Source organism: Streptomyces sp. NPDC059355 (genome assembly GCF_042752335.1).
GTDB lineage: Bacteria > Actinomycetota > Actinomycetes > Streptomycetales > Streptomycetaceae > Streptomyces.
On the sequence record NZ_JBHYXN010000056.1, the window covers coordinates 1 to 48,794 of the forward strand.

Annotated in this window: 42 protein-coding genes and 2 pseudogenes; 15 read left to right on the top strand and 29 right to left on the bottom strand. The window is 72.3% G+C overall.

The features are described 5' to 3' along the window. The 5 genes and pseudogenes from ACFXGI_RS34320 to ACFXGI_RS34340 form a co-directional block, all read right to left on the bottom strand. Positions 1-333: pseudogene (locus ACFXGI_RS34320) on the bottom strand (deferrochelatase/peroxidase EfeB); the annotation flags it as partial. A gap of 22 nt (positions 334-355) precedes the next feature. Further along, complete coding sequence (efeO, locus tag ACFXGI_RS34325) at positions 356-1,501, bottom strand: iron uptake system protein EfeO (protein WP_384715486.1); 1,146 nt, start codon at positions 1,499-1,501, stop codon at positions 356-358. A gap of 184 nt (positions 1,502-1,685) precedes the next feature. Next, positions 1,686-2,588 (bottom strand): heme ABC transporter ATP-binding protein, encoded by a 903-nt coding sequence (locus tag ACFXGI_RS34330; protein ID WP_384715489.1) that lies wholly within the window; start codon positions 2,586-2,588, stop codon positions 1,686-1,688. Then, the gene (locus ACFXGI_RS34335) at positions 2,585-3,757 is read right to left on the bottom strand and encodes a FecCD family ABC transporter permease (RefSeq protein ID WP_384715492.1); all 1,173 of its coding nucleotides are present in this window, start codon (positions 3,755-3,757) and stop codon (positions 2,585-2,587) included. The genes ACFXGI_RS34330 and ACFXGI_RS34335 overlap by 4 nt, the downstream gene beginning before the upstream one ends. A gap of 1 nt (position 3,758) precedes the next feature. After that, positions 3,759-4,820 (bottom strand): hemin ABC transporter substrate-binding protein, encoded by a 1,062-nt coding sequence (locus ACFXGI_RS34340; RefSeq protein ID WP_384715494.1) that lies wholly within the window; start codon positions 4,818-4,820, stop codon positions 3,759-3,761. Positions 4,821-4,954: 134 nt separating this feature from the next. Here ACFXGI_RS34340 and ACFXGI_RS34345 point away from each other — a divergent pair, with 134 nt between their 5' ends. From ACFXGI_RS34345 to ACFXGI_RS34360, 4 genes are all read left to right on the top strand, one after another. Beyond that, a complete protein-coding gene (locus ACFXGI_RS34345) occupies positions 4,955-6,394 on the top strand; it encodes an HtaA domain-containing protein (RefSeq protein WP_384715497.1) in 1,440 nt (479 codons plus the stop codon). Positions 6,395-6,468: 74 nt separating this feature from the next. Then, the gene (locus ACFXGI_RS34350; protein ID WP_384715500.1) at positions 6,469-7,929 is read left to right on the top strand and encodes an HtaA domain-containing protein; all 1,461 of its coding nucleotides are present in this window, start codon (positions 6,469-6,471) and stop codon (positions 7,927-7,929) included. A gap of 20 nt (positions 7,930-7,949) precedes the next feature. After that, positions 7,950-8,651, top strand: a complete 702-nt coding sequence (locus ACFXGI_RS34355) for a PhzF family phenazine biosynthesis protein (RefSeq protein ID WP_384715503.1) — start codon at positions 7,950-7,952, stop codon at positions 8,649-8,651. 66 nt (positions 8,652-8,717) lie between these two features. Next, the gene (locus ACFXGI_RS34360) at positions 8,718-9,080 is read left to right on the top strand and encodes a hypothetical protein (RefSeq protein WP_384715506.1); all 363 of its coding nucleotides are present in this window, start codon (positions 8,718-8,720) and stop codon (positions 9,078-9,080) included. A gap of 80 nt (positions 9,081-9,160) precedes the next feature. On the opposite strand, the gene ACFXGI_RS34365 is transcribed toward ACFXGI_RS34360, so the two are convergent. Continuing rightward, on the bottom strand, positions 9,161-9,808 hold the full coding sequence (locus ACFXGI_RS34365; protein ID WP_384715509.1) for a heme oxygenase (biliverdin-producing): 648 nt from the start codon (positions 9,806-9,808) through the stop codon (positions 9,161-9,163). Between the two features lie 168 nt (positions 9,809-9,976). Then, the gene (map, locus tag ACFXGI_RS34370; protein WP_384715512.1) at positions 9,977-10,834 is read right to left on the bottom strand and encodes a type I methionyl aminopeptidase; all 858 of its coding nucleotides are present in this window, start codon (positions 10,832-10,834) and stop codon (positions 9,977-9,979) included. 73 nt (positions 10,835-10,907) lie between these two features. On the opposite strand from map, the gene ACFXGI_RS34375 reads away from it, so the two are divergent. Next, complete coding sequence (locus ACFXGI_RS34375; protein ID WP_384715515.1) at positions 10,908-11,147, top strand: hypothetical protein; 240 nt, start codon at positions 10,908-10,910, stop codon at positions 11,145-11,147. Positions 11,148-11,188: 41 nt separating this feature from the next. On the opposite strand, the gene ACFXGI_RS34380 is transcribed toward ACFXGI_RS34375, so the two are convergent. After that, positions 11,189-11,794, bottom strand: a complete 606-nt coding sequence (locus ACFXGI_RS34380) for a hypothetical protein (protein ID WP_384715518.1) — start codon at positions 11,792-11,794, stop codon at positions 11,189-11,191. Positions 11,795-11,908: 114 nt separating this feature from the next. Between ACFXGI_RS34380 and npdG the strand changes: the two genes are divergently transcribed. Beyond that, on the top strand, positions 11,909-12,637 hold the full coding sequence (gene npdG, locus ACFXGI_RS34385) for an NADPH-dependent F420 reductase (RefSeq protein WP_384715520.1): 729 nt from the start codon (positions 11,909-11,911) through the stop codon (positions 12,635-12,637). Between the two features lie 45 nt (positions 12,638-12,682). Here npdG and ACFXGI_RS34390 read toward each other — a convergent pair whose 3' ends face one another. After that, the gene (locus ACFXGI_RS34390) at positions 12,683-14,749 is read right to left on the bottom strand and encodes a TerD family protein (RefSeq protein WP_384715523.1); all 2,067 of its coding nucleotides are present in this window, start codon (positions 14,747-14,749) and stop codon (positions 12,683-12,685) included. A gap of 232 nt (positions 14,750-14,981) precedes the next feature. Between ACFXGI_RS34390 and ACFXGI_RS34395 the strand changes: the two genes are divergently transcribed. Next, positions 14,982-15,173, top strand: coding sequence for a hypothetical protein (locus ACFXGI_RS34395; RefSeq protein WP_384715526.1), 192 nt, complete (start codon positions 14,982-14,984; stop codon positions 15,171-15,173). 18 nt (positions 15,174-15,191) lie between these two features. Here ACFXGI_RS34395 and ACFXGI_RS34400 read toward each other — a convergent pair whose 3' ends face one another. Together ACFXGI_RS34400 and ACFXGI_RS34405 are read right to left on the bottom strand one after the other, a co-directional pair. Further along, entirely contained in the window at positions 15,192-15,434 is a 243-nt protein-coding gene (locus tag ACFXGI_RS34400) for a hypothetical protein (RefSeq protein WP_384715529.1), read from the bottom strand. A 52-nt stretch (positions 15,435-15,486) separates the two neighbouring features. Further along, positions 15,487-16,287, bottom strand: a complete 801-nt coding sequence (locus ACFXGI_RS34405; protein WP_384715532.1) for a site-2 protease family protein — start codon at positions 16,285-16,287, stop codon at positions 15,487-15,489. Between ACFXGI_RS34405 and ACFXGI_RS34410 the strand changes: the two genes are divergently transcribed. Beyond that, on the top strand, positions 16,286-19,750 hold the full coding sequence (locus ACFXGI_RS34410) for a BTAD domain-containing putative transcriptional regulator (RefSeq protein ID WP_384715535.1): 3,465 nt from the start codon (positions 16,286-16,288) through the stop codon (positions 19,748-19,750). The two genes, ACFXGI_RS34405 and ACFXGI_RS34410, sit on opposite strands and share 2 nt — an antisense overlap. A 60-nt stretch (positions 19,751-19,810) precedes the next feature. Here the strand turns inward: ACFXGI_RS34410 and ACFXGI_RS34415 are convergent, their stop codons facing one another. From ACFXGI_RS34415 to panB, 3 genes are all read right to left on the bottom strand, one after another. Next, positions 19,811-20,662, bottom strand: a complete 852-nt coding sequence (locus ACFXGI_RS34415; protein ID WP_384715538.1) for an ABC transporter permease — start codon at positions 20,660-20,662, stop codon at positions 19,811-19,813. Then, entirely contained in the window at positions 20,659-21,693 is a 1,035-nt protein-coding gene (locus ACFXGI_RS34420; protein ID WP_384715541.1) for an ATP-binding cassette domain-containing protein, read from the bottom strand. The genes ACFXGI_RS34415 and ACFXGI_RS34420 overlap by 4 nt, the downstream gene beginning before the upstream one ends. A 154-nt stretch (positions 21,694-21,847) precedes the next feature. Further along, on the bottom strand, positions 21,848-22,708 hold the full coding sequence (gene panB, locus ACFXGI_RS34425; protein ID WP_384715544.1) for a 3-methyl-2-oxobutanoate hydroxymethyltransferase: 861 nt from the start codon (positions 22,706-22,708) through the stop codon (positions 21,848-21,850). Between the two features lie 440 nt (positions 22,709-23,148). Here panB and ACFXGI_RS34430 point away from each other — a divergent pair, with 440 nt between their 5' ends. Next, on the top strand, positions 23,149-24,099 hold the full coding sequence (locus ACFXGI_RS34430; RefSeq protein ID WP_384715601.1) for an endonuclease/exonuclease/phosphatase family protein: 951 nt from the start codon (positions 23,149-23,151) through the stop codon (positions 24,097-24,099). A 92-nt stretch (positions 24,100-24,191) separates the two neighbouring features. Here ACFXGI_RS34430 and ACFXGI_RS34435 read toward each other — a convergent pair whose 3' ends face one another. The 4 genes from ACFXGI_RS34435 to ACFXGI_RS34450 form a co-directional block, all read right to left on the bottom strand. After that, positions 24,192-25,946 carry an NAD+ synthase gene (locus ACFXGI_RS34435; RefSeq protein WP_384715547.1) on the bottom strand — a complete coding sequence of 585 codons (1,755 nt, stop codon included), beginning with the start codon at positions 25,944-25,946 and terminating at the stop codon, positions 24,192-24,194. A gap of 109 nt (positions 25,947-26,055) precedes the next feature. Continuing rightward, positions 26,056-27,327: a hypothetical protein gene (locus ACFXGI_RS34440; protein ID WP_384715550.1), complete on the bottom strand. Its 1,272-nt coding sequence runs from the start codon at positions 27,325-27,327 to the stop codon at positions 26,056-26,058. Positions 27,328-27,438: 111 nt separating this feature from the next. Beyond that, positions 27,439-29,088, bottom strand: a complete 1,650-nt coding sequence (locus tag ACFXGI_RS34445; protein ID WP_384715604.1) for a multicopper oxidase family protein — start codon at positions 29,086-29,088, stop codon at positions 27,439-27,441. A 123-nt stretch (positions 29,089-29,211) separates the two neighbouring features. Beyond that, the gene (locus ACFXGI_RS34450; protein WP_384715553.1) at positions 29,212-29,748 is read right to left on the bottom strand and encodes a hypothetical protein; all 537 of its coding nucleotides are present in this window, start codon (positions 29,746-29,748) and stop codon (positions 29,212-29,214) included. 71 nt (positions 29,749-29,819) lie between these two features. Here ACFXGI_RS34450 and ACFXGI_RS34455 point away from each other — a divergent pair, with 71 nt between their 5' ends. Together ACFXGI_RS34455 and ACFXGI_RS34460 are read left to right on the top strand one after the other, a co-directional pair. Beyond that, positions 29,820-30,530, top strand: a complete 711-nt coding sequence (locus ACFXGI_RS34455; protein ID WP_384715556.1) for a DUF998 domain-containing protein — start codon at positions 29,820-29,822, stop codon at positions 30,528-30,530. Then, positions 30,527-31,423, top strand: a complete 897-nt coding sequence (locus ACFXGI_RS34460) for an alpha/beta fold hydrolase (protein WP_384715559.1) — start codon at positions 30,527-30,529, stop codon at positions 31,421-31,423. The genes ACFXGI_RS34455 and ACFXGI_RS34460 overlap by 4 nt, the downstream gene beginning before the upstream one ends. Here the strand turns inward: ACFXGI_RS34460 and ACFXGI_RS34465 are convergent. From ACFXGI_RS34465 to ACFXGI_RS34480, 4 genes are all read right to left on the bottom strand, one after another. After that, positions 31,408-31,827, bottom strand: coding sequence for a CBS domain-containing protein (locus ACFXGI_RS34465; protein ID WP_384715562.1), 420 nt, complete (start codon positions 31,825-31,827; stop codon positions 31,408-31,410). The two genes, ACFXGI_RS34460 and ACFXGI_RS34465, sit on opposite strands and share 16 nt — an antisense overlap. A 130-nt stretch (positions 31,828-31,957) precedes the next feature. After that, the gene (locus ACFXGI_RS34470; RefSeq protein WP_384715565.1) at positions 31,958-32,683 is read right to left on the bottom strand and encodes a DUF305 domain-containing protein; all 726 of its coding nucleotides are present in this window, start codon (positions 32,681-32,683) and stop codon (positions 31,958-31,960) included. Further along, positions 32,680-33,366 carry a DUF3105 domain-containing protein gene (locus ACFXGI_RS34475; protein WP_384715568.1) on the bottom strand — a complete coding sequence of 229 codons (687 nt, stop codon included), beginning with the start codon at positions 33,364-33,366 and terminating at the stop codon, positions 32,680-32,682. The genes ACFXGI_RS34470 and ACFXGI_RS34475 overlap by 4 nt, the downstream gene beginning before the upstream one ends. 72 nt (positions 33,367-33,438) lie before the next feature. Then, complete coding sequence (locus ACFXGI_RS34480; protein WP_384715571.1) at positions 33,439-33,849, bottom strand: hypothetical protein; 411 nt, start codon at positions 33,847-33,849, stop codon at positions 33,439-33,441. 173 nt (positions 33,850-34,022) lie between these two features. Between ACFXGI_RS34480 and ACFXGI_RS34485 the strand changes: the two genes are divergently transcribed. Beyond that, the gene (locus ACFXGI_RS34485; protein ID WP_030866929.1) at positions 34,023-35,384 is read left to right on the top strand and encodes a glutamine synthetase family protein; all 1,362 of its coding nucleotides are present in this window, start codon (positions 34,023-34,025) and stop codon (positions 35,382-35,384) included. 75 nt (positions 35,385-35,459) lie between these two features. Here ACFXGI_RS34485 and ACFXGI_RS34490 read toward each other — a convergent pair whose 3' ends face one another. From ACFXGI_RS34490 to ACFXGI_RS34510, 5 genes are all read right to left on the bottom strand, one after another. Continuing rightward, positions 35,460-36,725: a tyrosine-type recombinase/integrase gene (locus tag ACFXGI_RS34490; protein WP_384715574.1), complete on the bottom strand. Its 1,266-nt coding sequence runs from the start codon at positions 36,723-36,725 to the stop codon at positions 35,460-35,462. 287 nt (positions 36,726-37,012) lie between these two features. Further along, positions 37,013-37,249: a helix-turn-helix transcriptional regulator gene (locus ACFXGI_RS34495; RefSeq protein WP_384715577.1), complete on the bottom strand. Its 237-nt coding sequence runs from the start codon at positions 37,247-37,249 to the stop codon at positions 37,013-37,015. Positions 37,250-37,499: 250 nt separating this feature from the next. Then, positions 37,500-39,110: an ATP-binding protein gene (locus tag ACFXGI_RS34500; protein ID WP_384715580.1), complete on the bottom strand. Its 1,611-nt coding sequence runs from the start codon at positions 39,108-39,110 to the stop codon at positions 37,500-37,502. Next, a complete protein-coding gene (locus ACFXGI_RS34505) occupies positions 39,107-39,751 on the bottom strand; it encodes an HNH endonuclease (protein ID WP_384715583.1) in 645 nt (214 codons plus the stop codon). The genes ACFXGI_RS34500 and ACFXGI_RS34505 overlap by 4 nt, the downstream gene beginning before the upstream one ends. Beyond that, positions 39,748-40,665, bottom strand: coding sequence for a sigma factor-like helix-turn-helix DNA-binding protein (locus tag ACFXGI_RS34510; RefSeq protein ID WP_384715586.1), 918 nt, complete (start codon positions 40,663-40,665; stop codon positions 39,748-39,750). The genes ACFXGI_RS34505 and ACFXGI_RS34510 overlap by 4 nt, the downstream gene beginning before the upstream one ends. Before the next feature lie 213 nt (positions 40,666-40,878). Between ACFXGI_RS34510 and ACFXGI_RS34515 the strand changes: the two genes are divergently transcribed. The 3 genes and pseudogenes from ACFXGI_RS34515 to ACFXGI_RS34525 all read left to right on the top strand — a co-directional run. After that, positions 40,879-41,211, top strand: a complete 333-nt coding sequence (locus ACFXGI_RS34515; RefSeq protein ID WP_384715589.1) for a GntR family transcriptional regulator — start codon at positions 40,879-40,881, stop codon at positions 41,209-41,211. Positions 41,212-41,372: 161 nt separating this feature from the next. Beyond that, positions 41,373-42,620, top strand: a complete 1,248-nt coding sequence (locus ACFXGI_RS34520) for an XRE family transcriptional regulator (RefSeq protein WP_384715592.1) — start codon at positions 41,373-41,375, stop codon at positions 42,618-42,620. 1,422 nt (positions 42,621-44,042) lie between these two features. Next, positions 44,043-44,129: pseudogene (locus ACFXGI_RS34525) on the top strand (glutamine synthetase); the annotation flags it as partial. A 104-nt stretch (positions 44,130-44,233) separates the two neighbouring features. Here the strand turns inward: ACFXGI_RS34525 and ACFXGI_RS34530 are convergent. Beyond that, the gene (locus tag ACFXGI_RS34530; protein WP_384715595.1) at positions 44,234-46,330 is read right to left on the bottom strand and encodes a PIG-L family deacetylase; all 2,097 of its coding nucleotides are present in this window, start codon (positions 46,328-46,330) and stop codon (positions 44,234-44,236) included. Between the two features lie 208 nt (positions 46,331-46,538). Further along, positions 46,539-48,794, bottom strand: a 2,256-nt coding sequence (locus ACFXGI_RS34535) for a PIG-L family deacetylase (protein ID WP_384715598.1), incomplete at its 5' end; no start/stop codon positions are given.

Genomic DNA, 48,794 nt, shown 5'->3' on the forward strand with positions numbered 1-48,794 from the left:
CAGGAGCTGGACGAGCTCGGCGCGGTCCTTCGTCTTCACGTCGAACGCGGCGAAGTGCAGCCGGTCCTGGACGGCGGAGGCGATACCGGCCTGGTGGGTGCCGTGGAAGGTCACCGAGGAGCCGCTGAGCGCGGCCGGGACGGGGTCGCCGTCACCGGTCAGCGCGGCGACGGTGCCGCCCGCCGCGGCGGCGCCGAGCGCGAGCCCGGCACCGCCCCAGCCGAGTACGGACCGGCGCGACGGCCCGCCTGCGGCGGACGCGGCGGCCTCGGCGGAGTCGGCCGGCTCGGCGGCCTCGGCGGCCGAGCCTGTGGTGCTGGTGTCGTCAGACATGGTCCGTACCCCTGATCACGCGTTACTTGGCGACGGCCGCGGCGAGCTTGGACAGCGGCTCGCCGAGGGCGCTGACAGCGTCCGAGAGCTCCTTGCGCTGGTCCTGGCCGACCGTGTCGTAGGCGGTGAAGTCGTAGCCGTTCTTGTCGGCGCGGTACTTGTCGAGCAGCGTGCTCATCGCGGCGAACTGCTTGTCCAGCTCGGCGGAGAGGGCCGGGTCGTTCTTCGCGGCGACCGGCTTCAGCAGCTCGTACGCCTTCTGGGCGCCCTCGACGTTGGCCTTGAAGTCGACCAGGTCGGTGTGGCTGTAGCGCTCTTCCTCACCGGTGACCTTGCCACTGGCGACCTCGTCCAGCAGCTCCTTGGCACCGTTGGCCATCGAGGTGGGGGTGATCTCAGCCTGGCCGACCTTCTTCTGCCAGTCGGTGAGGTCGGTCATCAGCTGGTCGGCGAGCTTCTTCTCGTCGTCGCCGATCTTCTTGTCGGCGAACAGGGCCTTCTCCAGGCGGTGCCAGCCGGTCCAGTCCTTGGCCGGGTCCTGGCCGGCCTCCAGGCCGTCCTCGCGGACGTCGACCTTCGGGTCGATGTCGCCGAAGGACTCGGCGACCGGCTCGGTGCGCTCCCAGCCGATGCGGGACGCGGCGTACGCCTTCTTGGCGGCCTCCAGGTCACCGGCCTTGACCGCGTCCGCGAAGGCCTGTGCCTTGGGGAGGGTCTCGTCGGCCTGCGCCTGCACGTACTTGCGGTATTCGGCGACCGCGGCGTCCAGCTCGGGGCTGCGCTTCTCGGCGGCGCCGCCGGTGGCCTTCACCTTCTGGCGGATGCCGTCGCCCTTCATGCCGGGCTTGCAGGCGAACTCGTAGTCACCGGCCTTGATCTCGGCGGTGATGGTCGCCTTGGTGCCGGGGCCGATGTTCTCCCGCTCGGCGACGATCCGGTCGTCCGGGAAGAGGACGTACAGCTCGGTGACCTTGGAGCCCTTGTTCTCGACCTCGATGGAGACCTTGCCGGCCGGGAACTCGGTCTTGGAGAGCTCACAGGCGGTGTCGGAAGCCGCGACCTTGATCGTGCCGTCGCCGCCGGCGCTCTTCTCGGCGCAGCCGGTGACGGCGGTCAGCGCTGCCACGGCGGCGACCGCGGTGAGGACGGTGAGGCGGGCGGGACGCATGCGTGCTCCTGGCTGTCTGGCGTTCGGCAGACGGCCGCCCCGATCGGGAGGGCGGCCGGTGAGGCGAACCTAACTTAACCGAGGCTTACCTGACTCATACCCGCGCGTCCAGTGATTCAGCGCACACGCCGGGCCGCCGGACACGGGGCCGTCACGGAGCCTCCAGGGCCAACCCATGGAATGGTCAAGCGGAGGTCAAGCCGGTGCGGTCGTTCCGCATGGCGGAACGGTCCTCGGCCCGCAGCGCGGAACGCTCCTCGTCCCGTACGGGGACCACAAGCGGAACCCCGGTGCGCGGATGGGGCAGCACTTCCACCGGTTGTCGGTAGACCCGGCTCAGCAGCTCGTCCTCGAACACCTCGGCCGGGGGCCCGTCCACCGCGATCCGCCCGTCGTGCAGGACGGCGGCCCGGTCGGCGTACGCGGCGGCCAGGCCCAGGTCGTGCAGGACGACGACGACCGCGTCCCCGGCCGCGGCCCGCTCCCGGCAGATCCGCAGCACCAGCTCCTGGTGGCGCAGGTCCAGGGCCGCGGTGGGTTCGTCGAGCAGCAGCAGCGGAGCCCGCTGGGCCAGTACGCGGGCCAGCGCGACCCGGGCCCGTTCACCGCCGGAGAGCGCCGAGAAGGGGCGGGCGGCGAAGCCGGCCACCTCCGTGGCGGCCATCGCGGCGGCCACCGCCTCCTCGTCGGAGTCGGCGAGCGGGGTGCCGGCCCAGGGGGCGCGGCCCATCCGTACGACGTCCGCGACCGGGAACGGGAAGGACATCTGCGCCGACTGGGGGAGTACGGACCGGCGCAGGGCCAGCTCCGGGGCCGCCCAGTCACCCACCGGCCGCCCGTCGATCCGTACGAGCCCCCCGGCGGCGGGCAGGTCGGCCGACAGGGCGGCCAGCAGCGTGGACTTGCCGGCGCCGTTCGGGCCGACCAGGGCCAGCACCTCGCCGGCCCGGGCGCTCAGGTCGATCCCGGCCAGCACCTCGCGGTCGCCGAGGCGGACACGCAGGCCGACCGCCTCGGCGAAGGCGGCGCCGGGGGCCGGCCGGGCGGGGATGCCGCGCCTGCCGCGCCGCAGGAACGGGATGCTCATGCCCAGCCCCCCTGCTTGCGGCGGGTCCGGCGCAGCAGCCAGAAGAAGAAGGGGCTGCCGATCAGCGCGGTCAGCACCCCGAGCGGCAGCTCGGCGGGCCTGGCGATGGTCCGGGCGGCCAGATCGCCCGCGAGCAGGACCACGGCTCCGGCCAGCGCGCTGCCGGGGACCAGGAAGCGGTGGCCGGGTCCGTTCGCCATGCGCAGCAGGTGCGGGACGAGCAGCCCGACGAAGGTGATGATGCCGGCCACGGCGACGGCGGCCGCGGTGAGCAGCGCGACGACGAGGATGAGCGCGAGGCGCAGCCGCTCCACGTCCACGCCGAGGTGGCGGGCGGGGCGTTCACCGAGGGAGAGCAGGTCCAGCTTGCGGGCGTGGAAGGGGGCGATCAGCAGGCCGGCGAGCGCGCAGGGCAGGACGGCGAGCACCTTGGGCCAGGTGGCCTGGGCGAGGGAGCCGAGCTGCCAGAAGGTGATCTGGTTGACCTGGCCGCTGTCCGCGAAGAAGACGAACAGGCCGATCAGGGCGCCGGCGAAGGCGTTGACGGCGATGCCGGTGAGGATGAGCGTGACGACCTCGGTCCTGCCGCCGTTGCGGGAGAGGAGGTAGACGGAGCCGACGGTGACCAGTCCGGCGGCGAACGCGCAGGCGGTGATGGTCCAGTTGCCGAAGAAGCTGAGGCCGAGCCCGATGGCGGCCACCGCGCCGACGGCGGCGCCCGCGGAGATCCCGATGACGCCGGGCTCGGCGAGCGGGTTCCCGAACACCCCCTGCATCAGGGCCCCCGCGCAGCCCAGGCTGGAGCCGACGAGCAGCGCGAGCACGACCCGGGGGAGCCGTACGTTCCACAGCACGCTCTCGCCGACCCGGTCGAGCGCGGCCCCGCCGAGCCCGAGCCGGTGCTGCACCGAGCCGAGCACGTCGGCGACGGGGATCCCGTAGGCCCCGACCCCGGCGGACACCAGGGCCAGGCCCGCCAGCACGACGACGAGCGCCGCGATCAGCAAGGCACCGGTCCGGGCCCTGGGGGCCTTGGCGGTCGCCGGCGCATCCGGTCCGGCCGGCGCATCCGGTCCGGCCGGCGCACCCGGCCCGGCCGGCGTCGCGGGCGCGGGCGTTCGGGGGCCGGCCCCGGGCAGGGTGACCGCGCCCGTGTTCTGTTCCGTCACGTCACGCGGTCTTTCCGTACAGCTGGGAGATCAGCGAGCTCAGCACCTGGTCGGTGCGCGGGCCGTAGTTCAGCAGGACCCCGTCGTCGACGGTGACGACGCGCCGGTCCATCCCCGCCGGGGTCTGGGCGACGCCCGGGATCTTCACGAGGCCGTCCGTACCGCCCACGGACTCCAGCCCCTTGGACATGACGAGGATGGCGTCGGGCGCGGCTGCCGCCAGCGCCTCGCTCGTGATCGGGGTGAAGTCCTTGCCGAGCCCCGACTCCTTGCCCGTGTCCACCGCGCCGGCCGCTTCGAGGAGCGGGGCCGCGCCCGAGTCCGAGCCGCCCAGCAGGTACACGGAGGCGGTGCCGCGCAGGTAGAGGAAGGCCACCCGGGGCTTCTTCCCGGAGGCCGCGGAGGCGGGGATGCCCTTGCGGGCGGCGGTGATCCGCTCGGCGGTGCGCTCGTTCAGCCGGGCGCCGGCGTCCTTGACGCCCAGCGCGGCGGCGATCGTCTCGATCCGCTTCGGTACGTCGTCCAGCGATTTGGCCGGGGCCACCACCAGCAGCGGGATGCCCGCGTCGCGGATCTGCCGGATCGCCTCGGCCGGGCCGGAGGTGGTCTCGGCCAGCACCAGCGTGGGGCGCAGCGACAGCACGCTCTCCGCCGAGACGTCATGGCCCCGGGTCACCACCGGCAGCTGCGCGGCCTGTTCGAAGGTGGCCGTGATGTCGCGGGCGACGACCTGCGGGCCGAGGCCCAGGGTCTGGACGATCTCGTTCAGGCTGCCGCTCAGCGGGACGATCCGGTCCGCCGCCGTCACCGTCACCTGGCGGCCGTCCGCCGAGGCCGCGGTGACCGGGAGGGCGGGCAGCGGCGCCGGGGCGAGCGGTTCCACCCGGTCGGGTGCGGCGGCCGGGCGGGCGGCGGTGCCCGGTCCGGGTCCGGCGCCGGCGCCGGCGCCGGTGGCGGAGGTGCCCGCGCAGCCCGTCAGGGTGGCCAGGGCCAGTGCGGAGAAGGTGACCGCAAGGGCAAGGGCGCGGCGGGGGAAGCGGGTTGGCGCGGCGGGCGTGGACACGAAGGCACCGTCCTGATCGTCCGGCTGTTCGTCCGGCTGTCGTGTTGAGGTTCCGGGGAACCGGGGGTTCCCCTCTGACTGGAGGTAGCTTAGGTTAGCCTAACCTTATTCACCAGCCCTGGGAGGGGACCACCATGCCTGCAAGACCCGCCCGCGCGTCGGCAGTCGCCCTGTTGGCAACCCTGGCGGCCTTGCTCGGCGCCCTGTTCCCGGCCACCGCCGCCCATGCGGCCGATCGCACCGTGCAGGGGGGCCGACTCGACTGGGGCATCAAATCGTCCTTCCAGAGTTATGTCACCGGTCCCGTCGCGAAAGGCGCTTTCAAGCTGAAGAACGGAGCCGCCACGGTCGGCGGCAGCCTGTTCCGCTTCCACTCGGCCACCGGCTCCTACGACCCGGACTCCGGGGCGTTCGAGGCGGCGTTCAGCGGCGGCGTCGGCTTCCAGGGCCACCAGAAGCCGGACGGCACGTACGAGCTGGACCTGACGGTCAGCCGCCCCACCGTCAAGATCGACGGCGGTCGCGGCACGCTGTACGCGGACGTCTCCAGCAAGGCCAAGGACACCGGCGCGGTCACCACCCAGACCCGGGTCCCCTTCGCCACGCTCGGCCTCGGCGGGGTCGACATGAAGGGCGGCGGCAGTCCGATCGCCCTGACCAACATCCCGGCCACCCTCACCGAGCAGGGTGCCAAGGCCTTCGCCGGCTACTACTCGGCGGGCGCACAGCTCGACCCGGTCTCGCTCTCCGCGGACGTCAAGGCCCCGGCCGCCGGGACCGCGCCCTCCGCGAGCGCGTCGGCGCAGCCCTCGCAGGATCCGCAGGCCGCCCAGGGGGCGTTCGCCGACGCCGCCGTCGACTGGGGTGTGCGGCGTACGTTCCGCGAGTACGTCACCGGCTCCGTCGGCCAGGGCAAGTGGACCCTCGCCGAGGGGGCCCAGGACGGCGGCGCGCTGTTCCGCTTCCCGCAGGGCAAGGGCGCGTACGACGGCCAAAAGGGCACCCTTGACGCCGCCTTCGCCGGCACCGTCCACTTCACCGGCGCCCATCTGGACCTGAAGCTCGGCAAGGTGAGCGTCAAGGTGGAGGACGGCAAGGGCGTCCTGTCCGCCGACGTCACCACGGGCACCGAGACGAAGAGCGCGGTCGCGCTCGTCGAGTTCGACGCCAAGGGGCTGAAGACCGAGGCAGCGCTCGCCACCCTCACCGAGGCCCCCGCCACCCTCACCGAGGGCGGCGCGCAGGCCTTCGGCTCGATGTACAAAGCCGGCACCGAGATGGACCCCGTCTCGCTCTCCGTCGCGCTGGACGCCACCGCGAAACTGCCGGCCCTGCCCGACCTGGGCTCGACGGCCCCGCCCGCCGCACCGGCGGCCTCCGGCCCGTCGCCCGCCCCCGTCGCGAAGGCCGAGGAGTCTTCGAACACCGGCCTGTACGCCGCCCTCGGCGTGGCCGTCCTGGTCCTGGCCGCCGGGGCCGTCTTCCTCTTCCTGCGCCGCAACCGCGCCACGGAGGCCACGGAAGCCGCGGAGGTCACGGAGGCCACGGACGCACCCCCGACGTCCCAGTCCTGACCCGCTCCCTCTCACCTCGCCTCACCTCACCCCGTCCCAAACGCCACCCCCGTTGCCTTCCAGGAGGCCCTCGCATGTCCTCGTCCCACCGCCGTTCGCTCGCACTCGCTGCCGCCGTCGCCACGGCAGCCGCACTCGGCGCCACCGCCTTTGTCCTGCCCGCGACGGCGGTGGGTGGCGGGCAGGCCTCCGCGGCCGTCGCCTCCGCGCCGATGCCGATCGTGAACGGCACCCTCGACTGGGGGGTCCTGGCGAGCTACCGCTCGTACGTCCTGAACATCGCGAAGGGCACGATCACCCCGGCGGACGGGGCTGCCCTGAACGCGGACGGCACCTTCCGCTTCACCTCGGCGACCGGCCAGTACGACAAGGACGGCGGGCACGTCGTGACCGCCGCCTTCAAGGGCAGCGTCACCTTCGACGCCCCCATGCACGGCTTCAAGCTGACCCTCGCCAACCTCCGCTTCGACACGGGCACGAAGAAGCTGACCGCCGACGTCACCAAGAACGGCACCCTCACCCCGAACGTCCCCATGGCCGACGTGGCCTTCGGCGGGCAGTCCATGGACAAGCTCGGCACCACCCTCACCAAGGAGGCTGCGGGCCAGCTCGGTTCGGACAAGTACGTCGGCCTGGCCGGCGACCCGCTCACGGCCGCCCTGCAGTTCGGGCAGCCGTCCCCGCCCCCGTCCCCGTCCGTGACCCCGTCGCCTTCGCCTTCCACCTCCGCCTCCCCGTCCCCGACCCCCTCGGGCCCGTCGCACTCCGCGACCCCCTCGCAGAGCGCGAGCTCCCCTGCGGCCGGCGGCCCGCAGCAGCTCCTCGGCGGCCGGCTCACCTGGGGCGTGAAGGAAGGTTTCCGCTCGTACGTGGTGAAGGGCGGCGGCTCGGTCACCCCGGCGGACGGGGCCGTCGCGAGCGGCGACACCTTCGCCTTCCCCCTCGGCAAGGGCGAGCTCGACGTCAAGAAGCAGAAGCTGAGTGCCACCTTCGCGGGCAACCTGCGCTTCCAGCGCGCCGACCACGGCGTCGACATGACCTTCGCCAACGTGCGCATCAACGCCGAGGGCAAGAAGGGCACCCTCGTCCTGGACGTCAAGTCGCCCACCGCCACCAAGGTGAACGTCCCGTTCGCCACGCTCGACCTGTCGAAGGCCGAGTACCGGACCTCGGGCGGCCTGCTCACGCTCAACGCCGTCCCGGCCGCCTTCACCGCCGAGGGCGCGGCCGCCATAGGCGCCCCGAGCCCGGACTACGCCGAGGGCAAGCCGACCGACCCCGTCACCCTCTCGGTCTCCGTCGACAAGGACGTGGTGATCCCCACCACGGCGCCCACCACCACGCCCACGTCCACCACCGGCGGGACCGGCGGCACGGCCGGCACCGTGGGCGGTGGCGGCAGCGTCGGCGGCAACCTCGCCAGCACCGGCGCCGAAATCCCGGCCGGAGCCCTGCTCGCCAGCTCCGGCGCTGTCGTCGCGGCCGGTGCCGGAGCCGTCTTCCTCGCCCGCAGGCGGCGCGCGGCCCAGATCTGAACCGTGTTTCAATTTCCCGCGTGAACGATCTCGATGTGCTCAAGGTCTTCTGCGCGGGTGACGGACGGCACGGCAACCTGCTCGGTGTCGTCCGTGACGGCCGGACCTGCCCCGACGACGCGTCGAGGCAGGCGCTGGCCGCCGAACTCGGCTACAGCGAGACGGTGTTCGTCGACGACCCCGAGCGGGGGGTCGTCGACATCCGCACCCCCGGCACGCGGATGTCCTTCGCCGGCCATCCGCTGGTCGGGGTCGCCTGGCTGCTGGACATCGAGGAGCTCCAGCCGCCGGCCGGCTCCGTATGGGCCCGTGACGACGGGGAGTTCACCTGGATCACGGCCCTCCCCGAGTGGGTCGAGGGCAAGCGCACCCGGCAGTACGCCAGCCCCGCCGAGGTCGACGCGCTGCCCGCGCCGCCGCCCGGCGAGGGCTGGCTGTACGCCTGGGCCTGGGGGGACGAGACGGCGGGCCGCATCCGCGCCCGCGGCTTCCCGCGCCGCCCCGACGGGGTCATCGCCGAGGACGAGGCCACCGGATCGGCCGCGATACTGCTGACCGCCGAGCTGAACCGGGCCCTGAACATCACCCAGGGCGCGGGCTCCCAGATCCTCACCGCGCCCGGACCGGACGGCACCGTCGAGATCGGCGGCCGCGTCCGCTTCGCGAAGCTCCCGCCGCCGCGCACCGAGCAGGCGCGAACTGAACAGGCGCGAACTGAGTAGGTGCGCACGCCGGATTGAGTACCTCCGCGCTGGGGGCGCGATGCCCTCCAGCGGTTCCATGGCTGCATGAACACGCCATCGAGCGCCGGCCGGCCGCAGCAGCCGCAGACGTACGCGCACCCGCACCCCGACGAGACGCAGCGCTGGCTGCTGGTCCCGGCGCTCTTCACGGCGCTGACGCTGGTGGCCGGCGGCCTCGGCCACGCGGCCTCGTACCTGCCGCGCTGCCCGCTCTGGTTCTCCCTCCCGTACCTGATCCCGCTGGGCCTGACGGCCCTCGCCTGGCGGCGGCCCCGGACCCCGGCGCAGCGTACGAACCGCATCGTGGCGGGCAGCATCGGCGCCGGACTCGCCCTCTTCTGCGCCAAGGCCGTCGAGGCCGTGCTCATGTTCGTCGGCCTGGCCCTCTGGCTGATCCACGGCGACTGACGGCGGAACGGCAACGGCACCCCCCGCGCCGCTCGGTGCCGGGGGTGCCGTTGCCGTACGCAGACGCGTGCGGGGGAGGCTCAGGCGCTCAGCGGGAACTCCGCGCCCAGCTCCCGGAAGACCGCGCCGTTGAAGTCGAAGGCGCGCTTGCACTCGTCGATGATGCGCTGCTTCTCCAGGTCGTCCGCGGCGATCGCGTCCAGCAGCTCGCGGTAGGTCCGCTTGAAGGCCGCGGGGTTGGAGATGTCGGCGAAGACATAGAACCGCACGCCGTCGCCCTTGCGGGTGAAGCCCCAGGTCCGCTCCGCCTTGTCGCGGATGATCTGGCCGCCCGAGAGGTCGCCCAGATAGCGGGTGTAGTGGTGGGCGACGTACCCGCCGGGCCAGGTGGCCGCGCACTCGGCCACACGGTCCGCGTAGGACTCGGTCGCGGGCAGCGCGACCAGCGTCTCGCGCCAGGACGGGCCGCGCAGGTGCGCCAGGTCGCGCTCGATCTCGGCCACGCGCATCAGCTCGGGCTGTATGAACGGGCCCGCCACCGGGTCGTCCTTCAGGGACTCGGCCGCGTCCTCCAGAGCCCGGTACACGAACCACAGCTGCTCGGTGTAGCGCGCGTACGCGTCCACCCCGAGCCGGCCGCCGAGCAGGTCGCTCATGAACGTCGAGGTCTCTGCCTCGGTGTGCTGCTCGTGCGACGCGACACGGATGACCGTAGAGAAGGCGTCCAAAACAATCCTCCGGAGACGGGACGAGGAATAACGGGCCCGGTGGGCGTGACGGCGCGGCCGCCACGCCCGATCCTCGCGCTTAGGGTTACCTAAGTCAATGTCTTCCCGACGCCTTGTCGGTAAAACTCTTCCGGAGGACTTTTGGGAGGAGCTTTTCCCTGTGGGCCGCTACGGAAGGGTGAGGATCTCGGCGCCCGTGTCCGTTACGACCAGTGTGTGCTCGAACTGCGCGGTGCGCTTGCGGTCCTTCGTGACGACCGTCCAGCCGTCCGCCCACATGTCGTACTCGTGCGTGCCCAGGGTCAGCATCGGCTCGATCGTGAAGGTCATCCCGGGCTCGATGACGGTCGTGGCGTGCGGGCTGTCGTAGTGCGGGACGATCAGGCCGGAGTGGAAGGACGAGTTGATGCCGTGCCCGGTGAAGTCCCGGACCACGCCGTAGCCGAAGCGCTTCGCGTACGACTCGATGACCCGGCCGATCACATTGATCTGGCGGCCCGGCCTGACGGCCTTGATGGCGCGGTTCAGGGCCTCGCGGGTGCGCTTCACCAGCAGCCGCGACTCCTCGTCCACCTCCCCGCACAGGTACGTGGCGTTGTTGTCGCCGTGCACGCCGCCGATGAACGCGGTGACGTCGAGGTTCACGATGTCGCCGTCGCGCAGGACGGTGGAGTCGGGGATGCCGTGACAGATGACCTCGTTCACCGAGGAGCACAGGGACTTCGGGAAGCCCCGGTAGCCCAGCGTCGACGGGTAGGCGCCGTGGTCGCACATGTACTCGTGCGCGACCCGGTCCAGCTCGTCGGTGGTCACCCCCGGGGCGATCAGCTTGGCGGCCTCTTCCATCGCCTGGGCGGCGATCCGGCCGGCGATGCGCATGGCCTCGACGGTCGCGGCGGACTGCACCTCCGGTCCGGTGTACGGAGTGGGCGCGGGCTTGCCCACGTACTCGGGCCGGCGGATGTTTCCGGGAACGGAACGGGCGGGAGAGAGCTCGCCTGGTACGAGCAGCGACTGGCCAGACATGCAAGCGAGTGTATCCAGCGGGGATGGGGCAGCATGGCGGGCAGAGAGTGGTATCGAGAGGAGCCCGAAGACGATGGCCCTGTTCAAGAAGCGCCAGGTGGGCAAACCCGGCGAGTGGTACTACTGCCTGGTCCACCACAAGGTCGAGGAAGGCCCGGAGTGCCCGGCGAAGGACCGGTTCGGCCCCTACACCACGCCCGAGGAGGCGAACCACGCCATGGAGACGGCGCAGGAGCGCAACCTCGAATGGCAGAACGACCCCAAGTGGAACGACAAGTCCCGCGAAGAGGACGAGGGCACGAGCGCGCCGTAGGGATGCAGGGGAGCAGGGCTTCGGGTCCGTGCCTCGCGGGCTCACCAGCGGCCGGGCGGCGGCGCGGTCAGCTGATCGGCCAGCCGCGCCAGCCGGTCCCGCAGCCGCCGCGGCCCGCGCTGCACCGGCAGGCCGTTCTCCCCGGCCGCCGCGCCGACCAGGTGCTGCACCGTGTCCAGACCCGGCTCGCCGGCGCCCTCCCGTACGGACAGGGCGTCGTGCGCGAGCGCGGCGAGATCCGGATCCCCGCCGTGCAGCGACAGTACGGTCGCCCCCGCGCGCCGGGCGTCGTGCACCCGCTCCAGCAACCCCGCCCCGGGCTGCTCCGGGGCCACCACCAGCAGCGTGTGCCCGCGCCGGGCCGCCTCCAGCCGGCCCAGCCCCACCGACAGGTGCGGCGGCTGCCCGGGCCGCACCCGGTGCCGTACGAGGGTGGGCGCCAGCTCCGGCAGCCCGGACCAGGCGGCCTCGTCCACCAGGTGCGCCGCCAGGTGCCAGGGCTCGTACTGCTCGGTGCCCACCAGCAGCAGGTTCCCGCAGGCCGGCACGACCGAGTGCCGCAGCGATCCGGCGAAGCGCCGCGCGTCGCCGGGCCACTGCGTACCGGCGAGCACCTCGCGCAGCAGCGCGACCCTGACGGCGTCCATATCGGCATCCTGCCGCAGGAAAGGGACCTACGGGAGCACTTCGCCCCCGCTTCGCCCGATGGTGGTGGCGCATGTCCGTTCGCCTCTCGGGATCACGGCATTACCCTCGCCCCCATGACCTCCACAGACAGCACTCAGAATCCGCCCGCCCCGGCAGCGGCGAAGGCGCCGGCCAAGGACCCGTGGGACCTGCCGGACGTCTCCGGCCTCGTCGTCGGCGTCCTCGGCGGCACCGGCGACCAGGGCCGGGGCCTGGCCTACCGGCTCGCCCGGGCCGGCCAGAAGGTGATCATCGGCTCGCGCGCCGCCGACCGCGCGCAGAGCGCCGCCGACGAGCTGGGCCTCGGCGTGGAGGGCGCGGACAACGCCGAGTGCGCGCGCCGCAGCGACATCGTGATCATCGCGGTGCCTTGGGAGGGCCACGCCAAGACCCTCGAAGCCCTGCGCGAGGACCTCGTGGGCAAGCTCGTGGTCGACTGCGTCAACCCGCTCGGCTTCGACAAGCAGGGCGCCTACGCGCTGCGGGTCGAAGAGGGCAGCGCGGCCCAGCAGGCCGCCGCCCTGCTCCCCGACTCCCGCGTGACGGCGGCCTTCCACCACCTCTCGGCGGTCCTGCTCCAGGACGAGTCGGTCGAGGAGATCGACACCGACGTGATGGTCCTCGGCGAAGTCCGCGCCGACACCGACATCGTCCAGGCCCTGGCCGCCCGTATCCCGGGCATGCGCGGCGTCTTCGCGGGCCGCCTGCGCAACGCCCACCAGGTCGAGTCCCTGGTGGCCAACCTCATCTCCACCAACCGCCGCTACAAGGCCCACACGGGCCTGCGCGTCACGGACGTCTGACCCCGCCGCCCTGCGCCCGGCGGCAGCCGGGCGCAGGGGGCCGCGTCAGCCTTGGCGGCCGGCGCGCGCCTCGACCGGGCCCAGATGCGCCACGACCCCCTGGTGGAAGCGGGTCACGGCCTCGTCGACGCTGCGGATGAAACCGGACTCCGTATTGCCGCGGGTGTTGCCCATGCCCTTGATGAGCGACAAGCGGAACCCGGTGAGGGCCGCCCCGCCCTTGGGCAGCAGGTCGCCCGGCTCGGGGCGCAGCCGCTCCAGCGTGCCGCGCGGTCCGTTCCCGGCCTCGACGAGGGTCTCCACGTGCAGGTCCGCCGGGGCCTCGGCCAGCAGCCGGACCAGCCGCTTCACCGTGGTCAGCGGGTACGAGCCCTCCGGCGCCGGCACGTCCACGCAGGTGCGGACCTTGCCCGTCCGCAGATCGGCGGTCACGGCGATGACGCTGCTCGTCCCGTCGATGCGCAGCTCCGCTGTGAGCCGCCCGTCCAGGCAGAGCCTCTCGGCCGCGGCCGCACGGCGCGCCTGCTGGTCGCTGCCGCGCCGGACGCGCTGCACCGGGAGCGCCTTCTGCCCGAGCTCCCCGCCCAAGCGCAGGCAGACCTGGCGGATCAGCCGCTCCCAGCTCTCGACGACCTCGACGGCGCGCGGGTCGTCGGAGGCGAGGGTCTCGTCCTCGATCCCCTTGCGTACGGGCACCCAGGCGGCGCCCATGTTCTGAAACCCGTGGCAGCCCGACTGGTCGTGCCGGAGGTACTCCAGCAGCTCCTGGAGCAGCCAGGCGTGCGCGGCGTTGCCCACTCCCTCGTGGCGGATCAGCATCTGGGCCTGGTGGGCCACCTCGGCCCAGGACAGGTGCCAGAGGCTGACCTTGTGCTTGCGCCGCCCGTCGATCTTGACGTCCACCATGGGCGCGCCTTCGAGGGCCACGTCGTTGGAGAGCGTGATCACGGCCTCGTAGCCGCGGCGGGCGGCGATGTCCATGTACTCCTGCACCTGCTCCGGCTTGAGCGGGTTGCCGTTCGTCTTCGTCTCGACCAGGGCCGTCCAGAGCTTCCCGGCGCGTTCGACCCGGATCACGCCGTCCGGGCGGCGCGGGGTGTCGCCGTGGGGCAGGGACACCTCGGTGAAGGTCTGCATCCGTCCGGCGGGGGCGCCGAAGGCGGCGGTGAGGCGGCGGCCGAGCTCCGGGACCTGCGCCATCACGGACAGCAGCACGGAGGTGGCGCGCACCTCCCGCTCCTTGTCGCTCTTCAGCGTCGGCACGGGGAACAGCCGGGCCGGGCGCCAGGAGTCGTTCTCGGCGAGCGAGCTCTTGGCCACCTTGGGGAGGGTGACCTTCTTCTTGGTCGTGGTCGTACGGGGGCCCCGCCCGCGGGTCTGGGCGGGCACGGCGACGGGCTCCGCCGGGGCCGTGACCGGGGCCGTGACCGGGGCTGTGACCGGGGACGTAACCGGAGTCGGAGCCGGGGCGACCGGTTCGGGCTCCGCGTCGGGCGTCTTCTCCATGGCGACGGCGTCGGCGTCGGCGCCGTCCCCCGCCCCGCCCGGATCCCCGGCCTCCTCCGCCTCCTCGTTCACGGCGATGCCGAAATCGGTGGCCAGCCCGGCCAGCCCGGTCTCGTAGCCCTGTCCGACCGCGCGGAACTTCCACTCCTCGCCGCGCCGGTACAGCTCACCGAAGATGAACGCGGTCTCCACGCCCGCGTCGTGGATGGAGAACCCGACCAGCGGTTCCCCGGACCGGTCCGCGACCGTCATCCGCAGGTCGTCCAGGTCGCCGAACCGGGCGCCCCCGTACCGGCTGGCCGCCACCACGATCCGCTCGACCCCCTCGGGCACGGCGGTCAGGTCCACGCCGATCCGGTCCTCGTCCCCGTTCCCGGCCGGCGTCTTCCCCAGCAGCTGCACGCTTCCGTCGGCGGCGGCCGGGTTGTTGTAGAAGTAGAAGTCGTCCTCGCTGCGGACCTTGCCGTTCGCGTCCACGAGGAGCACCGAGACGTCGGCGTCGCCGGCCCCCGACACACTGCTCCAGCTCAGGCTCACCACCACGGCCCCGGCGTCTTCGCTGAGGGCCGTCAGGCTGACGTTGGCGCCCTTTGAGATCTCCTGCATGTCCATCCCCCCAGTTCGCCCGGCTCCGGCCGTGGCGGACCGTGCGGGCCGGACTGTCGTTCTTCCGTACCCGGCGACCGTAGCGGCGCGCCGCGCGGAAGATCGGGAAACGCCTAAAGAGGGGCGGAAGCGGAATGCGGGGCCCGTGGGACGTCTTTACGGGAGCACTGCGGGCCATGGGGGACACTGGTGGGGCTCTACCCCGTTCCGTGTCGCCGAGGAGCTGTGCCCCATGCCCCGCCTTGCCGTGTTCGCCATCGTCGTCTGCGTCCTGTCCGTGGCCGCGGCCGTGGTCGCCTTCGTGGAGGGCAGTTTCCTGGGGATCATCTGGGTGCTGCTGGCCGGTCTCACGTCGAACATGGCCTGGTTCTACCTGCGCAAGGCAAAGGCCGAGAAGGCCGCCGGCTCCGCGCGCACCTCCTAGGAGCCCGCCCGCCGGGGCCTACAGGCGCCGCAGGTTCCGGTCGAGGACGGCCCGGACCCGGTCCACATCGGCTACCACCGTCCGGCAGGTGCCGTACGCCTCCATGTCCTCGTACTGCTGCCGGGCCACGCGGGCCGGCGTACGGGGGATGATCACCAGCGTGCCGAGGGCGACCGCGACGACCACGCACCCCGTCTCCGTGGGCGTGAAGCGCTTCAGCGTCGAGATGGCCGGCGCGAGGGCCGGACCGAAGGCCGGCATCAGGAGAAGGCCCCCGCGCCCGGGCCCCCACCGGTCCGGCCGGCTGTCGGGCTCAGCCCTGCGGGGCCGCGCAGAAGCCGTTCGTGTCCTGCCAGAAGCGGTAGAGGTCGCGGCCGCAGAAGGTCTCCAGGTCGGACACGCCCAGCGTGGACAGCAGGTTGCGCACCACGTCGAAGAAGTACCCGTTGACCTCCGGGATCCACAGCAGCGCGAAGACGGCGATCAGCCCGAACGGCGCCAGCGGCGCGACCTCGCGGCGGATCCGGTACGAGAGCCAGGGCTCGATGATCCCGTAGCCGTCCAGGCCCGGAACCGGAAGGAAGTTCAAGATCGCCGCCGAGACCTGGAGCAGCGCGAGGAAGGCGAGCGCGAAGCGGAACGCCATCGGGACCCCGTCGAGGGCGTTCAGCCAGAACGGCGCCGTGCAGACGACGGCGAAGGCCACGTTGGCCAGCGGACCCGCCGCGGAGATGAGGCTGTGCTTCCAGCGGCCCTGGATCCGGTCCCGCTCGATGTACACCGCGCCGCCGGGCAGGCCCAGTCCGCCCATGATCACGAAGATCACCGGGAGGACGATGCTCAGCAGCGCGTGCGTGTACTTCAGCGGGTTCAGCGTCAGGTAGCCCTTGGCCCCGACCGAGAGGTCGCCGCTGTGCAGGGCGGTGCGGGCGTGCGCGTACTCGTGCAGGCAGAGGGAGACGATCCAGGCCGAGGTGACGAAGAGGAACACGGCGAGCCCGGTGCTCGTCGAGTACCCCGTCCACACGGCCCAGCCGGTGACCGCCATGACGGCGAAGATGCCGAGGAATACGGAACTGATCTGCCGCTCGCCGCGGCCGCCCTGATGACCCATGCGGCGAAACCTACCTCGGGCAGGGAGCCAAAAGGAGTACGGGGCCGGGGCCCGGGCCAGCGACAATGGGCCGGTGCGCTACGCGATTCTCGGCATTGCCCAGGCCAGCCGCGACGACGGGAGCCCCGTCGCCGTCGGTGGAGCGCGCCTGAGGGCGCTGCTGACCGCGCTCGCGCTGCGCCCGGGGCGGGCCGTGCCGGCGCACCTGCTGGTGCAGCAGGTGTGGGACGGAGATCGGCCGGCGGACGCACCGGCCGCGCTCCAGGCACTGGTGGGCCGGCTGCGCAGGGCGCTGGGGCGCGGGGCCGTGCGCTCGGTGGAGGGCGGATACCTGCTCGCCGCGGCGGGCGACGATGTCGACCTGTACCGCTTCGAGCGGCTCGCCCGGGCCGGCGCGACGGCCCAGGACCCGGCCGAGGCGGCGGCGCTGTACGAGGAGGCGCTGGCGCTGTGGCGCGGCCCGGCGCTGGCCGATCTGCCGGACGCGGCGGCCGAGTCCGCCCGCTGGGAGGCCCTGCGTCTGGACGCTCGCCGGGGCCGGCTCGCTGCGGCCCTCGCGCTGGGCGAGGCCGAGCGGGCCCTCCCGGAGCTGACCGTCCTGTGCGGGGAGCGCCCGCTGGACGAGCCGTTCCAGGTGCTGCGGATCCGGGCCCTGCGCGACACGGGCCGCCCGGCGGAGGCGCTGGCCGCCTACGAAGCCGTCCGGCGGGACCTGGCCGCCCGCCTGGGCACGAGCCCGGGACCGGCCCTGCGCACCCTCCACGCCCAACTCCTCGCCCCACCCCCCGAACCACCGGCCGAACCCGCGGGGCCGGGCCCGGCCCCGACGGGCGGGTACGGAGCCGTGCAGCCGCCCGAGTCCGGCGCGGCGCAGCCCGGCCCGGCCGGGGCGCCGGGTGGCGTACCGCCGGCGGGCGGGGCCGGGTCCGCGCGGCCGGGGAACCTGCGGGTGCGGTTGACCAGCTTCGTGGGGCGCGAGGGGGACATCCGGGTCATCGGGGAGGACCTCGGGCGGGCGCGGCTCGTCACGCTGCTCGGGCCCGGCGGCGCCGGGAAGACGCGGCTGTCCCAGGAGGCCGCCGAGCACGCCGCCCAGGACTGGCCCGACGGGGTGTGGTTCGTGGAGCTGGCCCCCATCGAGGGACCAGGCGGACCCGACGCCCCCGAGGACGTCGCCGAAGCCGCCCTCGCCGCGCTCGGCGCACGCGAGACCAAGCTGCGCGGCGGCGCCGCCGAGGAGCTGCGGGCGCTGACCGAACGCGCCGGGGACCAGCCCCTGGAGCGACTCGCGGAGCACTGCGCCCGGCGGCGGATGCTGCTGATCCTGGACAACTGCGAACACGTCGTCGAAGCCTCCGCCGAGCTCGCCGAGGAGCTCCTCGCCCGCTGCCCCGGCGTCCGGATCCTGGCCACCAGCCGCGAACCCCTCGGCGTGCCGGGGGAGTTCCTGCGGCCGGTGGAGCCGCTGCCCGATCCCGTCGCGCTCCGGCTCCTGGCAGAGCGCGGGGCCGCCGCACGGCCCGGCTTCACCACCGACGACGACCCCGAGGCCGCCGCCGAGATCTGCCGCCGCCTCGACGGCCTGCCGCTCGCCATCGAGCTGGCCGCGGCCCGGCTGCGGCTGCTCACCCCGCGCCAGATCGCCGACCGGCTCGACGACCGCTTCCGGCTCCTGACCGGCGGCGCCCGCACCGTACTGCCCCGCCAGCAGACCCTGCGCGCCGTCGTCGACTGGTCCTGGGACCTGCTCGACGCACCGGAGCGCGCCGTCCTGCGCCGCCTCTCCGTCTTCGCCGGCGGCTGCGACGTGGCCGCCGCCGAAGCCGTGTGCGCCGACCCCGACACCCTCGACCTCCTCGGCTCCCTCGTCGACAAGTCCCTCGTCGTCGCCGCGCCCGACCCCGACGGCGCCGGCATGCGCTACCGCCTCCTGGAGACCGTCGCCGAGTACGCCGCCGAGCGGCTCGCCGAAGCCGCCGGGGACCGCGAGGCCACCGAACGCCGCCACCTCACGTACTACCGCGAACTCGCGCGCACCACCGGGCCGCTGCTGCGCGGCCGCCGTCAGCGCGAGGCCACCGGGCGGCTCGCCACCGAATACGAGAACCTCCGTACCGCGCTGCGCCGCGCCGTCGCGGTCCGCGACACCGACGAGGTGCTCTGCCTCGTCCACTCCCTCGCCTGGTACTGGCAGATGCACGACCTGCGCGCCGAGTCCCGGCACTGGTCAGACGCCGCCGGCGCACTTGTCCCCGATCCCTTCCGCGAGCCCGTCACCCCCGCCGAGCCGGTGTACGCGGAACTCACCGACACGCCCCCGCCGTACGGCGGGGACCTGCTCACCGAGGCCTGGCGCGGCATCCGGCTGATCCAGCTCGCCTCGCGCGACCAGTCCAACGAGAGCTGGAACGCGCCGGAGATCCGGGACCGGATCGACGGGATCGTCGCCGCCTACCGCCCCGGGCTGCCGCAGACCTGCCGGATCCCCGGAGGCCTGTGGATCTACGCCGTGATGATCGCGGGGGACGCCCCCCTGCTCCAGCGGGTCCTCGACGCCTCCGTCGACACCTGCCGGGAGCTCGACTACCGCTGGGAGCTGGCCTCCGCCCTCCAGATGCGGGCCAACGTGCTGGCCAACCGGGCGGCCTGGTCCGGGGACGCGGCCCGCGACGCCGACGAGAGCCATGCCCTCTTCAAGTCGCTGGGCGACGACTGGGGCTGCGCCGAAGCGCTCTCCGCGCGCGCCGAATCCCGGGAGAAGCGCGGCGAGTTCGCGGCGGCCGGCGAGGACTTCCGGGCCGCTATCGAGCACGCCGAGCGGCTCGGTGCCCTGTCCCAGGTCACGGTCCTGCGGGTGCGGATGGCCGGGACCCTCGTCGAGAGCGGCGAGACGGCCCGGGCCGAGGAGATCCTCACCGAGATCGTGGGCACCTCCCTCACCTACGGCAACGAGGCCATGCCGGCCGCCCGGATGTTCCTCGCGGGCGTCTACGGCCGCACCGGCCGCATCCCCGAGGCCCGCCGCCAGCTCCGGCTGCTGCGCGAGGAGTTCGCGCTCGGCGCCTTCGCCATCTTCGACGGCTTCCTGCGCGGCACGATGGCCTGGCTGGACAACCAGGACGGCGAGTACGCGGACGCCCTCGCCCAGCTCCGCAAGGCCATGGACACCGCCCGGGACCCCCTCGCCCTCATGGTCGCCCCGCAGATGCCCGCCGTGTACCTGCTGACGGCGGCCGTCTCGCACGTCAGCCTCGGCGGCGGGCGGCACGCGTACGACGCCGCGCGGCTGCTCGGCGCGTACCGGGCGCACCTGCCCGCCCAGCACTTCCCGGTCAGCACGGAACGCGAGGACGCGGCCCGCGCCGAGGAGCTGACGCGGGCCGCGCTCGGCGAGGCCGCGTACGCCTCGGCGTACGCCGAAGGCGGCGGCCTCACCCTGGAGGAGGCCACCGCCCTCATCTGACCCGGCCCCCCGTGCGGGGCCCGTCCGGGACGCGATCCGGAACGGACCGGCCGGACCGGATCAGGTCTTCTGGCGGAACTTGCGGACCGCCAGCGGCATGGTGACCGCCGTGATGGCCACCGACCAGATCAGGGTCACCGTCACCGGGTGGGCGACGGCGCCGCCGTTGATCAGGCCGCGGGCCGCGTCGGCCAGGTTGGACAGCGGGTTGTAGTCCGTGAAGGACTGCAGCCAGCCGGGCATGGTCGACGGCGGGGCGAAGATCGAGCTGCCGAACTGGAGCGGCATCAGGACCAGCATCGCCATGCCCTGGACGGCCTGCGCGGTCTTCATGGTGAGGCCGAGCAGGATGAAGATCCACATCAGCGAGGCGCCGAAGACCGCCGACAGGCCGATGGACAGCAGCAGGTCGAACACCGAGGTCTTGATCGACAGGCCGAGCATGAAGCCCACGGTCAGCAGGATCGCGATGGCGACCATCATCCGGCCGAGCTCGACGACGATCTTGGCGATCAGGACGGAAGACCGGGCGATCGGCATGGACCGGAACCGGTCCATCACGCCCTTCTTGAAGTCGTCGTTGACGCCCGTGCCGACACCCATCGCGATGTTCATGCCCATCATGGCCATCAGGCCGGGGACGACGTAGTTGACGTACGCCTCCTGCTGGCCCTTGCCGGAGATCGCGCCGCCGAAGACGAACACGAACAGCAGCGTGAAGATGATCGGCATGAACAGGACGTCGAACATCGACTCGGGGTCCTGCTTGATCTGCAGGGCGTTGCGGCGCACGAGGGCGCCGATGTGCCGCAGATTGGCCCGCAGGCCGATCCGGCCCTCGCCGGAGCGGCCTTCCACCGGGGCCGGACCGGGCGCGGTGGGAGCGGGCTTCGTCGTGGTTACGGTGCTCATGCCGCGACCTCCTCGGTCTTCTCGGTGGGAACGGAGTCCTCGACGGAGGTGGGGCGCTGGCCCGTGATGGCCAGGAACACCTCGTCGAGGCTGGGCAGGTAGGTGCCGAGGTCGGCGATCGCGTACCCGCGGGCGGCCAGCAGGCCGACCACGGCGGTCAGCTGCTCGTCGCTCAGGATCGGGACGAGCAGCACGCCCTCGTCCGGGACGGCCTGCGAGCCGGCGACCCCGTCCAGGCCGGCCTCGGCCAGCGAACGGGCCATGCCCGGCAGGTCGGAGGAGGCGACGGGGCGGATCCGCAGGGTGCGGCCGCCGACGCGGGCCTTCAGCTCGTCGACCTTGCCGTTGGCGATGACCTTGCCCTTGTCGATGACCGTCAGCTCGTTCGCGAGCTGCTCGGCCTCCTCCATGTACTGGGTGGTGAGCAGGACGGTGGCCCCCTCGGCGACCATCCGCTGCACCTCGTCCCACACCTCGTTGCGGGTGCGGGGGTCGAGGCCGGTGGTCGGCTCGTCCAGGTAGAGCACGGCCGGGCGGCCGATCATCGAGGCGGCCAGGTCGAGCCGGCGGCGCATGCCGCCGGAGTAGTTCATCGCGGCCTTCTTGGCGGCGTCGGTGAGCGAGAAGCGCTCCAGCAGCTCGTCGGCGCGCGACCGGGCGTCCTTGCGGGACAGGTCGAGCAGCCGGCCGATCATGTAGAGGTTCTCCCAGCCGGAGAGCTTCTCGTCGACCGAGGCGTACTGGCCGGTGAGGCCTATGGTGCGGCGCAGCTGCCGCGGCTGGCGGACCACGTCGTAGCCGGCGACGGTCGCGGTCCCGGCGTCCGGGACGACCAGGGTGGAGAGGCAGCGCACCAGGGTGGTCTTGCCTGCGCCGTTGGGGCCGAGGACACCGAGGACCGTGCCCTCGCGGACGTCCAGGTCGACCCCGTCCAGGGCCTTGGTCTCGCCGTAGTGCTTGACCAGCCCCCGTACCTCGACGGCGTGCGAGCCGTGCACGGGATTCTTGTCGTTTCGCGTCATGTCCACCATGGGACCATCCGCCACCGACAACGCACCGACAGCGGACCGACAGGCGACCGACAGGAAGACGACCTGCGGCCTGCCGGCTGCCGACCGGCCGCCGACCGGAAGCCGGAAGCCCGCCGACGGGGCGTCGGCGGGCTTCCGGTACGGGGCTGCCCGATCAGTGGAAGCTGTGCTCGGCCTGCGGGAACGATCCGCCGACCACGTCCTCGGCGAAGGCCTTCGCCGCGTCACCCATGGTGGCGCGCAGGTTCGCGTACTGCTTCACGAACTTCGGCATCTTCCCGCCGGTCAGACCCATCATGTCGGTCCACACCAGCACCTGCGCGTCGCACTCCGCGCCGGCTCCGATGCCGACCGTCGGGATGTGCAGGGACCGGGTGACCTCGGCGGCCAGCTCGGCCGGGACCAGCTCCAGCACCACCGCGAACGCGCCCGCGTCCTGCGCCGCCTTGGCGTCGCGCAGCAGCTGGTGGGCGGCCTCGTCGCCGCGGCCCTGCACCCGGTAGCCCATGGCGTTCACGGACTGCGGGGTCAGGCCCAGGTGGGACATGACGGGGATGCCGGACTGCACGATCATCTCGGTCTGGTGCAGCGAACGCTCGCCGCCCTCCAGCTTCACGGCTCCGACGCCGGCCTCCTTCACGAGGCGGGTGGCACTGCGCAGCGCCTGCACGGCGCCTTCCTGGTACGAGCCGAAGGGCAGGTCGCCGACGACCAGGGCCCGGCCGGTGCCCCGTACGACGGCGGCCGACAGCATGGTCATCTCGTCCATCGTCACGGGGACGGTGTTCTCGTAGCCGAGGTGACAGTTGCCCATGGAGTCGCCGACGAGGATGACCGGGATGCCGGCCTCGTCGAAGACGGACGCGGTCATCGCGTCGTAGGCGGTGAGCATGGGCCACTTCTCGCCGCGCTCCTTGGCGAGGGTGAGGTCGCGGACGGTGATCCGCCGGGTGCCCGTGCCTCCGTACAGGGTGGGGGAGGAGGCTTCGCGGGCAGGCGAAACGGCATGCGTCATTGCAACTGCTCCTTGATGTCATCTCGAGGCGCCCTTACGGCGTCCCCGGACTCACCCACCATGGTGGCACCTGCCGGGGCCGTGGGGAAAGTGGTGAGAGGGCCCGTGCGTCACACTCCTGCGGCACGCGAGGCGCACTCCCTGCACCCTCATGGCCCCCTCTTGGCCCTCTCATGGTCCCCTCCCCGGCGATTCGGCGCGCGCCGGAGCCAATGTGCGCGTTTCGTGACAAGCGGAACCTCGGCCACACGGCCGTTCGTCCTCCCGGACGTACGGCCGGAACAACGGCACGGAAGGCTTCGTCGATCGCCTAGGGTCAAGGTGCGGGGACGGAGCGCAAGCACGGCAGCGAGGGCAGTGGCATGGCACAGGCGTACATGACGGAGACGGGGAACGGCGGCTCGGAGCCCGAGCCCTCCGGATCCCGCCTCCGGCGCCGAATGGCCGGGCTGAGCCGGGACCGGGGCATCTGGCGGCGCGGGATGGTGACCGCGGCCCTGGCCGCCCTGATCTCGATGATCATGATCTTCCACGCCGAGCTGCCGAACGACGTGGGCAACCTCGGCAGCCTCACCGAGACCTTCCTGCCCTGGCTCGGCCTGGCCGTGCCGCTCCTGCTCGCCGCCGCCGTCATGCGCAAGTCGGCCACCGCGCTGATCGCGATACTGCTGACGGCCGGCGTGTGGGTGAACCTCTTCGGCAGCCTGGTGCTCGACAAGTCCGGCTCCGGCGGCAATCTGGTGGTCACCACCCACAACGTCGACGCCGACAACCCCGACCCGCACGGCACCGCCGCCCAGATCGCCAGGTCCGGCGCCGACGTGCTGGCCCTGACCGAGCTCAAGGGCAGTGCCGTCCCCGTCTACGAGCAGGCCCTCGCGGGCGCGTACAAGTACCACTCCGTCGAGGGCACGGTCGGCGTGTGGAGCAGGTACCCGCTCAGCTCCAGCGCGCCCGTCGACATCAAGATGGGCTGGACCCGCGCCATGCGCACCACCGTGGACAGCCCGTACGGCAAGATCGCCGTCTTCGCCGCCCACCTGCCCTCCGTCCGCGTCAAACTCAACGCCGGCTTCACCGCCAACCAGCGCGACAACAGCGCCGCGGCCCTGGGCAACGCGCTCGCCGCCGAGCCGCTGACGAAGGTCATCCTGCTCGGCGACCTCAACGGAACCATGAACGACCGGTCCCTGTCCGACGTCACCTCGCAGATGCGTTCCACGCAGGGCGCGGCGGGCGACGGCTTCGGGTTCAGCTGGCCGGCCCAGTTCCCGATGGCCCGGATCGATCAGATCATGGTCCGCGGGATCACCCCGGAAGCCTCCTGGACCCTGCCGCGCACCGGCAGCGACCACCTCCCGGTCGCCGCGCGGGTGACGGTGAAGCCGTAGCCCGTACGCCCGTACTCCTGTACGGGTGAGGAAGGGGGCCCCGCCGCATGAGCGGCGGGGCCCCCTTCCTCCGTCCGGCCCGGCGGCCGCGGCTACGCGTGCTCGCGCCAGCCGTTCGTGATGGGCAGCCGGCGGTCCTTGCCGAAGCCCTTCGCGGAGATCTTCGTGCCCGGCGGGTACTGGCGGCGCTTGTACTCCGCCGCGTCCACCATCCGCAGGGTCTTGGCGACCAGCGCGCGGTCGAAGCCGGCTTCGACGATCGCGTCGATGCCCTGGTCACGGTCCACGTACAGCTCCAGGACCGCGTCGAGCACCGGGTAGTCCGGCAGCGAGTCCGTGTCCACCTGGCCCGGGCGCAGCTCGGCGCTCGGCGGCTTCACGATGGAGTTCTCCGGGATCGGCGGCGTCTCGCCGCGCTCGGCCGCGGCCCGGTTGCGGTAGCGCGCGAGCCGGAAGACGTCCGTCTTGTAGACGTCCTTGATCGGGCCGTACGCGCCCACCGAGTCGCCGTACAGGGTGGAGTAGCCGACGGCCAGCTCCGACTTGTTGCCGGGGGCCAGCACGATGTGGCCCTCCTGGTTGGAGACCGCCATCAGCATGGTGCCGCGCAGCCGGGACTGGAGGTTCTCCTCCGCCAGGCCGGTCAGGCCCAGCGAGCCCATGTACGCGTCGAACATCGGCTCGATCGGCACGGTCCGGAAGTTCAGGCCGGTCCGGTCGGCCAGCTCGGAGGCGTCGCCCCTGGAGTGGTCCGAGGAGTACTTCGAGGGCATCGAGATGCCGTACACGTTCTGCGCGCCGATCGCGTCGCAGGCGATGGCGGCGACGAGCGCGGAGTCGATGCCGCCGGAGAGCCCGATCAGGACGGAGCGGAACCCGTTCTTCCTGACGTACGCGCGCAGGCCCACGACCAGCGCGTCGTAGACCTCCTCGTCGTCGTCGAGGCGGTCGGCGTAACCGCCGGTGACCACGGGCTCGTACGGTTCCACCGGCTCCTCGGAGAGGATCACGCGGTCGATCCGCAGCCCGTCGCCGACGAGGCCCTCGGGGGCGTCGGCACGGGCGGCCGGCAGGTCGAGGTCGACGAGGACGCAGCCCTCGGAGAACTGCGGGGCGCGGGCGATGACCTCGCCGTCGGCGCCGACGACGATCGAGTCCCCGTCGAAGACGAGCTCGTCCTGGCCGCCGATCATCGCCAGGTAGGCGAGGGTGCAGCCGGCCTCCTGGGCGCGCTTGCGCACCAGCTCCAGGCGCTGGTCGTCCTTGTTGCGCTCGTACGGGGAGGCGTTGACGGAGATCAGCAGGCCGGCCCCGGCGGAGCGGGTGGCCGGGACGCGGCCGCCCTCCTGCCAGAGGTCCTCGCAGATGGCCAGGGCCACGTCGACGCCGCGCACCCGGACGACCGGCTGGGTGTCGCCCGGCACGAAGTACCGGAACTCGTCGAACACGCCGTAGTTGGGGAGGTGGTGCTTGGCGAAGCGGAGGGCGACCTTCCCGCCGTACAGCACGGCGGCCGCGTTCTCCGGGGACCCGGCCGGGCGGCCGAGCCGCGGCGCGGCCTGCTCCGTACGGTCGAGGTAGCCGACGACGACCGGCAGTTCGCCGAAGCCCTCGGCCGCCAGCCGCTCCGCGAGCTCGCGCAGCGCGCTACGGGAGGCCTCGACGAAGGAGGTGCGCAGGGCGAGGTCCTCGACGGGGTACCCGGTCAGCATCATCTCCGGGAACGCCACCAGGTGGGCGCCCTGTTCGGCGGAGTGCCGGGTCCAGTGGACGACCGAGTCGGCGTTGGCGGCGATGTTGCCGACCTGCGAGTCGATCTGATTCAGAGCGAGGCGAAGTTGAGGCACGGGCCCAGTGTAATCGTCTTTCTGACGCGATGTCCTGGGCCCGTGCCTTTCGCCGTGCCTTCGGTGTGCCGGGCGGGGTGCTCGGGGCAGCCGATGCCGGGTGCTCGGGTCAGCCGATCGAGCCGCTGAACTTCGCGCTGGGCAGCTGGATGCCGGGGGAGATGTCGGCCGAGAGCTGCTCGGTGCCCTCGGGGACCTCGTACGCCAGGATCCCGCTGGCGGACTCGCCCGGCAGGATGTCGCCCCTGATCATCTTCGGGACGTCGCCGCCGTCGAAGGCGAGCTTGGCAGTCATGCCCTTGTCGTCGCGGACGTTGGGCACCGCGTAGATGACGTTGTGGGTCTCGGTGGAGTTGTTGGTGATGGTGAGCGTGAACTCCACCGCGTTCTCGACCGTCGAGTACTTGTTCTTCGTGACGTACTTCTTCGGCTTTGAGAGGGTCACCTTGATGCCGTTCGGGTACGTGTACGTCTCGCCGAACGCCAGCGGGGAAGTGATGCCGGGTACCTGAGTGGGCGAGGGAGTCGGCGACGGCGCCGGGCGCGGCGGCACGCTGCCGTCGAGGTCGGACGGGACCTCCCAGCCCTCGCGGAGCTTCTTGTCGGCCACGTTCGTGACGACGTAGCCGGTGAGGAAGAGGCCTCCGGCCGAGGCGCCGAGGCCGAGCACGGCCAAGACCGTGCCGGTGACGGCCATCGCCTTGCGGCCGGCGCCCTTCGAGGCGCGGACGAGGGCGCCGATGCCGATGCCGATGCCGACCACGGCGAGGATGCCGCCCGCCCAGAAGAGGAACGGGATGATGCCGATGACCACGGCTGCGATGCCGAGCGTGAGGGCGGCGACGGCCAGGCCGTTGGTGGTGCTCGGGGCGGGGGCGCCCCACGGGTTGCCGGGGGCGGCGCCGGGGGCGTTGGCGCCCCAGGGACCGGCGGGCGGTACGGGCGGTACCGGCGCGCCGAACGAGGGGGCCGGGGGCATCGGCGCCGGAGGCGCGAAGGCCCCGCCGGGCGCGGGCGGCGCGAACGGGTCGCCGGGCGCGGGCTGCGGCGCGGGGGCGGGCGCGGGGGCCGGGGCCGGGGCGGGCTGCGCCTCGGGTGCGGGCTCGGGCCGGGCCTCGGGTGCGGGTGCCGGCTCGGGCTGCGCCTCGGGTGCGGGCTCGGGCCGGGCCTCGGGTGCGGGTGCCGGCTCGGGCTGCGCCTCGGGTGCGGGCTCGGGCCGGGCCTCGGGTGCGGGTGCCGGCTCGGGCCGGGCTTCCGGCTCCGGGGTCTTCTCCAGCGAGAGGGGCTGAGCCGGCTCGGCGGCCGGCTCCGGTATGGGCGTGCCCGCAGGCTCCGTCGGCGGACCGGACGGGCTGTCGGGCTGGTTCGGGGGCGTGCTCATACCTGGCGGGAATCCTCACGGGTGGTGTACGCGGTGATCACCAAGCCTGCCATGCGCCCCCGACAGCCCCAAAGGGGTTTGGCCCCGGGGGCCAAACCCCTTTCGCAGGAGCTACCGCCGGTAGCCGAGGACCGTCATCATCCCGGCCTCCGCGTGGTACACGTTGTGGCAATGCACCATCCACAGCCCGGGGTTGTCGGCGTCGAAGTCCACCGTCAGCCTCCCCTTCGGCAGGATCAGCGCGGTGTCCTTGCGTGCCCCGCCCGCACCGCCGCCCAGGGCGAAGGTGTGCCCGTGCAGGTGCAGCGGGTGCCACATCGTTGTGGAGTTGTTGAACTCCAGCCGGACCCGCTCGCCCGCCTTCACCGGGTGCCGCTGGTCCGGGGTGTACGGCTTGCCGTCGAAGGCCCAGTCGTACGCGGCCATCCCGCCGGTGAGTTCGATCCCGATCGTGCGGTCCGGCGTACGGGCCGCCAAGGCGGCGGGCTCGGCCGCCCGCAGCGCGTCCGCCGTCAGCGGCCTGCCTGCCAGCTCGGCGGGCCGGGTCGCGGCCGTGGGCGCGGTACCCGGCCCGGTGCGCAGCAGGGCGAGCGCCGACGCCGATCCGCCCTTGCCCTCGGCGAGCGCGGTCAGCGGGAACACCCCGTCCTGCGCGGTGACCAGTACGTCGTACCGCTCGCCCATGCCGAGCAGCAGGGAGCCGGTCTTCGCGTGCTCCACCGGGTAGCCGTCGGTGTGGGTGACCGTCAGTTCGTGGCCGCCGAGGGCGATCCGGAAGGCGGTGTCCGCGCCCGCGTTGACGATCCGCAGCCGGATCCGGTCGCCGGGCCTGGCGGTGAAGACCGAGGGGTCCTGCGCCGTCCGGCCGTTGACCAGGTAGTACGGGTACGCCACGTCGCCCGGGTCCTTGCCGAGGACGTCGCTCTCCCCGCCCATGAGCAGCCGCGAGGGCGCGCCGCCGGCCGCCGGGGTCTGCGGGGCGGCGGCGCCGCCGTGGCCCGCGTGGCCGCCGCCCGCCCTCATGTCCATGCCCTTGCGGAGCTCGGCGAGGACGCTGTCCGGGGTGGAGCCGTCCACTCCGTCGACCCAGTCGTCCAGGACCACGACCCACTCCTTGTCGTAGGAGAGGGGCTCCTTCGGGTCCTCGACGACGAGCGGCGCGTACAGGCCGCGGTCCTGCTGCGCCCCCGAGTGGGGGTGGAACCAGTACGTCCCCGGGTGCGGGACGGCGAAGCGGTACGCGAAAGACGCGCCCGGCGCGATCTCCCGCTGGGTCAGGCCCGGGACCCCGTCCATGTCGTTGCGCAGGGCGAGGCCGTGCCAGTGCAGGGAGGTGGCCTGCGGGAGGTTGTTGGCCAGGGTCAGGGCGAGGGTGGCGCCCGCGGTGACCCGGACCTCCTGCCCGGGCAGCCGGTCCCCGTACGCCCAGGAGCGGACGGTGAGTCCGCCGCCGAGGTCGAGCGGGGTGGCGGTGGCGGTCAGCTTGAACTCGGAGACCGGTCCGGTGGCCTTGCGGGCGGCCTCGGCGGCCTGCACCTCGGGCCCGGCGGGGTCCACGTAGCCGCCCGGCGAGGCGGCGGGGGAGGGGCCGCCGTGGTTCATGGACCCGTGGTCCATGCCGGCGCCGGCGCCGGCCGCGCCGGAGCCGGCGTCGGAGCAGGCGGCGAGCAGCCCCGATCCGGCGAGGGCGGCGGTGGCGCCGAGGACGGCCCGGCGGGTGGGACGGTCGGGACGGTCGGGACGGTCGGGAAGAGAGCGCAGGCGGTCGGGAAGAGAGCGCACGGAAGCACCTCGTGGCGTGTGTCGTACGAGCGGATGGGCGCCGTCTGCTGCCGCCGCCGGGGCCCTGTGCGCGGGCGTGCGGGGGCGGCAGCGGGCCCGTCGCTATACGCGCAGTACCGCCAGCCGGGTGAGGATTTCGCGGGGTGAGGGCGGGTCGGGTCCGCCGGACCGGCCCGGCGCGCGGGCCGCGCCCCCGAGCGGCGCGGCGTCGCGGAGCCCGGCCGGTCCGGCGCCCAGGATCAGCAGGGTGAGCCCGCCGAGCACGGCCAGGCACACCGACATGGGGTCCATGCCGGAGCCGGGGAGCGGTGCCCCGGCGGCGGGGGCCCGGTCGCCCGGGGCGTGCCGCTCCGGCATCCGGCCCGTGACGTGGTCCGCGGTGTGCTCCGGGGCCTGGTCTGCGGCCTGGTCTGCGGCCATGCGGCCGGAGGCGTGGCCGGAGGTGTGGCCGGAGGTGTGGCCGGCCGCACGCACGGCCGGGGCAACGGCGGCGACCGGAGCCGCGTCCTCCATGGTGTGGGACCGACTCGGATGGCCCAGGGTGTGCATGGTGACGATGCCCAGGAGCAGCGCAGCGAGCAGCAGCAGCCGGGGCCACCGGGCGGCTCGCTGTGCGGTGCGCTGGGCAGGGCGCGTCATGGGCGGAACCCTACCCCGGGTGGGTATCTGACCGTAGGACCGGGTCCGCCGTGTTGAGGATGATGCGCAATATGTCCACCAATCCCGAAAAGGGACTGTTCGTGAAGAGCCCGTGGCCGGTCGCCCTCCTCATCGGCCTGGGCGCCGCCGCGTACACCGCCTGGGTGCTCGAGGTGGTCCTGTCGACCGGCCTGAACCCCATCGAGACGTACGTCAGCGAGCTCGCCGCCCAGGACCAGCCGCTCGGCGGGCTGTTCCGGGCCACGGACTTCACCGCCGGCCTGCTCGCCTTCGCGGGCGGCCTGCTGGGGCTCGTCCGGCAGCTGTGGGACGGCGGATCCCGGCGGCCCTGGTCGGTCGTCGGCTGGGCGGGCGTCACCCTCTTCGGTGCGGCCACCGCCGCCGACGCCTGGCTCCCGCTCAGCTGCACGCCCACCGTGGATCCCGTGTGCGCCGCCCGGGAGACCGCCGGCCTGGTCCCGGCCACCCACCAGGCGCACGCCGTCAGCAGCAGCCTCGCCATGACCGGCGCCCTCGTCGGGATAGTCGCCCTCACCTTCGCCGCCCGCCGCTACCGCCGGCTCGCCCCGCTCGCCCGCTACGGACCCGCCCTGGTGGTGCTGGAACTGCTGGCCACCGTCTGGACCCTGACCGCCATCGCGCTGTTCACCGCAGGGCGCGGGACCTGGGCGCTCGGCGCCGGGCAGCGGATGCAGGTGCTGCTCGTGGCGCTCTGGCTGGGCCTGCTCGCGTACTCCGTCCACAAGGAGCGGCGCACGTGACGGCGGGGTACCGCGGCGAGCGCTTCGTACGGGTGGACGGGGTTCCCCTGCACGTCGTCGTCGAGGGGACCGGGCCCACCGTGGTGCTGAGCGCCGGGCTGGCCATGGCCTGGTTCGACTGGGACCGCGTCGCCGCGCTGCTCGTCGCGCAGGGCCGTACCGTGGTCCGCTTCGACCGCCCCGGGCACGGGCTGAGCGCCCCCGCCGCCGCCCCGCCGACCGCCGCCGGGGAGGCCCGCCGCATCGCCGGGCTGCTGGATGCGCTGGGCCTGGGCGGCCGACCGGCCACCATCGCCGGGCACTCGATCGCCGGGTTCCACGCCGAAGCCTTCGCCCGCCTGTACCCCGAGCGCACCGCCGCCCTCGTCCTGGTCGACACCAGCATCGAGGAGGACCCCCGGACGGCCCTGCCCGCCGGGGTGCGCACCGGCGCCGCGCGCGTGCTCGGCCGGGCCCTGACCGCCGCGGGGCTGCCCGCCGCGCTGGGGCCGCTCGCGCGTCGGGCCGCCGTACGGGGCTCCCGCACCGGCGGCTCCGACCTGGCCGCGCGGGACCTCGTACGCCGCGTCTACCGCACCGGCCGGGTGTGGCGCGGCGCCCTGCTGGAGAACGCCCGCTACCCCGATGTCGCCGCCGAGGTGCTCGCGCTGCGGACCGGGCGCCCGCTGGCCGTGCCCGCCACCGTCCTCGCGGGGTACGACGGCTCGGCGGGGCGGGGGGCGCTGCGGTGGCTCGCGCGCCAGGCGGAGCTGGCCGTCCGGCTCGGAGCCCGCTTCGAGGTCGCCGAACCGGCGGGGCACCTGGTCATGCTGGACAGCCCGCGCCGGGTGGCACGGGCGGTCCTGGACGTGGAGGTGCCGGACGCGGGGGTGGCCGGTCAGCGCCTCGCGTAGACCTTCTCGACGAAGCCCGCCAGCTGGTCCTCGGAGAGGTGCTGGGCCAGGTCGGCCTCGCTGATCATGCCGACCAGCTTCTTGTTCCTGATGACCGGCAACCGCTTGATCTGGTGGCTCTCCATCTCCTCCAGCACGTCGGTGACGTCCGCGCCGGCGTCGATCCAGCGCGGGGTGCCCTGGGCCATGTCACCGCAGGTGACCTTCGCCGGGTCGTGCCCCTTGGCCACGCAGTTCACGACGATGTCGCGGTCGGTGAGGATGCCGCACAGCCGCTCGTCGGCGTCGCTGATGGGCAGGGCGCCCACATTGAGCCGGGCCATCAGCTGGGCGGCCCGGTCGAGGGTCTCGGTGGCGGGGATCCACTGGGCCCCGGGGTGCATGATGTCTTCGGCGGTCGTCATCGCTGAACCTCCCTGAGCGCCGTTCACGGCCGGTCGCGGACGCGCTCGGCCGCGGCGTTCCCCACGCTGCGGAGCACACGCTCGTACGGTGGGAGGACGCCTCCTCCTCCCACCGTACGAGCGTGTCCCGTCACCCGCGCGGTGCGGCCCCGCGCTGTTTCAGCATGTCCGCCATGAGGGTGAGCTCCGACTGCTGCGCCTCGACCATGCCCTGGGCCAGCGCCCGCTCGGCGGGCGTCTCGCACTGCGCCGCGCAGCCCTGGGCCATCGCGACGCCGCCCTTGTGGTGGTCGGTCATCAGCTGGAGGTAGAGGACCTCCGCGTCCCGGCCCTCGGTGGCGCCGAGCTGCGCGAGCTCCTCCTTGGTGGCCATGCCCGGCATGAGCGCGCCGGGCTTGGCGGTGGCGCCGCCCACGTCGTGCCCGGCCATGTCGTGCCCGCTCATGTCGGATCCGCTCATGTCGTGCCCGGCGTGGCCGCCGTGCCCGTCCGCGGACCCCATCCAGGACATCGGCGGCTCGTCGGCCACCACCTTGGGCAGTCCCCACAGGTCCAGCCAGCCCAGCAGCATGCCCCGCTGGTTGGCCTGCGTGTTGGCGATGTCGTACGCGAGTCCGCGCACCGGCTCGTCCTTGGTGCGGTCCCGCACGATGAAGGACATCTCCACCGCCTGCTGGTGGTGCACGGCCATGTCCCGGGCGAAGCCCGCGTCCGGGGAGTGGAGGCCGGGCGCGCGGGCCGTCGTACGGGAGCCGTCGCCGTCGCCGTCGCCGCTCGCGGAGGCGACCGTGGCCGCCACCGCGAACAGCAGCGCGAGCAGGACGGCCGTCCCGGCCGCCCAGTACGTACGGGTCACTTCTCGGCCAGCCCGTTGGTGCAGGCCGCGCCCGGCTCGGGGGTCTGCTGGCCCTGCACGTACTTGGTGAGGAACTGCGCGACGCGGGGGTCGTCCGCCTTGTCCACCGTCAGCTGCTTGCCCCAGGCGCTCAGCATGATCGTGCCGGCCTGCTCCTTGTCCGGGCTCATCAGCGTGTACGGGGTCTTGGCCACCTTCCCGGCGAGCGCGTCGACGTCGCCCTTGGCGGCCTTCTCGTTGTACGTCACCCAGACCGCGCCGTGCTCCAGCGAGTGCACGGCGTTGACCTCGGGGATCGCGTTCTTGTAGACGTCGCCGTTGCAGTTCATCCAGCGCGGGCTGTGGTCGCCGCCGACCGGCGGGTTCATCGGGTACTTCACGGGGGTCTCGACGTGGTTGCGGCCCAGCGTCTTCGCGTCCCAGGACTGCTCGCCGGTCACCGGGGTCTTGCGGGCCTCCGCCGCGGCGGCCTCGGCCTTGCGGACAGCCGCGGCCGCGGCGTCCTTCTTCTCCTTCTTGTCGATCATCACCCATGCGCCGAATCCGACGAGCGCGGTGACGACGGCCACGGAGGCGATGATCGCGACGGCCTTGTTGCGCCGGTCGCGGGACTGCTCGGCGCGGCGCATCTCGGCTATGCGCGCCTGGCGGGAGTTGCTGTCGGGAGAGGTGCTGCTGGCCATGTGCCCTGAATCCTTCTGCTGAGGGGGGTGGAGGGATGGATCCGGTGGAGCGCGGTAGGGCGCCCGGACCCGTCAGGTCCGCAGCACTTGGAGGGCATGGAGGTCAGGGGCGCGCGCGAGGGTCCCGTGCGGCCGGGCCGGCCCGCCGCCGACGGCGCGCGCGACGGGATCCGGGGCCGAGCCCGGCCCGGTCACGGCCGGCGGCGGGGCGGGCAGCACGCCCGGGGCCACGTGCGAGAAGGGGGAGCAGCCGGGCGGCTCGTCGGGGGCCACGCAGACGGCGCGCGCGGCGGAGCCGGCGGATACGGCGGAGCCGATGGTCCCCGCGGCGGTCGCCGAGGCGGTCGCCGCGGGGTGCGGCTCTCCCGGCCGTACGCACAGGAACAGCGCTCCGAACAGCACCGACAGGGCGACCGCGATGACGGCACGCCGACGTACGTGGCGCCCGATGCGCCCGCGTCGTATGTGCTCCCGGCCCCCCATGGGCGCAGATGGTAATGCTCATGACGGCCCCGAGGTCAGTGCGGGGGTGCCGCGACCTGTCAAGGATGCGTAATGTGGCGGAAACCGCGGCTGGCGATACTGGGCCCGCCCGACTGTGCCCCCGCCACTCGGGGGAGTGGTGCACAGGCCGTCTGAACTGCGAGGATGAAGGCATGGACAAGCAGCAGGAATTCGTCCTCCGGACGCTCGAGGAGCGCGACATCCGGTTCGTGCGCCTGTGGTTCACCGACGTACTGGGCTTCCTGAAGTCCGTCGCGGTCGCCCCCGCCGAGCTGGAGCAGGCCTTCGACGAGGGCATCGGCTTCGACGGATCGGCCATCGAGGGCTTCGCCCGGGTCTACGAGTCCGACATGATCGCCAAGCCGGACCCCAGCACGTTCCAGATACTGCCGTGGCGCGCCGAGGCCCCCGGGACCGCCCGGATGTTCTGCGACATCCTGATGCCGGACGGCTCCCCTTCCTTCGCGGACCCCCGCTTCGTCCTCAAGCGGATCCTGAACAAGACCTCCGACCTGGGCTTCACCTTCTACACCCACCCGGAGATCGAGTTCTTCCTGCTGAAGGACAAGCCGCTGGACGGGACCCGCCCGGTGCCGGCGGACAACTCCGGCTATTTCGACCACACTCCGCAGAACGTGGGCATGGACTTCCGCCGCCAGGCGATCACCATGCTCGAATCCATGGGCATCTCGGTCGAGTTCAGCCACCACGAGGGCGCCCCGGGCCAGCAGGAGATCGACCTCCGCTACGCCGACGCCCTCTCCACGGCCGACAACATCATGACGTTCCGCCTGGTGATGAAGCAGGTGGCCCTGGAACAGGGCGTCCAGGCCACGTTCATGCCCAAGCCCTTCTCCGAATACCCGGGCTCGGGCATGCACACCCACCTCTCCCTCTTCGAGGGGGACCGCAATGCCTTCTACGAGTCGGGCGCCGAGTACCAGCTCTCGAAGGTCGGCCGCTCGTTCATCGCGGGCCTGCTGCGCCACGCCGCGGAGACGGCGGCGGTCACGAACCAGTGGGTGAACTCCTACAAGCGCATCTGGGGCGGCTCCTCCCGCACGGCCGGCTCGGGCGGTGAGGCCCCCTCGTACATCTGCTGGGGCCACAACAACCGCTCGGCCCTGATCCGCGTCCCGATGTACAAGCCGGGCAAGACGGGCTCCTCCCGCGTGGAGGTCCGCTCGATCGACTCGGGCGCCAACCCGTACCTGACGTACGCCGTGCTCCTCGCGGCCGGCCTCAAGGGCATCGAGGAGGGCTACGAACTCCCGGCGGGCGCCGACGACGACGTCTGGGCCCTCTCGGACGCCGAACGCCGCGCGATGGGCATCGAACCCCTCCCCCAGAACCTCGGCGAGGCCATCGCCCTGATGGAGCGCAGCGAACTGGTGGCCGAAACCCTCGGCGAGCACGTCTTCGACTTCTTCCTGCGCAACAAGAAGCAGGAGTGGGAGGAATACCGCTCGGAGGTCACGGCCTTCGAACTCCGCAAGAACCTTCCGGTCCTGTAACCGCAGGTCAGGCGGCATTCCGAGGCCGAGCTACACTCAGAGCCAGCGGCACTCAGCCGCTGGCTCTGAGTCGCCTCACTCACCCTGGGCCGTCTGTGGGCCGTCCGGTGCGGAACCGGTGGCCTCATACATCCCGTCCACGGCCTTCCGGGTCCGGCCCTCACTGCTCGGCATCAGGTGCGTGTACGTGCGGAGCGTGAACCCGGGGTCGCCGTGGCCGAGGTACGTACTGAGAGCCTTGATGTTCTCCCCGGCGTCCAGGAGCACCGACGCGTAGAAGTGCCTCAAGGCGTGCATCCCGTGCTCGCGCGCGGCCTCGTGGCGTTCGCCCGGTTTCGGCTCTGCGATCACCCCGGCCTCAACGAGCGCGGGCTTCCACACGCGGGTGTTGAAGTCGGTCCGCCTCACCGCTCCGCCACCGGCGAGCGAGAAGAAGAGTCGCTTGGTGACCGCGGGCCCGTCAGGGCGAAGCCAGGGCAGGGAGACGTCCACGGGGGCGAACTTCTCGCTGTGCAACTTGAGTACGTGCGCGACGTGGTCGGGGAGGGGGACGTCCCGCTCCTTCCCTCGCTTGGGCGGAGAGAACACGAGATGACCGTTGACCACCTTCACCTGGCAGGCGACGTGGAGCCATCCGGTCTCGTGATTGACCGCGTCGACGGTGAGGCCGAAGATCTCGCCTTGCCGTAGGCCGCAGCCACCGCCCGCGTCGGCCATGGCACGGAACCGCTCGGGGAGCGCGGCCCGTACGGCGAAGACACGCTCAGCGGCCCACGGTCGTACGCGCGGAATCCCGGCAAGGGGCGCTCGGACCGACGTGGCTCGGCAAGGGTTCTTGAGGAGACGCCCGTCCTCGACGGCCGCCGTCAGCACCGCCGACACGGTGTTGAAGATGACGCGCCGGTAGGACGACATCGGGAGGACGGTCTCCAAGGTGCCCAGCCACTCCCGGATGTGCTCGGGCTTGAACGAGTCGAGCGGGCGTGACCCGATGTAGGGGAACGCGTGGCGCCGGAGCTGGACCTCCACGGTGGTGCGGGTGGTCATGTCAGTCGTCTGACCCGTGAGCCATTTCTCCCCGTACTGCTGGAAGGTGGTTCGGCCGGCGGCCGGGTCGATGTAGGTCCCCCGGGACATATCCGCCTCGATGTTGGTGAGCCACTTCTCGGCGAGGCGCTTCTGTCGGTCGGGGAAGGACTTGTTCTTCTCGGTGCCGTCAGGACCGATGTAACGGGCGCGGTAGCGCATACCGGAGCCGTGACGGTCGGTCTTGACCCGCGTGGTCTTGCCGTTCGCGTCCGTCTCGGTCTTGAACCAGCGGTCTTGGATATGGCCAGCCATGAGGCTGACTCCTCTCGGTGGGGTGGGTACAGGGAGGCGGACGGGGGTCCGCCGGTGGGATTCCGTGGGAGTGTTAGGGCTCCCAGCGGGCGTGCCTCCCTGCCTCCCTAAAAGGGTGTTCGGGCAGGTCAGACAGAGGGAGGTGGCCCAGGGAGTCAGTCAGGGAGTTCTCCCTGTCTCCCTGACACCTCCCTGGTGTCAGGGAGGTGTCAGGGGGTGGTGTCAGCGGGTCTGACACCGCGTTTGCCTAGGGGTTTGGGTGTCAGCGCGCGTGACGGTGTCAGGTGTCAGGCAGCGTCACGGTCGGCCTGGTCGCGGATCCAGGCGTGGACGGCGGCCGGGTCGTAGCGGACGTGGCGGCCGACTCGGAATCCGGGCGGCCCGGTGCGCTTCTTGCGCCAGCCGTAGACGGTCTCGATGGGGACGGTGAGCATGGAGGCGAGGTCTTCGGGGGTCAGGTACCGGTCGGGTAGTCCGGCGCGGAGGATCGCGCGGGGGTCTTCGTCCGGGCTGTTGGCAGGCATGGGGTGGGTGACTCCTCGTGTCCGTGGCGGCGTGCTGAGGGTCGGTGCGGTCGCGGTCCTAGAGAGTTGCTGCATCGCAGCGTCCGCAGCGCCCCAGCGTCCGGAGACTCGGTATCCGTGCAGGTCGGGCGCGGTTTTCTGTGTGGACGCTGGTGTGGACACTGCGGACGTTGGCGGGGGCTAGCGTCCGCAGGGGCTGACGTGCCCGGGCCGCTGGTGCGCGGCCCGGTCCGGGGGTGATCCGGCGGTGTCAGTGCTGTTCAGGGATGGTGCGGCCTTGTCCGAGTGATGCCACCTCGGGCCAGAGCGGGTCTTGCGGGGGTGTGGACGCTGCGGGCGGGGCGGGGTCGATGCGGGAGAGGACGAGTAGCCGGTGGCGGTGCCGGTCCTGGCTACGTTGCGTGTCGTCCACGGCCACCCCGATCGACCGGAGCAAGGGCGCGAGCCGTTTGATACGGCCGCTGGCCCGGGTGGCGTCCTTGGGCCAGCCCTGGGGGCGGAACCCTCCCGGGGTCGGGAGCTGTTCCAGGAGTTGGGCGGCGGTCCCGGTCCAGGTCCCGCAGTCTTCTACGAGGTTGGCGACGGCCGCGCCGAAGGGGTCGCCTTCGAGTGCGTCTCCGGCGACGTTCGCTGAGGTGGCGAGATAGGAGTCCAGGGTGTGCCACTCCTGGACCTGGTCGACGGCCGCGAGGACGCGAGCGAAGTCGGCCATGCGTGGCATGGACTCCAACTTGATACTGGGCAGGACCGCGAGGACGGCCGCCAGGAGGTCGAACAGGGCGCCCAGGACGGCGGGGCGTACCGCGGCGAACGCGGCGTCCAACTCCTCCTCGGTGCGACGCTGATCCTCCTCGATGAGCTGCAAGTCCAGCATGAGCAGCCGCTCGGCCAGGTCCCCGGCCAGAGCCCCGGCGTCGATCGTCGTCATGGACAGGACCCGCCGGAAGGAGAGCACGACCACGTCGTCGTCGGTGTAGAGAGCGCGGTCCACGATCCCGTCGCCGGTCACGGCCTTGCACAGGGTGTCGGACAGCCAGGGCGGAATCATGCTGATGTTGTCCAGGCACAGGGCCCAGGAGTTGAAGGCCTGAGCCGACCAGGCCTTGATGTCCCGGGGTTGGCTCCGCTTGCTGGCGGGGGAGGGGTCGATGAGGTTGACGACCATCTGCGCGGTCTTCGACTTCCCTGTGCCCTGCTCGCCCTTGCAGGTGAGGATCGGGTGAGGGATGTGCGGGATCCAGGCGGCGACGAGCCAGCCGACGAGCTGGTGAAAGGTGGGCTCGTCCATGTTCAGCAGGGCGTGGAGCTTGGCCAGGCCGTCGCCGTCCAGGAGGGGCGGGGGCATTGGCGCCATGGCTCCGGATCGGCGGAACAGGATCGGGGAGCGGTCCACGGTGTGCCAGCCGCCGGCCGACACGGTCACCGCGCGGCCGTCCGCGCTGCCGAGGTCGACGACGATGCCGTTCGGTCCTCCCCCTACTCGCAGGTCGACGGGTACTGGATCGTCGGTCTCGGCGATGCCTTCCAGGACGGTCATGGCGTCGGCGAGGGCGGACTGGGAGGCGACGTCGCCGTCGTAGGTGTCGGCGTACTTGCGGGCGAGACGCTGGCGCAGTCCGGCCCGGCCACGCAGGGGGAGCGCGATGTTCGGCCCGTCGATCGCGACCGCGTACGGGCGGCCGTCGGTCGAGATGACGAACGTGTACCCCTCACGGGCCAGAGCGACGAGCCGGGCTGCCGCTGAAGGCTTCTTCCCCTCCCCGGTCGCAGCGTCGGCCGGGGCCGATCGACTGGTCTTCTGCGGGCCGGTCGAGGGCTTTGCGTCGGTGGTCTTGGCGTGGCCGTTCACGGCAGTGTTCACGCCAACTCCCTTCCATGGGTGCGGGCGGGATGGTGGGGGTCGGAGCACAGTCGGGTGCGGGTCGATCGATCGGCTCGTGACCTGAGGTGGACGGCCATACGGGGCTGCTCGTGAACACGGTGAACGCCCTGGTGAACCCCCGACCGTCCACCCGACTCGAAGGCCGTCCTGTCGGCCGACTGACGGGCGTGCGCCAGGCGGGCCAGCAGTCGCAGAACGTCCGGCGTGAACATCGCAGTCGACCGGTGAACATCGACCCGATCCACTCGACTTCCACCCGACTCGATCAGCGGACTTTCCCCATCCGGCGGGGTCGACTGGTCGAGGGGGGAAGACGGGTGGACGCCGGGGTGGACGATCGGGGCGTCCACCCCCTCCACCGACCCGATCAGCAGTAGAGCGATCAGCAGCGGGAGGCGGTCGGCCTTGGCGTCGTTGCAGGGGCGGCAGGCCAGCACGAGATGGTCAGCGGACCATGTGCGGAACAGGCGGATCGGCACCACGTGGTCGAGGGTCGCGTCCCGCAGATCGGTGAAGGACTGGCGGCAGTAGGTGCAGCAGGCCCCGTCCCGCCGGGCGAGGAAACTTTTCCTCGCCCGGCGGCGGGCCGCATTGAGGCGCGGACGGCCGTGCAAGCTCACGCTGCCACCGCCATGTCGCTAGTAGTCAGGGCGCGCAGCGACTTGGCGCAGGCACCCAGGACCGGCAGCACCTGGTAGCGCGGGACGCCGAGCTGACGTGCGACGTCCGTGATGTTGAGTCCCTGCCCGACATGCAGGAGCAGGGCCCGCCGGGAGATCTCGTCCATCCGCAGCAGGGCGGCCTGCTGGGCCACGCTCATCCGGGCCAGCTCCTGCCGTTCCCAGCGCGGCAGCGTATCCACGGCCACGGGCTCCCCTGACAGCTCCGGATTGTCGATCTGGAGCAGCAGCAGCGCCGTTTCCACCAGCCGGTTGGCCGTGGGGTAGCTGCACCCCACGTGCTCCGCCACCAGTCGCATGTTCATGCCTTCCAGCCGGAGCAGGAGCGCCTGACGTTCGCGCTCCGGGAGGGCGGAGACCATCGTGTCCAGGTAGGCCGGGAGCACGGTCCGCACGCACCCGCTGGGCATCAGCGGGCACAGCCGGTTGCAGATCACCGGGTCGCTCCAGTCCACGGGAGCCTCCCCAGACATGCCGCGCCGCAGGTGCTGGTGGATCTGGGTCTTGACCTGGGCGAACAGGAAGATGCGGCGGTCATCCTCGCTCAGAGGGTCCGGGCCCATCAGTGGCTTGGTGGTCTCGCGGGCGACAGCAACCCACGTCTCCTGGACGATGTCCTCCGCCAACGCGGCGGCCTCCGAGCGACGCATCCCACGGTTCATCAGCTTGCGCTGTGCGTAGCTCTCCAGCCGCCCGCCGCCGAACTCGGCGTACAGCGCGGCCAAGCGCTCCGATTGCGCGGGCGTCAGCGGGACGATCTCCCCGTTCTGTAACTTCCGCCCACCAGGGCCGTTCCCCGTCGGGCCTGTGACGTCGGTCTGCTCCGTGGGCTGCTTCGTGAGAGTTCCGGGCATGATGGATACACCCCTCAGTGGGTCGGGGAGCGGCTGACTGCTTGGCGGTAGGTGGCCGCTCCCTGTCGAAGCCCTGGTTGTGACCAGGGCTTTTCTGCTTTCCGGTGCCCTTTCGGGCGTCTCAGCTGCTAACTAGCGTGCACTAGTGCGTGCTAGTCGTCAAGGGTCCTGGAGTGGCGTGCACTAGTTCGCTCTGGTGGGTACGCTCAGGGCATGACAGCTACGGGAGGACCCAAGTCGAAAGCCGCCCAAGTTGCCGACGCGCTGCGGGCGGAGCTGAGGTCGATGCGTCCTGGTGAGAGGCTTCCTACGCAGAGGGAGCTGGTGGAGCGCTTCGGGTACGCCGGCCAGACCATCCAGAACGGCCTTGCCATCCTGCGTGCCGAAGGGGCGATCGTGTCTGCGGGCAACCTCGGGAACTTCGCAGCTGGCGGTGCAGGGCAGGACGATAAGCCGGACGAGATCAAGGAAATCCGCTCCCAGGTTCAGGCGTTGACTGAACGCGTCGCAGAGCTGGAATCGCGATGCAGCGCTTGTGGTGATTGATCTGCAACCAGCTTGCGGCGGCGGGGTGTTGATCCGTAAGTGACACCGAGGTGGCAGCCATTCGGACGGCGGGGACACTCCCGAAGTCCCCTGACTGTCCCCTTGCGTGTCCCCTGGGGCGACAGGCAAGACTCGCGTTAGGCACTCGGGAGAGAGGGCACATGAGCGACGACAGGCCTGCATGGGCACGACGGATGGCGGCAGAGCGCGCGGCACGGGACTGGTCGCAGCGAGACGCGGTAAGGGCGCTTCGGGCCCATGCCCCAACCGAGCTTCCCGCCGACGAAAGCCTGATCCGGCAGTGGAAGCGCTGGGAGTCAGGCGCTACCCCGAACGACTTCTACCGTCCGATCATCGCGGCCATGTTCGGCACCGTGACGAACGCGCTCTTCCCGGCTCCCGGTCGGCGGGACGGGAACCGGGAGATCCTGGAGGCGAGCGGCATGGAAACCCTGGAAATCGTGAGTCGGCTCAACCGCTCCGACGTCGACAACGCGACGCTGGACGCGCTCCGCATTACGACCGACCGACTGTGCTCCGAGTACCCGTTCATGCCCAGCGAACAACTCCTCATCGAGGGTCGGCAGTGGCTCCGACGGGTCGTTGACCTGCATTCCAAGAGCCTCACGCTCGCACAGCACCGCGAGGTGCTCGCGCTCTCCGGCTGGCTCGCCCTGCTTGTTGGCTGCGTTGAGTACGACTCCGGTGAGCGGCACGCCGCTGAGTCGACCCGGCGGGCCGCGCTCTCCATAGCGACCGAGTCCGACCACGGCGAGGTGGCAGGTTGGGCACACGAGATGCGTGCATGGTTCGCCCTCACGACCGGCGACTACCGCGGCGTCATCGCGGCAGCCCAAGCCGGGGCGGAAGTCGCAGAGCACCACGGCGTCGCCGTCCAGCTCGCGGCGCAAGAAGCGAAGGCGTGGGCGAGGCTCGGGGACCGGCGACAGGTCGAGGTGGCTCTGGACCGTGGCCGGCGCATGCTCGAAGGGATGCCGCACCCGCAGAACCTCGACAACCACTTCGTAGTGGACCCGGCCAAGTTCGATTTCTACGCGATGGACTGCTACCGGCTGGTGGGTGAAGACAAGCTCGCGAGCACCCTCGCCGAGGAGGTGCTCCGGGCGGGAACGGACTTCGACGGGACGGAGCGGGCCCCGATGAGGAACGCGGAGGCTCGCGTCACGCTCGGCGTGACGGCTGCCCGAGCGGGTGACCTTGAGGGGGCCCTCATTATGGGTGAGCGCGCGCTCCAGGGTGACCGCCAGTCGGTGCCGTCGCTCATCATGACCAGCCGTGAACTGGCGGCGGAGATGAAGCGTCGGTACAGCACCGAACCGGCGGCTCAGGACTACCTCGCTACCCTCCGGACCCTGGGCCAGGAGAAGCCCGGTTTCCTGCCCGGCTAGCGCGCGGTGCTCAGCCTCGAAGCCCCGGTTTCCGGTCGGATGCCGGGGCTTCACGTATCCCCTGCTAGTCGCTAGATCCCAGGTCAACGGCCCTTCAAGTCGCTAGGACTGGTGCTAGACCTAGCGACACTTGTTGCTAGACCTAGCACCCGGTACCGGGCCTCTGTGAGTGGAGGAACTGGAAGGAGCGGCCTTCGGCCGCCGACCCTTGGCAGCTCGCTGCGCTCGCGCTCGACGCTCAGTGGGGCATCAGAGCGTGGGCGACTGGCAGGGCGTCACGGGTGTGACGCCCCAGCGTCACGCCTCGTTGGGCGTGACGGCCTGGCTGGCCTCGGTGCCCCGGACCTGCGTGCCTCTGGCGTCACGGCTGCCGTGACGCCCGTGACGCTGAGCCTCATTCCGAGGCGCCGTGGGGCGGTTACCGGTTACCGGTTACAGGCCGCGTGGACGCCGGTTCGCGCTGTTCAGGGCGGGGAGGGGCGGTGTCATCGGCCTGTAACCGGTAACCGGTAACCGCGTCCTCTGACTGTTTTGATCTTCCTGCCGTCGCCCGCTGGCAGCCGTATCGAAGAGGCCACCCGGCCGCGCCTCGGTGGCCTCTTCGTCTCGCGGCCGCGCCGAGTGGGGGCGTAGCGTCCGCAGAGCCTTTCCCTAGGGACTGCTTTGACCTGCGGTGATGCTCTTAGCCGGGGGTGGGTGCTCCGGACGCTGCGGACACTGTTGGACGCTAGCCAATTCCTCTAGCGTCCGCACGATTCGTGCAGGTCAGAAGGGGTTGAGAGTGACCGGCGGGCGCTGCGGACGCTGTCTTCTCTCAACTCTCTAGGACGGCAGCAGCGTGGCCTTCCAAGGAGGGGGTGGCCGCATTCCTTGGAAGGCCACGCAACGGGAGCCCGACGGCCTATCGCTCGTACAGCCGCTCCCCTCCCACGTGGCTCTTGGTTAGAGCGGCCACGTGGGAGCGGCAGCCGCCCGGGGTGGTTCCTCTGTACGGCCGGTAGGCGCCGAGAGGTCGTCCGCCCAGAGGGCGGTCCTTCCTGCCCTTCGTCGTGACGATCGGCCGCCGGACAAGCAAGAGGAGCACCACGCCCGGCGTGCTCCTCTTGCTTGTCCCGGCGGCCTTCCGATAGCGACCGAGGCGAGTCCCGGAAAACTGACCTGAGGTCGGATCCTGGCGTTTCTCCTGCGCGGTCGCTACCTGCTAACAGCCTGATCAACACCGGTTTCGGTCGCTATCAGGGTTGCTAGCGCTAGCAAGGCGTGCTGCTACCGGTAGCGAGTCCTGGGGTTCGGCTCCCGGGCCGTCTGGGGGCCGTCAAACGCCCGCCAAGGTTCACCATTGGCGACCGATGGTGACCGCTCGAACCCTGCCGATACGGGGCTTGCGGAGGGTCTCCCAAGGTCGGCAACGGGCCGAATGACTTCCTGCGCAACAAGAAGCAGGAGTGGGAGGAGTACCGCTCGGAGGTCACGGCCTTCGAACTCCGCAAGAACCTCCCGGTCCTCTAACCGCAGGCCAGAGCCTAATCGGGGCAAGCACGACCCTCCGGGCCGGTGGTCACTGACCACCGGCCCGGAGTCGTCTCGCGGGCCCGGGGCCGGCGGTGTGGGGGTTACTTCGGGGGGACCGCTTTGTGCCAGGGGGTTCGGGGGGGTTGGGGGCGGGTGGGGGGTGGGGTCGTCGTGACGTGGAGTTCGGCGTCCAGGCCCAGGACCGCCGTCGTCGTGGCACCCGCCGGTTCGAGGACGCCGGCCGGGGCGCCCGCGTAGAGCATCTGCGACTCCGCCCACGCCGGCGGGCCGCCGAGGCCCGTCGTGCCGGCCGTGCCCGTGTCCGCGCGGCCCGACAGGAGGCGGCCCGCGACGCCGACCGCGCCGTAGCCCGCCCGGCCGCCGGCCTCCGAGACGCTGGAGACCTGCGGCTTGTCGGAGCCCGCGGTGACCAGGGCCGTACGGACGACCCCCGAGTCGGGGCGCCGGAAGTAGAGCCGGACACCCGCGCCCTCCGCAGCCGCCGACAGCGGGACCGTGGTGGCGGGCAGGCCCGTCGGGAAGGGCCCCTGGAGCGGGGCGCCCGGGGCGGGCTGGGTCCAGGCCAGGACGGATTTGGTGGTGGTGGCGTACACCTGGCGCCGCCCGGCGGTGTCGACCGCCGTCACCGGGTCGCTCTGCAGGTCCTCGCCGCCCAGGTGCTGCCAGGCGCCGAAGACGCCGTCCGGCCGCTGCTCGCGGGCGCGCAGCGTGCGGCGTGAGTCGCGGACGTAGACGGTCAGCAGGCCGTCCGGGGTCACGGCCGCCGCGGGCGCGCTGATCGAGGACGTGCCCTCCTCGTCGGCGCCCTCGGGGGTGCCGAGCGACTGCCACGGCCCGAACGGGCCGTCGGGGGCGCCCTGGACTGCGTACACGATCTCGCGCCGGTAGTCCGACGGCCCCGGGCCGAGGACCGTACGGGTCGCGAGGACCGCGACGCGGCCGTCGGGGAGGCGGGCGCTGCTCGCGCCCGGGTCGATGCCGGTGCCGGGGAGCAGCTGCGGACCGGTCCAGGCGGCGGTGGCCGGGCCGCCGGGCCGGGTCCAGACCGCCATCTGCCCGTCCAGGGCCGCGAAGGCGTAGAGCCGGCCGCCGGCGCCCGCCGCCAGCCAGGAGGTGTTGTCGGCGCGGGCGTAGCGCAGCGACTGGGCCCAGTTGCGGCCGGTCGGGCTGCTCGCGACCTTGCGGTCGCCGCAACCGGAGGGACTGCCGCAGTAGTTCTCGTGGTCGAGCCAGGCGTACGTCTTGAGGAAGCCGATCTTCGTCTCGGCCGTCTGCGGGTCCAGCGCGTGCGGGAGGGTGCCGTTGTGGTAGCCGAGGTAGTTCTGCACCGAGAACCGCGGCCGGTCCGTGACCTGGGCGGCGTACGCGGCGGTCGCCGCCTGCACGAAGCGGGCGCCGTACATGTGGTCCTGGTGATCGGTGTACTTGCCGGTGTCGTGGTAGCGGCCCGGCGTCGGGTCCTGCATGCGTATCGTCGTCGGCTTGTACAGCGCGAGCAGCCCGGCTATCGACCGGACCACCTGGTCCTTGGTGTACGTGGACTGCTGCCTGACCGGCGTTCCGGAGGCCAACTGGGCTTCGAGCGCCGGTATCTTGCCGTTCCACAGCCCCCGCAGGCTGTCCGGGTTCTCGGCGGTGGGGTTGCGGGCCTCGCGCATCTGCAGCCAGACCAGGTTGACCTGCGGCCGGGCCATGAGCACGTCGAGCTCGGCCTGGCCGCCGCCCGCGGTGGGTATGACCGTGCGCTTCCAGGCGCTGGTGCGGTCCCCGGTGACCATCTGCGCGTACGCGCAGCGGATGCCGTTCTGCCGCGCCTCGGCGTAGTGGGCGCGGTCGGCGGGCTGCTCCGGGTCCTTGGCGCCGGCCCCGTTGGCCTCGTTGCGGCCGTCGGCCTCGCCGGAGGTCAGGTAGACGGTGGTGAGCTGCAGGCCGGCGGTCAGCGAGCGGCTGAGGTCCGGGTTCATGAAGAACAGGTCGTCGTCGGGGTGGGCGACGACCTGGACGACCGATCCGGAGGTGGTGCTCGCGGTCAGCGTGAAGTCCGGGCCCTGCTTCTGGGTGTCGGTGGCCTCTGCCGACGTCTGCTGGCCGGTCGCGACGGCGAGCACGCCGGTGGCACCGACGGTGAGTACGGGAAGGAGGGCAGCGAGGAGGAAGCGGCGACGGGCAATCGGCATCGGTCACGCCTTGGGTCGTTCCGGGCGGGAAGAACGGCAGTTCAGTCAGTTCGGCACAAGTGGCTCAAGCGGCTCAGTCAGTGAGAGGCCAAATCGGGCGACTTGGTTCACCGATGTGCTCGATGACTCCTGCTTTCCGGAAACGACCGGATGTGATTGTGCCGTGTGCATTTCGGTTCCCGGGCACGCGCCCGGGATGTGGACGCGGTCAGCGAGTCGCTGCGGGCGGAGCCGTGTTGCGCGGGCCCACCGGCAGCCACGGCGCCAGGTGCGCGTCCGCGTCGTCCGCCGACGAGGTCACGTACAGCCGCGCGTCGAGGCCCACCACCGCCAGGCTGACCGTGTCCCTCCCGGTCTTCGTGGACGACGGAGCCCCGACGAACATCAGCGGCGACCGCTCCCACGGCCGCCCCTCGCCGAGGCCCGCGCCCAGCAGCCCGCCCGCCGAGCGGCCGGCCAGCACGTGCCCGCTCGCCGTCACCGAGCCGAAGCCCTGGAGTCCGCCGAGGTCGGTCAGGTGGTTCACCTTCAGCCCGCCCTCGCCCGTCACCAGGGCGGTACGGACATTGCCCGAGCCCGGCTTGCGGAACCACAGCCGCACCCCGCCCTCGCGCCCCTCCGCGGTGAGCGGGAGCGTCGTGTCCGGCAGCCCGGTGGGGGTGGCCGGCCCGAGCGGGGCGCCCGGCTTCGGCTGCACCCAGCCCACCACCGACTTGGTGGTCGCCGCGAACACCATGCGCCGCCCGGCGCCGTCGGCGGCGGTGACCGGGGTGCCGTGCAGGTCGGCGCCGCCGTACGAGGCCCACGGGCCCCAGCCGCCGCCCGCGAGCTGCACCCGCCCGCGCAGCGAGCCCGCGCCGTCGCGGACGTACGCCGCCAACTGCCCGCCGCCGTCGACCGCGACGGCCGGGGCGCTGATGTCGGAGGTCCAGTTCTCGTCGGCGGTCTCGGGCGTGCCGAGCGACTGCCAGTCCCCGAACTCCTCGGCGCCCGGGCCCTTCTGGACGGCGTACACGACCTCCCGCCGGTAGTCCGTGGGCCGCGCGCCGAAGGAGGTGCGCGTACCGAAGGCGGCGATCCGCCCGTCCGGGAGGGTGACGGTGGCCACGCCCGGGTCCATGCCGGTGCCGGGCAGCAGGCGCGGACCGCTCCACGCGCCGATGGGGCCGGAGCGGTGCCAGAGGGCGACCTGGCCGTCGAGCACCTTGAAGGCCCACAGACCGTGCTCCTTGTCGGAGGTCAGCCAGGACGTGCCGGTGCCGCGGGCGTAGTTGACGGTCGAGGTCCAGCCGTTGCCGGCGGGGTGGTCGGCGACCTTGAGGTCGCCGCAGCCGGCGTTGCTGCCGCAGTGGTTCTGCTTGTCGAGCCAGGCGTAGGTGCCGAGTATGTCCAGCTTCTCCTTCGCCTCGTCCGGGCCCAGGGCGCTGGGCAGGGAGCCGTTGAAGTAGCCGACGTAGTTCTGCACCGCGAAGTGCGGGCGGTCCTTCGCCTCGACGCCCTTCGCGTACGCGGCGAGGGCGGCCTGCACGAAGCGGGCGCCGTAGAAGTGGTCCTGGTGGTCCGTGTACTTCCTGGTGTCCGGGAAGCGGCCGGGGGTGGGGTCCTGGGCGCGGACGGTGGTCGGCTTGTACTGCTCCAGGACGCCGACGAGGGTGCGGACCACCTGGTCCTTGGAGTACGAGAACCGCTGCTTGACGGGGGTGCCGGAGGCGAGCTGGGCGCCGAGCGCGGATATCTTGCCGTCCCACAGGCCGTGCAGGCTGTCGGGGGCGCTGTCGTAGACGGTGCCGGCCTCGCGCAGCTGCAGCCAGACGAGGTTGACCTCGGGCTTGGCGACGAGGACGTCGACCTCGGCGTGGCCGCCGCCCTGGGTGGGGACGACGGTCCGCTTCCAGGCGCTGTCGCGGTCGCCGGTGGCCATTTGGGCATAGGCGGCGCGGATGCCGTTCTGGCGGGCTTCGGCGTAGGCGGGCTTGTCGGGCGGGGTGGAGGCCTGCTTGCCCTCGGTGGCGTTGATGCCGTCCGCCTCGCCGGCGGTGAGGTAGACGGTGGTGACGGGGTGGCCGGCGGCTATGGAGTACCGCAGGTCCGGGTTCATGAAGTACAGGTCGTCGTCGGGGTGCGCGACGATCTGCAGCACCCGGCCGGGGTCGGGCGCGTCGGCGGCTGCCGCCGGAGCGGGGCCGGACCGGTCGCCGCCGATGCCGCCGAGCGCCTCGGAGCCGCGCAGTACGAACATGCAGCACGCGGCGGCGGCGGCGAAGCCGGCCACCGCCTTGACCACCCGCCCCCGGCGCCGGGCGCCCACCGGCGCTTCGGCCCGGCCGGAGCGGCGGGAGGCCGGCCCGGCGCCGCCGGCCTGCCGGCCGGTGGCCGCGTCCGCCGGGTCCTCGGCGCGTGCACGGCGTGCGGCGCGGCGGCCGCCGGGGGCGGGGGTTCGGGCTTCGCCGGAGCGGTCGTCGGC

Bases quoted from the DNA above. Each gene is read 5' to 3' on its own strand.
- ACFXGI_RS34380 (WP_384715518.1), bottom strand. From the start codon at position 11,794: ATGGACGCCGTCAGGGTCGCGCTGCTGCGCGAGGTGCTCGCCGGTACG.
- ACFXGI_RS34510 (WP_384715586.1), bottom strand. From the start codon at position 40,665: ATGCCCGGAACTCTCACGAAGCAGCCCACGGAGCAGACCGACGTCACA.
- ACFXGI_RS34450 (WP_384715553.1), bottom strand. From the start codon at position 29,748: ATGACGCGCCCTGCCCAGCGCACCGCACAGCGAGCCGCCCGGTGGCCC.
- ACFXGI_RS34420 (WP_384715541.1), bottom strand. From the start codon at position 21,693: ATGGTGGACATGACGCGAAACGACAAGAATCCCGTGCACGGCTCGCAC.
- ACFXGI_RS34345 (WP_384715497.1), top strand. From the start codon at position 4,955: ATGCCTGCAAGACCCGCCCGCGCGTCGGCAGTCGCCCTGTTGGCAACC.
- ACFXGI_RS34495 (WP_384715577.1), bottom strand. From the start codon at position 37,249: ATGCCTGCCAACAGCCCGGACGAAGACCCCCGCGCGATCCTCCGCGCC.
- ACFXGI_RS34490 (WP_384715574.1), bottom strand. From the start codon at position 36,725: ATGGCTGGCCATATCCAAGACCGCTGGTTCAAGACCGAGACGGACGCG.
- ACFXGI_RS34390 (WP_384715523.1), bottom strand. From the start codon at position 14,749: ATGCAGGAGATCTCAAAGGGCGCCAACGTCAGCCTGACGGCCCTCAGC.
- ACFXGI_RS34515 (WP_384715589.1), top strand. From the start codon at position 40,879: ATGACAGCTACGGGAGGACCCAAGTCGAAAGCCGCCCAAGTTGCCGAC.
- ACFXGI_RS34330 (WP_384715489.1), bottom strand. From the start codon at position 2,588: ATGAGCATCCCGTTCCTGCGGCGCGGCAGGCGCGGCATCCCCGCCCGG.
- ACFXGI_RS34395 (WP_384715526.1), top strand. From the start codon at position 14,982: ATGCCCCGCCTTGCCGTGTTCGCCATCGTCGTCTGCGTCCTGTCCGTG.
- ACFXGI_RS34360 (WP_384715506.1), top strand. From the start codon at position 8,718: ATGAACACGCCATCGAGCGCCGGCCGGCCGCAGCAGCCGCAGACGTAC.
- npdG (WP_384715520.1), top strand. From the start codon at position 11,909: ATGACCTCCACAGACAGCACTCAGAATCCGCCCGCCCCGGCAGCGGCG.
- ACFXGI_RS34375 (WP_384715515.1), top strand. From the start codon at position 10,908: ATGGCCCTGTTCAAGAAGCGCCAGGTGGGCAAACCCGGCGAGTGGTAC.
- map (WP_384715512.1), bottom strand. From the start codon at position 10,834: ATGTCTGGCCAGTCGCTGCTCGTACCAGGCGAGCTCTCTCCCGCCCGT.
- ACFXGI_RS34485 (WP_030866929.1), top strand. From the start codon at position 34,023: ATGGACAAGCAGCAGGAATTCGTCCTCCGGACGCTCGAGGAGCGCGAC.
- ACFXGI_RS34475 (WP_384715568.1), bottom strand. From the start codon at position 33,366: ATGGCCAGCAGCACCTCTCCCGACAGCAACTCCCGCCAGGCGCGCATA.
- ACFXGI_RS34530 (WP_384715595.1), bottom strand. From the start codon at position 46,330: ATGCCGATTGCCCGTCGCCGCTTCCTCCTCGCTGCCCTCCTTCCCGTA.
- ACFXGI_RS34465 (WP_384715562.1), bottom strand. From the start codon at position 31,827: ATGACGACCGCCGAAGACATCATGCACCCCGGGGCCCAGTGGATCCCC.
- ACFXGI_RS34405 (WP_384715532.1), bottom strand. From the start codon at position 16,287: ATGGGTCATCAGGGCGGCCGCGGCGAGCGGCAGATCAGTTCCGTATTC.
- ACFXGI_RS34520 (WP_384715592.1), top strand. From the start codon at position 41,373: ATGAGCGACGACAGGCCTGCATGGGCACGACGGATGGCGGCAGAGCGC.
- efeO (WP_384715486.1), bottom strand. From the start codon at position 1,501: ATGCGTCCCGCCCGCCTCACCGTCCTCACCGCGGTCGCCGCCGTGGCA.
- ACFXGI_RS34415 (WP_384715538.1), bottom strand. From the start codon at position 20,662: ATGAGCACCGTAACCACGACGAAGCCCGCTCCCACCGCGCCCGGTCCG.
- ACFXGI_RS34480 (WP_384715571.1), bottom strand. From the start codon at position 33,849: ATGGGGGGCCGGGAGCACATACGACGCGGGCGCATCGGGCGCCACGTA.
- ACFXGI_RS34440 (WP_384715550.1), bottom strand. From the start codon at position 27,327: ATGAGCACGCCCCCGAACCAGCCCGACAGCCCGTCCGGTCCGCCGACG.
- ACFXGI_RS34430 (WP_384715601.1), top strand. From the start codon at position 23,149: ATGGCCGGGCTGAGCCGGGACCGGGGCATCTGGCGGCGCGGGATGGTG.
- ACFXGI_RS34410 (WP_384715535.1), top strand. From the start codon at position 16,286: ATGCGGCGAAACCTACCTCGGGCAGGGAGCCAAAAGGAGTACGGGGCC.
- ACFXGI_RS34350 (WP_384715500.1), top strand. From the start codon at position 6,469: ATGTCCTCGTCCCACCGCCGTTCGCTCGCACTCGCTGCCGCCGTCGCC.
- panB (WP_384715544.1), bottom strand. From the start codon at position 22,708: ATGACGCATGCCGTTTCGCCTGCCCGCGAAGCCTCCTCCCCCACCCTG.
- ACFXGI_RS34455 (WP_384715556.1), top strand. From the start codon at position 29,820: ATGTCCACCAATCCCGAAAAGGGACTGTTCGTGAAGAGCCCGTGGCCG.
- ACFXGI_RS34400 (WP_384715529.1), bottom strand. From the start codon at position 15,434: ATGCCGGCCTTCGGTCCGGCCCTCGCGCCGGCCATCTCGACGCTGAAG.